Raw genomic sequence first — 57671 nt, 5'->3', positions numbered from 1 at the left:
GGGCAGCCGTACCCTGCGCACCCAGGGCGGGCCGCCGGGGGCCGACGTGCCCGCGCGGCCGGCCGACCCCGAGGCCGAGAAGGCCCTGCGCGAGGTCGAGGCGGAACTGGCCACGCGCTGGGGCGAGACCAAGCTGGAGCCGTCGGTCTCGCGGATCGCCGCGCTGATGGACGTACTGGGGGAGCCGCAGCGGTCGTACCCCTCGATCCACATCACGGGAACCAACGGCAAGACGTCCACCGCCCGCATGATCGAGGCGCTGCTGGGCGCCTTCGAGCTGCGCACCGGCCGCTACACCTCGCCGCACGTCCAGTCGATCACCGAGCGGATCAGCCTGGACGGCGCCCCGATGGGGGCCGAGCGGTTCGTCGAGACGTACCGGGACATCAAGCCGTACATCGAGATGGTGGACGACCGGCAGGAGTTCCGGCTGTCCTTCTTCGAGGTGCTCACGGGCATGGCGTACGCGGCCTTCGCGGACGCGCCCGTGGACGTGGCCGTCGTCGAGGTGGGCATGGGCGGCAGCTGGGACGCCACCAACGTCATCGATGCCGACGTGGCCGTCGTGACCCCGATCGACCTCGACCACACCGACCGGCTCGGCACCACGCCCGGTGAGATCGCCGGCGAGAAGGCGGGCATCGTCAAGCAGGACGCGACGGTGATCCTGGCCCAGCAGCCGGTGGACGCGGCGCAGGTGCTGCTGAAGAAGGCCGTCGAGGTGGACGCGACCGTGGCACGCGAGGGCCTGGAGTTCGGGGTCGTCGGCCGGCAGGTCGCGGTCGGCGGACAACTCCTCACGCTGCGCGGGCTCGGCGGGGAGTACGAAGAGGTGTTCCTGCCGCTGCACGGTGCCTACCAGGCGCACAACGCGGCGGTGGCGCTCGCGGCGGTCGAGGCGTTCTTCGGGGTCGGTTCGCAGCGGCCGGAGCCGCTCGACATCGACACCGTGCGCAAGGCGTTCGCGTCCGTCGCCTCGCCCGGACGCCTGGAGGTCGTACGGCGTTCCCCGACGGTCGTGCTGGACGCCGCCCACAATCCGGCGGGCGCTCGCGCCACGGCGGACGCGGTGAGCGAGGTGTTCGACTTCAGCCGGCTGATCGGGGTCGTCGGCGCGAGCGGGGACAAGAACGTGCGAGGGCTGCTGGAGGCCTTCGAGCCGATCTTCGCCGAGGTCGTGATCACCCAGAACTCCAGCCATCGCGCGATGGACGCGGACGAACTGGCCGCGATCGCGGTCGAGGTGTTCGGGGACGAGCGCGTCCAGGTCGAGCCGCGGCTCGACGACGCCCTGGAAGCGGCGATCACGCTCGCCGAGGAGGAGGGCGAGTACGCGGGCGGTGGTGTCCTCGTCACCGGGTCCGTCATCACCGTGGGCGAGGCCCGACTGCTGCTGGGGAGGGGCTGAGTCCCGTGCGTACGTTGTGTTCCTCGACGCTCATCGGTGAGTTCTTCGTCATCGGGTTCGCCGGGCTGGTCGCGATGAAGGACCCGGACCTGTCCATGAGCACGGTGTGGACGGTCAGCGGTGCCGCGATGGCACTGTGCGTGCTGCTGTGCGGGCTGATCACGCGCCCCGGTGGGGTGCAGCTCGGCTGGGCGCTCCAGATCGCGCTGATCGCCTCCGGCTTCGTCGTCCCGGTCATGTTCTTCCTCGGGGCGATCTTCGCGGCGCTGTGGTGGGCGTCCGTCCACTTCGGGCGGAAGGTGGACGAGGCGAAGGCGCGGTTCGCCGCGCAGGCGGCGGCAGGGGAGGCGTCCACTGGCGCCGGTGCTTCCTGACGATGTCCTGGCGATGTTCTGGCGACGCCCTGACGCTGTGTGACGCTCCATCGAGCGCGCCCTGTAGCCTCTGAGCTCCGCACACTTGTGAAATTGAAGGAGTCACCGTCGTGAGCCAGCGCACCCTTGTCCTCCTCAAGCCCGACGCCGTCCGTCGTGGGCTGACCGGCGAGATCATCAGCCGTATCGAGCGCAAGGCCGGGTGGCGGATCACGGCGCTGGAGCTGCGCACGCTGGACCAGGACACGCTGGAGCAGCACTACGGGGAGCACAAGGGCAAGCCGTTCTACGAGCCGCTGGTCGAGTTCATGGCGTCCGGGCCCGTGGTCGCGCTGATCGTGGAGGGCGAGCGGGTCATCGAGGGGCTGCGCGCGCTTGCCGGGCCGACGGACCCGATCGCCGCCGCGCCCGGGTCGATCCGGGGCGACTACGGCGTCATCGTCCGCGAGAACCTCATCCACGCGTCCGACTCCGAGGAGTCCGCCGAGCGCGAGGTGAAGATCTTCTTCCCCGGCCGGGCGTAACGCCTGACGCCTCCGGCGGCGGCCCGGTCCTGCGGTGTGCGGGTCCGGGCCGTTGGTGGTCGCGCGGGCCCTCGCTCTCGGCCTGAACGGCCTCGTCCTCAAACACCGGACGGGCGGGGTGCGGCTCCACTCCGCCCACCCTGCCCACCCGTTCAGCCCACACCGCGAGCACCGATTTTCTGATCCTCCGTCAGCCCAACCTCCCGGCTGACCAGGCAACTCCCCGGAAAATTCGCCGATCCTCCGGCATATGCATGCCGATCGGGGGAACGCGTGCCCCCGATGGACCGTCTGCGCAAGCGAGACGGCGCATCATCTGCCCACAATGGCGAAGACCCTCGCGCAGTGTCCGTGCGGGCGAGACTACGATGTAAGCCTTCACGTCACAGCACCCACTTCGCCGACCCGAAAAGCCATTTGTGCTCCAGTTTGGGAAGGCCAGACGAATCCTGATGGGGAACTCAATGTCGTTCATCGGCCGTGACATGGCTGTCGACCTCGGGACCGCCAACACGCTGGTGTACGTCAGGGGTCGCGGGATCGTACTCAACGAGCCGTCCGTCGTCGCGATCAACACCAACACCGGTGGCATCCTCGCGGTCGGCGCGGAAGCGAAGAAGATGATCGGTCGGACGCCCGGCAACATCGTCGCCGTGCGCCCGCTCAAGGACGGCGTCATCGCCGACTTCGAGATCACCGAGCGGATGCTCCGTTACTTCATCCTGAAGATCCACAAGCGGAGGTATCTGGCCCGGCCCCGGGTCGTCGTCTGCGTGCCCTCCGGTATCACCGGTGTCGAGCGCCGCGCCGTCATCGAGGCCTCCTCCCAGGCCGGCGCCCGCCAGGTCCACATCATCGAGGAGCCCATGGCCGCGGCCATCGGCTCCGGCCTGCCGGTCCACGAGGCCACGGGCAACATGGTGGTGGACATCGGCGGCGGCACCACGGAGGTCGCGGTCATCTCGCTCGGCGGGATCGTCACAGCGCAGTCCATCCGCGTGGCGGGTGACGAGCTGGACAACGCGATCATCCAGCACATCAAGAAGGAGTACTCGCTGCTTCTTGGTGAGCGGACGGCCGAACAGATCAAGATCACGATCGGTTCTGCGTACGACCTCGACGCTGACGAGCACACCGAAATCCGCGGCCGGGACCTCGTCTCCGGGCTGCCGAAGACCGTGGTCATCTCCGCGGGGGAGGTGCGGAAGGCCATCGAAGAGCCGGTCAACGCCATCGTCGATGCCGTCAAGACCACCCTCGACAAGTGTCCGCCCGAGCTCTCCGGCGACATCATGGACCGGGGGATCGTCCTGACCGGCGGCGGTGCGCTGTTGCGCGGGCTGGACGAGCGGCTGCGCCGGGAGACCGGGATGCCGATCCATATCGCCGAGGACCCGCTGGACAGCGTGGCGCTCGGTTCCGGCAAGTGCGTCGAGGAGTTCGAGGCGTTGCAGCAGGTTCTCGACGCCCAGCCGCGCAGATGACGTAACGCTTCGGTTCCGCCGTACGAGACGAACCCCTCTCGTACGGCGGAACATTGATATTGAGGCATAAGCTCCCCCATAGCACCCCGTGAGTGCCCGCGCGCTCGGGCCCCCTTGGTGAGCTTTCCAACTGACTCGAACCGACTCGAACTGATTCGAACTGACCATTCGACAAGGAAGGGCACGGCCGCCGCACGTGAGGGACACACGAGAGAGCCGGCTGCTCCTGGTGCTGCTGATCGCCATCGCGTTCGCACTGATCACGGTGGACATCCGCGGTGGGGAGGACTCTCCGGTCGACGGTGCCCGGCGGGCCGCGGCCACGGTCTTCGGCCCGATCGAGGACGGGGTGTCGACCGCCGTCGACCCCATCGGGAACGCCGTCTCCGCCATCCGTGACTCCGGTGAACGGCACGACCGGCTCGCCGCGCTGGAGAAGGAGAACGCCGCGCTGAAGGCCGAACTCGGCAGCGACGACCGCAACCGAAGCCGCGTCAGGCAGCTCGACAAGATGCTGAAGACCGCCGCGAGCGGCCAGTACGGCATCAAGGGCGCCGAGGTCGTCGCCATCGGCGCCGCCCAGGGGTTCTCATGGACCGTCACCATCGACATCGGGTCCAAGGACGGCATCAAGCGGGACATGACCGTGCTGAACGGCGACGGGCTGGTCGGACGGGTCACCACCGTCGGACCGAACACCGCCACCGTGCTGCTCGCCAGCGACCCCGACTTCACCGTGGGGACGCGCATGGAGGCCACCGACGAGCTCGGCTTCGCCTCCGGGCAGGGTGACCGGCCGCTGCGCGTCGAACTCCTCAACGGCAAGGCGAAGGTGAAGAAGGGCGACCGGCTCGTCACCTTCGGGTCGGAGGCCGACAAGCCGTTCGTGCCGGGCGTGCCGGTGGGGGTCGTGTCGCGGGTCGATCCGTCGGGCGGTGACCTCACCCGCACCATCTACGTCAGGCCGTACGTCGGCTTCACCAAGCTCGACATCGTCGGTGTCGTGGTCCAGGCGCCCCGCAGCGATCCCCGTGACACCGTCCTGCCGGACAAGCCGAAGCCCACGCCCACACCGACCGTGACGGTGACCGTCACACCGTCCGCCGGGGCGCCCGCCGACGGACAACCGCAAGAGCAGTAGGAGCTGACCCCCATGCGCTTCAACCGGATGCTGCTCTCCACGACCCTCGTGATCGTGGCCCTGGTCGTCCAGGTGAGCATCCTCGCCCGACTCCATCTCCCGGGAGCCGTACCGGACTTGGTGCTCCTCACGGTCCTCGGCCTGGCACTCGTGTACGGCCACGTCGGCGGTGCCCTCATCGGCTTCGGCGCGGGCCTCCTGGCGGACCTCGCCCCGCCCGCCGACCACGCCGCCGGGCGCTACGCCCTCGTGCTGTGCGTCATCGGCTACCTCGCCGGACTCGTCAAGCCCGACAACGGCAAGCTCAGGTCCGCGACCGGGCCCATGGCCGTCGTGGTCGCCGCCGCCGTCGGCACGACCCTGCTGTACGCCGGCGTCGGCGCCCTCGTCGGCGACACGGCCGCCCGCCACGTCGGCCTGCCCAGCCTGCTGTTCACGGCCGCCCTGTACGACCTGCTGCTCGCGCCCTTCGTCGTCCCCGGCATCATCGCCCTGGCCCGCCGCGCCGACCGCGACCCGCTCGCCGAGACCGCCTCCGCCAAGGCCGCCGACGTCTCCCCGGGCTGGCTCTCCGCCGGCACCGGCCTGCGCATCGGCAGCCAGCGCGGCGGCCTCCGTATGAAGGCCGCCAGAGCGCGGATGGCCCGCGCCGGACGCATCAAGGGGGTCAAGCGGCTGTGAGGGCACGGCAGTCGACCATGAGGGCCTGTACCGGAAGTGGCGCCTGTCCAGGCCTTGGGGCGCCCGCCGCCGGCGCACACAGCTTGTCCGTGTACTCGTATGCCCGTGCGCGCTCTGAGAGGGGGAGGCAGCCGCAGTGACCAATATCCCCGAAACGGGCCGGACCCCACGGGTCCAGATCCGGCTCGTCATCATCCAGATCCTCGTCGTCTCCCTCCTCGGCACCCTCGGCGGCCGCCTCTGGTACCTCCAGATCCGCGAGGGCGAGGCCTACGCCAAGGAGGCGTCCGGCAACCATGTGCAGAAGGTCGTCGACCCCGCCGTACGCGGCTCGATCCTCGACGCCCGCGGTGTGCCGATCGCCGACAACGAGACCCGGCTCGTCGTCTCCGCCTCCCGCACCGAACTGCTGAAGATGAAGGACGACGGCAAGGCGGTCCTCACCAAGCTCGCCGGTGTCCTGGGCATGAAGCCCGGCGAGGTCATGAACAAGGTCCGGCTGTGCGACTCCAAGACGCCTCAGCCCTGCTGGAACGGCTCCCCGTACCAGCCGATCCCCATCACCGACGAGGCCACCGCCAAGCAGGCCCTGCAGATCCGCGAGCGCTCCGAGGACTTCCCCGGCATCACCGCCGAGCCCCAGGCCGTGCGCCGCTACCCGAGCCCCGGCGAGGCCAACACCGCCCAGGTCCTCGGCTACCTCTCGCCCGTCACGGACGAGGAGATCCAGCGGGCCCAGGACACCGACTCGCCGTTCCTGCGCTCCGACCAGGTGGGACGCAGCGGCCTTGAGCGCCAGTACGACAAGCAGCTGCGCGGCAAGGCCGGTGTCACCCGCTACGAGGTCGACAACCTCGGCCGGGTCATGGGGCGTGCCCAGGCCGACCCGGCCGAGCCGGGCTCGAACCTGGTCACCAGCATCGACGCCCGTGTGCAGCGCATCGCCGAGTACGAGCTCGAAGAGGCGATGAAGGCGGCCCGCAAGGAGCAGGACCGGAACACCGGCACCAACTACAAGGCCGACTCCGGCGCGGTCGTGGTGATGGAGGCCAAGACGGGCCGTGTCGTCGCCATGGCGTCCAACCCGACCTACGACCCGAACGCCTGGGTCGGCGGCATCTCCGGCAAGGACTACGCCCGGCTCACCGAGAAGAAGTCCAACTACCCGCTGCTGAACCGCGCGATCCAGGGCCAGTCGGCCCCCGGCTCCATCTTCAAGGTCATCCCGACGGCCGCCGCGGTCAACGCCGGCTACTCCTTCAACGGACCGTACGACTGCTCCAGCTCGTACTCCATCGGCGGCCAGGTCTTCAAGAACTTCGAGTCCAAGGGGTACGGCCCGATCAGCCTCGGCCAGGCCCTGGAGGTCTCCTGCGACACCGTCTTCTACCGGCTCGCCCACGAGGAGTGGAAGCGCGACGGCGGCACCAAGCCGAAGAAGAAGGCCGACGACTGGTTCTACAAGACCGCCCACCAGTTCGGCCTCGGCGCCGAGACCGGCATCGACCTGCCCAACGAGGTCACCGGCCGCATCCCCGACCGCCAGTGGAAGCAGAACTACTGGACGGCCAACAAGGACGCCTGGTGCAAGTACGGCAAGAAGGACGGCGACTACGGCGAGCGCATCGCGTACGAGAACTGCCTCGAAGGCAACCAGATGCGTGCCGGTGACTCCGTCAACTACTCCATCGGACAGGGCGACACCCTCGTCACCCCCATCCAGATGGCCACCATCTACGCGGCGATCTCCAACGGCGGCACCCTCTACAACCCCACCGTCGGCAAGGCCATCGTCAGCCCCGACGGCAAGCACGTGGAGGAGATCGCACCCAAGGCGCACGGCAAGCTGCCCATAACGCAGAAGCTCCGCGACGAGATGAACGACGCCCTCGCGGGCGTCGCGACCCGAGGCACCGCCGCCTGGCGCTTCCAGGGCTGGCCGCAGGACCAGATCCCGATGCACGCCAAGACGGGTACGGCGGAGGTCTACGGCAAGCAGACCACCTCGTGGTTCGCCACGTACACCAAGGACTACTCGATCGTCATGACGATCTCCCAGGGTGGTACGGGCTCCGGAGCCTCGGCCCCGGCCGTCCGCAAGCTCTACAACGCCCTGTACGGCGTCTCCGAGGACGGCTCGATCGACAAGAAGAAGGCACTGCTCCCCACCCCCCAGGAGGACCTGCCGAAGATCGACTCCGACGGCTCCATCGACGCCCCGAAGGTCGGGACGTACCCGCCGAAGGAGACGGAGCAGGCCACCGAGGAAGGGAACCAGACCCTGCCGGGCAACGACGACCCGGCCGCCACCGTGCCCCAGGCCGGCGGCGGCAACAACCGCGACACCCGACGGCGCACAGCCCGCCCTAAGAACCCGAAGAACCCGAAAAACCCTAAGAATCCGAACCCGAGCCTGAAGAACGCGAAGAACGCGAAGAACGCGAAGAACGCCAAGAAGAGGAAGAGGCGGAGGACGTCTCCATGACAGGAGTCAACACTTTCTCCGTCTCCGGGTACGGACCCCGGCGTTCCGTCTGGGCCCGGCTGCTCGCCCGCGACTCGCTCGCCCGCAGGCTCGACTGGCCGATGCTGCTGTGCGCCGTCGCGCTGTCCCTGATCGGCGCGGCCCTCGTCTACTCGGCCACCCGCAACCGCACCGTGCTCAACCAGGGCGACCCGTACTACTTCCTGGTCCGGCATCTCCTCAACACCGGCATCGGGTTCGCCCTGATGGTCGGCACGATCTGGCTCGGCCACCGCACCCTGCGCACGGCCGTTCCGATCCTGTACGGCGTCTCGGTCTTCCTGATCCTGCTGGTGCTCACCCCGCTCGGCGCCACCATCAACGGCGCCCACGCGTGGATCGTCCTCGGCGGCGGCTTCTCGCTCCAGCCCTCCGAGTTCGTGAAGATCACGATCATCCTGGGCATGGCGATGCTGCTCGCCGCCCGAGTGGACGCGGGCGACAAACCGCACCCCGACCACCGCACGGTCATGCAGTCCCTCGGCCTCGCCGCCGTACCGATACTGATCGTGCTGCTCATGCCCGACCTCGGCTCGGTCATGGTCATGGTCGTCATCGTGCTCGGCGTGCTGCTCGCCTCCGGCGCCTCCAACCGCTGGGTGCTCGGACTGATCGGCGCGGGCGCGATGGGCGCGGTCGCGGTCTGGCAGCTCAAGATCCTCGACGAGTACCAGATCAACCGCTTCGCCGCCTTCGCCAACCCCGAACTCGACCCGGCCGGCGTCGGCTACAACACCAACCAGGCCCGCATCGCCATCGGCTCCGGCGGCCTGTTCGGCACCGGACTCGGCAAGGGCTCGCAGACCACCGGCCAGTTCGTGCCCGAACAGCAGACGGACTTCGTCTTCACGGTCGCGGGAGAGGAACTGGGCTTCGCCGGCGCCAGCCTGATCATCCTGCTGCTGGGTGTGGTGCTGTGGCGGGCCTGCCGCATCGCCCGCGAGACGAGCGAGCTGTACGGCACGATCGTCGCCGCCGGGATCATCGCCTGGTTCGCCTTCCAGACCTTCGAGAACATCGGAATGACGCTCGGAATCATGCCGGTGGCCGGCCTGCCGCTGCCGTTCGTGTCGTACGGAGGGTCGTCGATGTTCGCGGTGTGGGTGGCGGTCGGCCTGTTGCAGTCGATCCGGGTGCAGCGGCCCATGTCGGCGTAGGCGCTCCGCTCCGGGTGCGGGAGCGGGAAGGAACAGCTGACGTCAGTGCCGTGTCGCTTCGGGGGATGTCTCATAAGCCGAATGGCGACTAGATTCGGTTCATGGCGGACACGAAACGCGAAATCGAGCGGAAGTACGAATCCGACGAAAGCGGCCTGCCCGACCTGCTCGACCTGACCGGAGTCGCCGGGGTCGCGACCGTCGTCGACAAGGGCGTCGCCGAACTGGACGCCGTCTACTACGACACCCCGGACGAACGCCTTGCCTCGGCGGGAATCACCCTGCGCCGCCGCACCGGCGGCCATGACGCGGGCTGGCACCTGAAGTTCCCCGTCTCCTCCGGCGTACGGGACGAGATTCGCGAGCCCCTCTCCGACACGGTGCCCCGCGCCCTCGCCGCGCTCCTGCGCTCCCGGGTCCGTGACACCGGCCTCGTCCCCCTCGTCCGCATCCGGTCCTCCCGGGACGTCCGTGACCTGCTCGACGCGGACGGCGCGCTCCTGGCCGAGGTCAGCGTCGACGCCGTACACGCCGAGCGCCTCACCGGTGCGCCGCTCGGCACGCGGTGGTCCGAGATCGAGGTGGAGCTGGCCGACGGCCGTGACCCGGCGTTCCTCGACAAGGTCGACAAGAAGCTGCGCAAGGCGGGCGTACGGGTATCCGCGGCGCCGTCGAAGCTGGCCAGAGCCCTGAGCGAGACGACACCGCGCGAGGCCGGCGCGGCGAAGAGCGAGCCTGCCAAGAAGGCCAAGGGGGCCAAGGGGGACAAGGGAGATAGGGGAGACAGGGGGCGCAAGGGAGGCAAGGCGGGCGGCAAGGCGGGCGCCAAGAAAGCCCCCGAGCCGGAGCGGGTCGCCGCCGACTACGTCCTCGCCTACGTGGCCGCCCAGCGCGACGCGATCGTCGGCCTCGACCCCGCCGTCCGCCGCGGCCTGCCCGACTCCGTGCACCGTATGCGCGTCGCCACCCGCCGGCTGCGCGGCTCCCTCCGGTCGTACGCCAAGGTCATGGACCGCACCTTCACGGATCCCATCGGCCAGGAACTCAAGTGGCTGGCGGGGGAGTTGGGCGTCGACCGCGACCAGGAGGTACTGACCGAACGCCTGACGGCCGCGCTGGACGACCTGCCCAGGACGCTCGTCGTCGGCCCCGTCCGCAACCGGCTGCGCACCTGGTCGGGGGCCCGCACCTCCGGCTCCCGCCGTCGGCTGATCGCCGTACTCGACGGAACGCGGTACCTGGACCTGCTGAACGTCCTCGACGCGCTGATCGCCGAGCCGCCCCTGCTCAAGGCGGCCCAGGGTGATCCGGAGAAGGTGCTCACCAAGGCCGTCCGGCGGCAGGTGGGCCGGGTGTCCACGCTGGTGGCGCAGGCCCTGGACGTGCCGTCCGGCACCGAGCGCGACCTGGCGATGCACGAGGCCCGCAAGAAGGCCAAGCGTGCCCGGTACGCGGCGGAGGCGGCCGGCGACTTCGACGACCGCTTCACGGCCCAGGTCCGTGCCATGAAGTCCCTGCAGACCCTCCTCGGTGACCACCAGGACAGCGTGATGGCCCGGGAGGCCCTGCGCGACCTCGCGGCGCAGGCCCAGGGGGCGGGGGAGAGTTCCTTCACGTACGGAGTGCTCTACGGCCGGGAGGAACGACGGGCGGCGGAGATCGAGGCGGCGCTTCCGGACGCGTACGAGCGGTGGTGTGAGTCGCGTTAGGCTGGATGGTCACGCCTGTCAGCTCCCTCAGTCCCCTCAGCCCCCCTCATCTCCCACCAGTCCCTCCAGTCCCTCCAGCTCACGAAGGTTCGCTAGATGCCTGCCGAAGTCGCTGCGGCCGCCGACTCCGTGTTTCCGCAGCTCGAAGCTCTGCTCCCGCATGTGCAGAAGCCGATCCAGTACGTCGGCGGAGAGCTCAACTCCACCGTCAAGCCGTGGGACTCCTGCGAAGTCCGCTGGGCGCTCATGTACCCCGACGCGTACGAGGTCGGGCTGCCCAACCAGGGCGTCATGATCCTCTACGAGGTACTGAACGAGCAGGAGGGCGTCCTCGCCGAGCGCACGTACAGCGTGTGGCCGGACCTGGAGGAGCTGATGCGGGAGCACGGCGTCCCGCAGTTCACGGTGGACAGCCACAGGCCGGTGAAGGCCTTCGACGTGTTCGGTCTGTCCTTCTCCACGGAACTGGGCTACACGAACATGCTCACGGCCCTTGACCTGGCCGGCATCCCCCTGGAGTCCAAGGACCGGACCGTGGACGACCCCATCGTCCTGGCCGGCGGCCACGCGGCCTTCAACCCCGAGCCGATCGCCGACTTCATCGACGCGGCGGTCATCGGCGACGGCGAGCAGGCCGTACTCGACATGACGAGGATCATCCGCGAGTGGAAGGCGGAGGGCCGCCCCGGTGGCCGCGAGGAGGTCCTGTTCCGCCTGGCGAAGACGGGCGGGGTCTACATCCCGGCGTTCTACGACGTGGAGTACCTCCCGGACGGCCGCATCGCCCGCGTGGTCCCCAACAAGTCGGGCGTGCCGTGGCGTGTGTCCAAGCACACGGTCATGGACCTGGACGAGTGGCCGTACCCCAAGCAGCCCCTCGTCCCGCTGGCCGAGACGGTCCACGAGCGCATGTCGGTGGAGATCTTCCGCGGCTGTACGCGCGGCTGCCGTTTCTGCCAGGCGGGCATGATCACGCGCCCGGTGCGGGAGCGTTCGATCACGGGCATCGGCGAGATGGTCGACAAGGGCCTGAAGGCCACGGGCTTCGAGGAGGTCGGCCTCCTGTCCCTGTCCTCCGCGGACCACTCGGAGATCGGTGACATCGCCAAGGGTCTGGCGGACCGCTACGAAGAGGACAAGATCGGCCTCTCGTTGCCCTCCACCCGCGTGGACGCCTTCAACATCGACCTGGCGAACGAACTGACGAGGAACGGCCGCCGCTCGGGCCTGACCTTCGCCCCCGAGGGCGGCTCGGAGCGCATCCGCAAGGTCATCAACAAGATGGTCTCGGAGGACGACCTGATCCGGACCGTCGCCACCGCCTACGGCAACGGCTGGCGCCAGGTGAAGCTGTACTTCATGTGCGGCCTGCCGACGGAGACGGACGACGACGTCCTCCAGATCGCCGACATGGCGACCCGCGTCATCCAGAAGGGCCGCGAGGTCTCCGGCTCGAACGACATCCGCTGCACGGTCTCGATCGGCGGCTTCGTCCCCAAGCCGCACACCCCGTTCCAGTGGGCCCCGCAGCTGAGCGCGGAGGAGACGGACGCCCGCCTGCAGAAGCTGAGGGACAAGATCCGAGGCGACAAGAAGTACGGCCGCTCCATCGGCTTCCGCTACCACGACGGCAAGCCGGGCATCGTCGAGGGCCTGCTGTCACGGGGCGACCGCCGTATCGGCTCGGTCATCCGCGCGGTCTACGAGGACGGCGGCCGCTTCGACGGCTGGCGCGAGCACTTCTCGTACGACCGCTGGATGAGCTGCGCGGACAAGGCGCTCGCCCCCTTCGGCGTGGACGTCGACTGGTACACCACCCGCGAGCGCTCCTACGAGGAGGTCCTCCCCTGGGACCACCTGGATTCGGGGCTGGACAAGGACTGGCTCTGGGAGGACTGGCAGGACGCCCTCGACGAGACGGAGGTCGAGGACTGCCGGTGGACGCCGTGCTTTGACTGCGGGGTGTGTCCGCAGATGGACACCCAGATCCAGATCGGCCCGACCGGGAAGAAGCTGCTGCCGCTGACGGTGAAGAAGTCGGCTCCGGCCAGCTGAGGCGGGCCTGAGGTGAGTGAGCCGCTGCGTCGTATCGCCGATGCCCTGGCGGAGTCCGGTGAGGAAGACCGTTGTCGTGCTGGGCGCACTCGGCGTTCCGGGGCGGTGGCAGAAGCGTGTGCGGGATGCTCCCAGGACGCTGCTGCCGCCGCCTGGGGGCTCTTCGAGCATCCGCTGTGAGGTGGAGTGGGTCTGAGGGGGCGGAGAAGCCTTCAGTCTGCCGATGTCTCCGTGTGTAGATCAGCGGCCAGTCACGAGGCCTCGTGTTCGAGGTGAGAGAGGCCCTGGATCGAACTGAGGAGTCTGTGCAGGGCGGGGTCTGGGCTGGGAGTGGCGGTCAGTAGGAGCACCTGGACCGATGGGTGTTTGGGCGCGTAGAGGTCATCTTGGCCGTCATCGCCGGGGATGGCGTTGGGTTGGATCTCGATGCGTCCGCGGGGGCCGTCGGCGATGTCGTAGGTGCCCCGGTAGTCGCTCTCGCGCTCGGTGAAGGTGACTTCGAGGAGATCGGTGACGAGCCGGATCACCTCGCTCGTAGTGTGGGCGTTCGTGCCGTAGGCGTCGTACTCGGTCATCGGCTGACCTTGTGCCGGGCGGCTTGGGGCGCTGCCTGGAGCCCGTTGTGAGGGCTGGTGTAACGCGCTGCCGGCGCCGCCGCGCCGGCCCTCGTGTCGCCCCCCGCTCCCTCCTGCTCCTCCCTGTCTGACTGGCCTTTAGCAGGAGTGAGCCGTGTCATCGGGGCACGACATGCTGCCGACGGGGTGAATGAGTGTCGGCGCTGTCCCTCAGGCGGCTCAATGGTTCGTCAAGTTGTCCTTTTTCTCAGTGGTTTGATGGGGCGTCATGTGTGCGGCGCATGACTTTCGCACACCCAGTCGGCCCCCTTTCCGTCACCCTTCAGATAACTCTGCGGTGGCGGCAGAAATCGGCCCGAGTAAGTTCATTCATGGTTGGTCGATCATCTGACACCCCTGAGAGAAGGAGAAACGGAATGCCCGAAAGGAAAAGCAACGGCAGGCGTAAGCGTGCCGTTGTCGCGATCGCGGCGTCAGTGGGCATTGTGGCCGCGGCCGCAACCGGCGTGAACTACGCCTCAGCTTCCAGTTCGGCCCCCCGGTCCGCATCGCAGAGTGCCGCCCAGTCGGCCCCGCAGTCCGCCGCCCAGTCCGCTGGTCAGTCGGTTGGTCAGTCGGCTGGTCAGTCCGCCCCGAACGTCGTGGAAGACGCCGCTTCCTCTGTCCCCCAGGGCGGTGACAGCCGGACGAACTTCAACCACAGGAATAACGAGGGACGGATCCTCGTCAACGAGCGTACGTTCGCAGCGGAGCACGGTGTGTGCACCGCTGTGATCAGTAGTCAATCCGCCAACTTCAACGTCCGGAACGAGAGCGACAAGACCGTTGAATTCTTCAGCGGAATTACCTGCGACAATGGTGCCCCAATTGCAATTATTGGGCCCCGGAGCTCCAGCAGTGCAATCCCCGGAACAGTGGTCACCGGCGGCGGTATTACCGCGATCGTGGGCAGCTTCCGAGTGATCGACAACGAGCGCGAGCGCCGCTGACCCTGACGTGGACCAAGGCAGCGACAGGCCCGCCTGCACAGCACTTCACCTGTGCAGCACTTGGACCCCGGCCCGCCCTAATCGGGCCGGGGTCCAAGCAACTCGACGCTGCAACTCGACGCTGAGAGTGTGCGCACTCCTCCGTCGGTTTTCCCGTATTGACGCGAAGAATGTCGCCTGAGCGGCTTGGTCCGTCGGGCCGGGGCGGCTACTTCGGGGCCGGTCCGGCCCCGCCGTCGTACTCGTCGTGCCAGTGCCACCAAGCGTACGGCGGGGTCTGGGGATAGCCCTGGGGTGAGTCCTCCCATGTCTCCTGTCGGCCGAGCGCCGTCATGTCGAGGTAGCTCCAAGTGCTCCCCAACGCCTCGTCACCACGGGCGTTGATGAAGTAGGTACGGAACACCTTGTCGCCGTCGCGGATGAAGGCGTTCGTGCCGTGCCACTCGTTCACGTCGAAGTCCGTGTCGAACTCGTCGGTGATCGTGTACCAGGGCATGGTCCAGCCCATCCGCGCCTTCACCCGCTGGATGTCTGCCTGCGGCGCGCGCGACGCGAAGACGAGCGTGGTGTCGCGGGCGTTCAGATGCGCGAGGTGGCCGACGTGGTCACCGACCATGGAGCAGCCGACGCAGGCGTGGTCGGGCCAGCCGGTCACCCCGGGCTCGAAGAAGGCGCGGTAGACGATCAGCTGGCGACGTCCCTCGAACAGGTCGAGCAGACCGACCTTGCCCTGGGGCCCGTCGAACTCGTACTCCTTCTCCACGGCCAGCCACGGCATCCGCCGACGCTTGGCGGCCAGTGCGTCACGGGCGTGGGTCAGCTGCTTCTCTTCCACCAGCAGCTGCCGGCGCGCGGCCTCCCACTCTCGCGGTGAAACGACCGGTGGTGTCTTCATCGCGACGTTCACCTTCTTCACCTTCCACTTCGGTGGGGACACCCCTGAGTCCAGGGTCGGCCGACACCGGCACAGGTGCACGCCCGGCACGAGGGAAAGGGGGGGCGATCTCCTGCATCCGTCCAGGGGGTTCAGGCGTCTACGCCGGTATGAACCTGGAGAAGTCCCCGGCTGAACCGTCGGCTGAACCGCCTGCGCGGCAGTCGCCCGAAGGGTGCCTCACCGTCGCGGTGCGCGTTCCGGTGCGGATCGTGGTGCTCGTGCTGGTCGTGCCGGTGCGGATGGTGTGGGACGCGCTGGTCGTGGTCGGGCGGCTGCTGAAGGACGCCGTGCTGCGGCCGTTGGGGCGGGCCCTGCTGTGGGTGGGGCGGGCCGTGTTCGTGTGGCCGTGGGTGGCGCTGTGGCGGTACGTCGTCGTGCCGGTCGCGACGGGGATCGCCTGGCTGGGGAACGTGGTGCTGGTCGTGCCCGCCGTGTGGGTGTACCGGCGTGTGCTCACGCCCGTCGGGCACGGGATCGCCTGGGCGGCCGGGATGGTCTGGGCGGGTGTCGTGTGGGTGGCCCGGGGTGTGTGGGGCGGAGTCGTCCGGGTCTGCCGGGGGATCGGGGCCGGGTTCGGCTGGGTGTACGCGCGTCTGCTGACCCCGGTCGGGCACGGGATCGCGTGGCTGGTCAGGGGGATCGGACTCGTGCTCGCCGCGCTGGGGGTCGGTGTGTACACGGCCGTGTCCTGGCTGGTGCGGTATCTCCTCGTCGTGCCCGCCGTGTGGGTGTACCGGTATGTGCTCACTCCCGTCGGGCACGGGATCGCCTGGGTCGCGGGCGGGGTCGTGTGGCTCGTACGGACGCTTCTCACCGGTGTGTGGCTGGCGCTGTACTGGACGGGGCGCGTGCTGATCGTGTTGCCCGTGCTCGCGGTGTGGCGGTGGGTGCTGGCGCCGATCGGGCGGGCGCTCGTCGTCGTCGGGCGGGAGATCGGGGACGCGCTGGGACACGCGTGGCGCATCGCCGGGCATGTGTCGCGGGCCGTCGGGCGGGTCCTCGGCACCCTCTTCCGGTGGATCTTCGTCGAGCCCGTCCGTTGGGTGTACCGCTCCGTGCTCACTCCCGTCGGGCATGTCGTACGGGACGTGGTCTGGCGGCCCGCCGTCGAGGCCGCGCGCGGTGTGGGCCGCGCCGTCCGGCAGGCGCTGGCCTCCGCCCGTGCGACCGCACGGCAGGCCCGGGCCGACGTCCGGCGGATGCTCTTCGGAGAGCCGGAGCAGCGGCAGCCGGTCGGGCCTCGGGAACCTGTCGGCCGTGAGGCACGTACTCTTGGTAGCAGTACGACCGCACTCACGAAGGACTGAGCGACACTGGGCAAGCGACAGCCCGAAGGCCCGCCGCCCGCACCGGCGGTGCAGCGCATCCGACTGCGCTACACCAAGCGCGGCCGCCTCCGGTTCACCAGCCACCGTGACTTCCAGCGTGCTTTCGAGCGCGCGCTGCGCCGTGCCGAGGTGCCGATGGCGTACTCGGCGGGGTTCACGCCGCACCCGAAGGTGTCGTACGCCAATGCCGCACCCACCGGCACGGGCAGTGAGGCGGAGTACCTGGAGATCGCGCTCATCGAGGCGTGCGATCCCGGCACGCTGCGTGAGCTCCTCGACGAGTCGCTGCCCGCCGGGCTCGACATCGTCGACGCGGTCGAGGCCCACACCTCGGGTCTCGCCGATCGGCTCACCGCGTCCGTCTGGGAGCTGCGTCTCGACGGGGTGAGCCAGGAGGAGGCGGAGCGCGCGGTGGTGGCCTTCAAGGCGGCCGAGACCATCGAGGTCGAGCGCCAGACCAAGAAGGGCATGAGGGCCTTCGACGCCCGCGCCGCCGTCGTGAACCTTGAGGCAGTCCCCGTGGCGCACAGTCCACGGCCGGCCGCAAGCGGAGTGGCCGGCGTCGCGCCCCTTTCTGGGCCGACCGACCAGCCCTGTGCGATACTGCGGCTGGTTGTTCGGCACGTGACGCCTGCCGTACGACCCGACGACGTCCTGTCCGGTCTCCGCGCCGTGGCCGACCTGGCGCCGCCGGTACCCGCAGCGGTGACCAGGCTGGCGCAGGGGCTGTTCGATGAAGAGACCGGCACGGTGACCGACCCGCTCGCGCCCGACCGCGAGGCAGCAGCGACCGAGCCGCACACGGCCCGCGCGACTGCCGCCGCGACGGCGCCGGTGTAAGGAAGGTCCCGCGAAGGACGGACGTCGTAGCGCCGCCCTCGTACTCGGGAGCCACCTGGGTCGGGCAGCGCACCGACCAGAAGACTTTCGCCAGGCCGTACGCAACATGGCGTACGGAACCGGCGAGACAGGACACAGCGAGCTCCCGTGTGGCGCCCGCGCCCCGGACGGCGGCACCGCGCACAGCGCGAGCCGCGGACGTCACCGGCATCGCCGGACCAGGCGCGGCGCCCGGGAGCCTGACGGGAGAACCGCCCGCATGCTCGAACCGAACGAACCCACAGAGTCCGTCACGGACTCCGAACGCAACGCCGACACCCCCAGCGACACCCTGCCGCCGCGGAGGCGGCGCCGTGCCGCGTCCCGCCCGGCGGGCCCGCCCGCGGCCACCGCCGAGGTGCCCGTGGAGACCGTCGCGCCGGCCACACCGCCCGCGGACTCCGCGGCCCTCGCGGCCGACGAGACAGCCGCGACCACTGAGGTGGCGCGGGTCGTCGCGGTCGGGGAGATCACAGAGAACGAGAAGGAGAGCGAGGAGGCGGTGGCTGAGACGGCCGCCGCCGAAGAGGCGATCACCGAGGGCGCCGAGGCCGAGGTGGCCGCTGCGTCTGCCTCCGCTCCGCGTACGAGGCGTCGGGCGACGCGGCGTGCGTCGGCGCCCGCCGGTGCGCCGGAGGCTGCGGAGACGGTGGTTTCCGCGGCTCAGGTGAGTGGTGGCGAGAGCGGCGTGGCTGCTGAGGCGGTCGAGGCTTCTGAGCCAGTCGTCACAGAGTCGGCTCCGGTTGCCGCCGAGGCCGAGGTGGCCGCTTCTGCTTCTGCTCCGCGTACGAGGCGTCGGGCGACGCGGCGTGCGTCGGCGCCCGCCGGTGCGCCCACGGCCGCCGAGACCGCCGTCGCCGAGGCGGCCGCGGAGACGCCCGCCGCTGAGGTCGAGACGCCCGTAGAGGCCGGGGAGAAGTCCGTGACCGCGGAGGCGGCCGAGGAGGCCGCTCCCCGCCGGACCCGTCGTCGTGCCACGCGGCGCGTGTCCGCGCCTGAGCCCGGGGCCGAGGCCGAAGCTGACGAAGCCGGAGAGGCCGTCGAGGCCAAGGCGGACGCCAAGCAGGAGACCACGGCGGCGCAGGCACAGGAGGCCGCCGAGGGTGCCGCTCCGCGCCGTACCCGTCGGCGGGCCACCCGCAAGGCCGCCGGTGGCTTCGCCGAGCCCACGGCGCGGCCCGCCGCCGAGGACGGTGGCGAGCAGGCGAAGCGGCCGGCGCGCCCGGCGGTCGCGGTGTTCCAGGCACCCGTGTTCACCGAGCCGATGTTCCAGACGCCGGAGCGGGCCGCGGCCGCCGCTGCCGCCGAGGCCGCGGAGGAGGCGGAGGAGGCCACCGCGGTCGAGGAGTTCCCCGAGGAGAACACCGGCTCGCGGCGGCGCCGCCGTCGGCGCGGCTTCGACGAGGAGCCCGCAGCCGTGACCACCGACGAGGCCGAAGAGGCCGAAGAGGCGCAGGAGGCCGAGGAGTCCGCCGAAGCGGACGGCGACGAGGCCGAGGAGACCGGAGCGCGCCGTCGGCGTCGCCGTGGTGGCCGTCGCCGTCGCCGGGGCGAGACCGCCGAGGCGGAGGGTGAGTCCGCGGAGTCCGAGGATCTCGCCGCCGAGCAGGCCGCGCAGGATGCCGAGGACACGGCCGAGCAGGTCGACGAGGACGCCGAGGAGGCGGCCGACGGCTCGGGCGACGAGGAGCAGGCCGGCTCCACCAGCAGCCGCCGCCGTCGGCGCCGCCGTCGCCGCGCGGGTGACGCGACCGTCGACACGGAGCCCGGCGAGGGCGACCCGGAGCGTACGGTCGTCAAGGTCCGCGAGCCGAGGGAACGGCGCGGGAAGGACACCGAGCCCTCCGACGAGGTGCAGTCCATCAAGGGCTCGACCCGCCTGGAGGCCAAGAAGCAGCGCCGCCGGGAAGGCCGTGAGCAGGGCCGTCGCCGCGTCCCGATCATCACCGAGGCCGAGTTCCTGGCCCGCCGTGAGGCCGTCGAGCGCGTCATGGTCGTCCGGCAGAACGGCGACCGTACGCAGATCGGCGTCCTGGAGGACGGCGTGCTCGTCGAGCACTACGTCAACAAGGAGCAGTCGACCTCGTACGTCGGCAACGTGTACCTCGGCAAGGTGCAGAACGTGCTGCCGTCGATGGAGGCCGCGTTCATCGACATCGGCAAGGGACGGAACGCCGTCCTGTACGCCGGCGAGGTGAACTTCGAGGCGCTGGGGCTCTCGGGCGGGCCGCGGCGGATCGAGAGCGCGCTGAAGTCCGGGCAGTCCGTGCTCGTCCAGGTGACGAAGGACCCGATCGGCCACAAGGGCGCGCGTCTGACCAGCCAGGTCTCACTTCCGGGCCGCTACCTGGTGTACGTCCCCGAGGGGTCGATGACCGGGATCAGCCGCAAGCTGCCCGACACCGAGCGCGCGCGTCTGAAGACCATCCTCAAGAAGATCGTGCCCGAGGACGCGGGCGTCATCGTGCGCACCGCGGCCGAGGGGGCGAGCGAGGAGGAGCTGCGCCGGGACGTCGAGCGGCTGCAGGCGCAGTGGGAGGACATCCGGAAGAAGTCGAAGAGCGGCGGCAGCTCCAACGCACCGTCGCTGCTGTACGGCGAGCCCGACATGACCGTCCGCGTCGTCCGCGACATTTTCAACGAGGACTTCTCCAAGGTCATCGTGAGCGGCGACGACGCGTGGGAGACGGTGCACGGCTACGTCTCGCACGTCGCGCCCGACCTGGCCGAGCGGCTGTCCAAGTGGACCTCCGAGGTCGACGTCTTCGCGACGTACCGGATCGACGAGCAGCTCGCCAAGGCGCTGGACCGGAAGGTCTGGCTGCCGAGCGGTGGCTCGCTGGTGATCGACAAGACCGAGGCCATGGTCGTGATCGACGTCAACACCGGCAAGTTCACCGGCCAGGGCGGCAACCTGGAGGAGACGGTCACCAGGAACAACCTGGAGGCGGCCGAGGAGATCGTGCGCCAGCTGCGGCTGCGCGACCTGGGCGGCATCGTCGTGATCGACTTCATCGACATGGTGCTGGAGTCCAACCGGGACCTGGTGCTGCGGCGTCTGCTGGAGTGCCTGGGACGCGACCGCACGAAGCACCAGGTGGCCGAGGTGACGTCGCTGGGGCTCGTGCAGATGACCCGGAAGCGGGTCGGGCAGGGGCTGCTGGAGTCGTTCTCCGAGACCTGCGTCCACTGCAACGGACGTGGCGTGATCGTGCACATGGACCAGGCGACGGCCGCCGCCGGCGGCGGCAAGCGGCGCAAGCGCGGGCGCGGGGGTGCCGAGCAGGAGCACGTGCACGTGGCCGAGGCGGCTGAGGTGGCCGAGGTGGCGGAGTCGGTCGCGGCCGAGGCCGAGGGCGTGGCCGAGGCCGCGGCGGAGGTCGCCGAAGTCGCGGCGGAGTCGCTGATGGGTGTCGTCGCGCCGGACGAGGAGCTGTACAGCAGCGTCGCCGAGGCGGAGGCCGCGGCGACCCGTGGGCGTACGCGGCGGCGGGCCACCCGGAAGGTCTCGGCGCCGACCAGGGCACCGAAGCCGCGGAAGGACGTGCAGGCCGAGCCGGTCGTGGCGGTGGAGAGTCCGGTGGATCCGGTGGTCGAGACGCCGCCTGCCGTGACCGAGGAGGCCACGGCGGTCTCGAAGGAGACCGTGGCCGAGGCTGCCGCCGCCCCGGCGGACGCCGCGCCCAAGGGGCGTACGCGGCGGCGGGCGACCCGGAGGGCGTCGGCGCCGGCCGGGGCCCCCTCGGCCGAGGAGGCCGTGGTGACGGTGTCGGAGCCGACCGGCGAGCCCGTTGCGGAGCCGGTGGCCGTGGAGCCGGTCGCTGAGCCGGGGGTCACGGTTGAGGCCCCGGGTGCGGAGTCGGCTGAGTCTGCTGCGCCTGCGGCTGCTCCTGCGCGGCCGCGGCGGCGGGCCGTGCGGAAGGCGACCGCGCCTACCGCGTCCGAGGAAGCGGCTGTCGTGGTCGTCCCGGCGGCTTCGGCGGACGCGGGCGGCGAGGCTCCTGCGGACTCCGGGACTTCTGAGGTCTCCAGGCCTTCTGAAGCCTCCGCGGGCGAAGGTGTCGCGGAGGAGGCCGCGCCTGCCAAGAAGGCGGCGCGTAAGGCTGCGAAGAAGGCGACCGCGAAGAAGGCTGCCGTGAAGAAGACGGCGGCCAAGAAGACCGCGGCCAAGAAGACCACGGCGAAGAAGGCGACGAAGAAGTCGGCGGCCAAGAAGACGGCCGCGGCGGCGCAGCAGGCGCCGTCCACGGTGACGGCTTCCGCCGACGAGGGCTGAGTCTCTCGGGACTCCTCGGGTCTCCTCGGGACTCCTCAGGTCTCTCAGGGCGTTTGCCCGCCTTGGTGAACCGGTGCCCCGGTCCGGTGGCTTGTCCGCTGGGCCGGGGCACCGGTGTGCGGGGGCGCAGGGGGGGCGCTTCCTGCCGTCGACCGCACCCCCTCTTGGATGACGGGCGGCCACCTGTAAAACTCGACTGGTCACGTGAAGGAACACCCGAGTGGGCTCTGGGGAGAGCGCCCGCTCGGCCGGGGAGGGGATCGAATGGCGCGCGTGCGCCTGAGGGGTGCCGGTCGGCACCGTGCTGTGAAGCCGGTCAGGGGCGGGCGGCAGGCTGTGGCGTTGGCCACGGTGTTGTCGGCGGCGGGGGTGCAGGCGGCCGTGTCGGCGGGCACCGCCGAAGCCGCTCCCACGTGGACCGAAGGGCCCATCTTCAACGATCCGTTGGGTACGAGTGAGGAGCAGCTCGCGATTCGTACGCGGCTGATCGAGCTGACGGATGCGGCGCTGCCGGGGTCCACCATCAAGGTCGCCGTCTACCACGTGTGGGAGGCGTCGGTGGTGAACGCGCTGATCGCCGCCAAGGACCGTGGTGTCCAGGTGCGGGTGCTGCTCGACGAGTCGAGCGTCAGCGACCGGCCCACCAACACGTCGTACAGCACTCTCGCGGCGGCGCTCGGTACGGATCGCACGAAGGGGTCGTATGTGACGACCTGTCCGGTGGACAAGTCCTGTCTGGGCGACCCGAAGTTCGGGCAGTCGATCATGCACAACAAGTTCTGGCTGTTCTCGGCCGTCGAGGGCGCCACGAACGTGGTGGTGCAGACGACGTCCAACTCGACGCCTTCCGCGCACACCAAGTTCTTCAACGACGCCCTGTTGCTGCCGAACAACCCGACGATGTACGACGCGTACGCGGACTATTTCGACACGATGGTCGCCAAGGGCTGGAAGTCCTGGGAGTACCGGACGGTCAGCAACGGGCTCTACAAGGCCTACTTCTTTCCGCGGGCCGGGAACACGCGGGACACCGACACCGTGTACTCCGTGCTCAACAACGTCCAGTGCACGTACAAGGACAGCGCGGGGGTCACCCAGAAGACCTGGGTGCGGGTGGCGATCTTCAAGATCACGCGGCTGGCCATCGCGGAGAAGCTCGTCGCGCTGAAGAAGGCCGGCTGCAACGTGAGCATCGTGTACGCCGAGTCGGACAGCGCGAAGAGCAGCGGCGGGACCAAGGGAACGTGGGAGATGATGCACACCTCCGGCGGGCCGACGGTGCGGTGCTACAACGACGACCGGGACCCGTTGAACCCCGGGAAGAAGCTGACCACGCCGTACATCATCCACTCCAAGTACATCCTGGTGGACGGGATGTACGACGGGGCGCGGAAGAAGATCAGCTTTACCGGGTCGGGGAACTACACCGGGCCTGCCCTGCGGGAGAACGACGAGTCGATCGTCAAGGTCGACGACAACGCCGTGCACGACATGTACAAGGCGCATTTCAACAAGGTCATCGGGGTCGCGTATCCGGGCAAGGCGGATGCCACGGATCTGTGCAAGGGCGTGAAGCCGTTGCCCGCGGACGGTGAGAAGCCCGCCACGTGACGGTGGAGGGGCTCGGTTTGACCCCTTCGGGCGTGGCCTCGTACCCTTGACCGTCGGCGTATCGACTGACGCGCCACATCCCCGTAAACCTCATCCTCCCGAGCGCCGGGCGCGCTTGTGGGAGAGGCCGTCCGTGTGTCGGGTGGCTGGACTGCGGGGGTGCCGTTTCCGAGCGAGAGAGTGAGATCCGCGTGTACGCCATCGTGCGCAGCGGTGGTCGCCAGCACAAGGTTGCTGTCGGCGACATCGTTGAGGTTGACAAGATTTCCACCGCCAAGGTTGGCGACACGGTCGAGCTCTCGACCCTGCTCGTTGTCGACGGCGACGCTGTGACCAGCGACCCGTGGGTGCTGGCCGGCATCAAGGTCCAGGCCGAGGTCGTGGACCACCACAAGGGCCAGAAGATCGACATTCTGCGCTACAAGAACAAGACCGGCTACCGCCGTCGTCAGGGCCACCGCCAGCAGTACACGGCGATCAAGGTCACTGAGATCCCCGCGGCTGCGAAGTAAGGGACTGAGGAGACATGGCACACAAGAAGGGCGCATCGTCCACCCGGAACGGTCGCGACTCGAACGCCCAGCGGCTCGGCGTGAAGCGCTTCGGCGGTCAGGCCGTCAACGCGGGTGAGATCCTGGTCCGCCAGCGCGGCACCCACTTCCACCCGGGCGCGGGCGTCGGCCGTGGCGGCGACGACACGCTGTTCGCCCTGCAGGCCGGTGCGGTGGAGTTCGGCTCCAGCCGTGGCCGCAAGGTCGTGAACATCGTTCCGGTCGCCTGACCGGAATTCCTCGCGAGGCGGACCTCACTTCCCGGCAGGGAAGGCGGGTCCGCCTTTCGCGTGTTGCACCACTGAAGACAGCACCACTGAAGACGCAGTACTGATACGCATTCGTACGTTTCTGGAGGCACTGAACCATGACCACCTTCGTGGACCGCGTCGAGCTGCACGTCGCCGCGGGTAACGGAGGTCACGGCTGTGCCTCCGTCCACCGTGAGAAGTTCAAGCCGCTGGGCGGGCCCGACGGCGGCAACGGCGGGCGCGGCGGTGACGTGATCCTCGTCGTCGACCAGTCCGTCACCACGCTGCTCGACTACCACCACTCGCCCCACCGCAAGGCCACCAACGGCAAGCCCGGCGAGGGCGGCAACCGCTCCGGCAAGGACGGACAGGACCTGGTGCTGCCGGTGCCGGACGGGACCGTGGTGCTCGACAAGGCGGGCAATGTGCTCGCGGACCTGGTGGGGCACGGGACGTCGTACGTCGCCGCTCAGGGCGGCCGGGGCGGGCTCGGCAACGCGGCGCTGGCCTCCGCCCGGCGCAAGGCCCCCGGGTTCGCGCTGCTCGGCGAGCCGGGCGATCTCCAGGACATCGTGCTGGAGCTCAAGACCGTCGCCGACGTGGCGCTGGTGGGCTACCCGAGCGCGGGCAAGTCCTCGCTGATCTCCGTGCTCTCCGCCGCCAAGCCCAAGATCGCGGACTATCCCTTCACGACGCTCGTCCCGAACCTGGGCGTGGTGACCGCGGGCGCGACCGTCTACACGATCGCCGACGTGCCGGGGCTCATCCCCGGCGCCAGCCAGGGCAAGGGTCTGGGCCTGGAGTTCCTGCGCCATGTGGAGCGGTGCAGCGTGCTCGTGCACGTGCTGGACACGGCCACGCTGGAATCGGAGCGTGACCCCGTCTCCGACCTCGACGTCATCGAGGAGGAGCTGGGGCAGTACGGCGGCCTGGGCGACCGTCCGCGGATCGTGGTGCTCAACAAGATCGACGTACCGGACGGCAAGGACCTCGCCGAGATGGTGCGGCCGGACCTGGAGGAGCGCGGTTACCGGGTCTTCGAGGTGTCCGCGGTCGCGCACACGGGCCTGAAGGAGCTGTCCTTCGCCCTCGCCGACCTGGTGGCCAGGGCACGTGCCGCCCGGCCCAAGGAGGAGGCGACGCGGATCGTCATCCGCCCGAAGGCCGTCGACGACGCGGGCTTCACCGTCGTACGCGAGGACGACGGACTGTTCCGGGTGCGGGGCGAGAAGCCCGAGCGGTGGGTCCGCCAGACCGACTTCGACAACGACGAGGCCGTGGGCTACCTCGCCGACCGGCTGAACCGCCTCGGTGTCGAGGAGGAGCTCATGAAGGCGGGCGCCCGGACGGGCGACGGCGTCGCCATCGGGCCCGAGGACAACGCGGTCGTCTTCGACTGGGAGCCCACCGTCACGGCCGGCGCCGAGATGCTCGGCCGTCGTGGCGAGGACCACCGCTTCGAGGGCGCACGGCCCGCCGCGCAGCGCCGCCGCGACCGCGAGGCGGAGCGGGACGAGGTCCAGCGGGAGTACGACGGCTTCGAGCCGTTCTAGCCCTGCCGGGGCGGAGCCGAAGCCGAAGCCGAAGCGGAACCCTGTGCGAAAAGGCCCCGGGAGTAGTCTCCCGGGGCCTCATTCGTCGTACGACGATCCGTTGCGATCAGGTGCTACGCGGTCACGGAGTCCCCCGCGCCGTTCGGGCCCGTGTCCTCGGCCATCTCCTCGGAGGCCTCACGCGGCGAGGGGATCTCGCCGGCCAGACGGGACTCCATGCGCACGCGGCGGTCGTCGGCCTTCTCGCACAGGGCCCGGACCGCGTTGTTGAAGCGGACCAGGGACGGCGGGTCGGACGGTCCGAGCAGGTGCTCCTTCAGCTCCGCACGGGCCGCGGTGAACTGGTCCTTCTCCGGGTGGCGCACCGACTCCAGCAGGGCCGGGACACCCTCGGCGGACGGGGTGAGGATGACGCCCGCCGACACGGTCGGGAAGCCCGTACGGAACGCCTCCTCCGTCATGCCCGAGGTGTTGGCGACCGCGTACGGCTTCTCACTGGACAGCCAGTCGGAGACCACCGACGAGACATCGCTGATCAGCAGGTCCGCCTGGTTGAAGCAGGCGAAGATCGCGGGGCGCGCGTCCGTGATGATCTGGTGCTCCCACTCCGGGAACGACGCCCAGTACGCCTTCTCCCAGGCGGTCGTGGCCTCGGTGATGGCGGCCTCGCGGTCGCCCCGGGGCGCGCCCTGGAGAAGCATGCGCTCCAGTTCGTCCGCACTGTCGCGGAAGTGCGTCGAGGTGAGCTTGTCCAGGGCGACGGTGCGGCGGGCCAGCTCGGCGGCGGCCTCCGGGCCCGGCCGGGAGCCGGAACGCCGATTGTTGGCCTCGCGGATCATCGCCATGATCCGCTGGTTCGCGGCACCCGCGCGCGGGTCGACGGAACCCGTCATCGGGTGCGGCTTGTACAGCAGGCGCACATTGTCGTCGGCCAGGAGCCCGCGGACGATGTTCTCACCGGCCAGGACCACGGAGGTGTTGCCGGGGTTGCCGTCCCAGCCCTCCCAGGTGGGCGCGTACAGAACCGTCGTGAGGCGCTGGCTGGCGTCCGCGTCGCGCGGCCCCGTCGGCGCGCCCGAGTACGGGCGGATCGGCGCGAGCTGCGGGCGGCCGACCTCGACGATGTCCTTGTCCTCGACACCGACCTCGGCGAGCGCGTACCGCTCGCGCGCCGCGGGACCGGCGACCCACACCTCGTCATACGCCTTCGCGTACGGGTTGCAGGAGGACAGCTTGTCGCTCTCGCCGTGGTTGATGAACGCGTGCTTGATCGTGGGGATGCGCAGCACCTGGGAGGTCTTCGCGGCGTTCGCCGGGTGCAGCATCATCTGCAGCGTCGAGTTCTCCAGCGAGAACATCGTCGAGACCTTCGGGAAGCAGATGATCGGCACGTCGGTGGCGTCGATCTTCTGCACCATGAACCGCTCGCGCAGCACGATCAGCGGCTTGCCGTCGACCTTGGAGAGCGTGGAGAGCCACATGTTCGCCTGGTACGCCGACGTCGCGCCGCCCGAGAAGTACATGGCGACCGTCGGCCGGTAGTCGGCCAGCCACTGGTCCAGCCACGCCATGACCTGCTGGTCGCTCTTCGCCCGCTTCTTCGGCAGCAGCCAGGTCGCCAGGTACACCGTGCCGCCGAGGGCCAGGACGAGCGCGGTACCGAGGCCGATGCCGCCCCAGAGCCCGTCCTTGGTGGCCGCGGTGGCCGTCAGGCCGGCCGTGGTCGGCAGCGAGAACGTCAGCAGCCGGTGGGCCTGGCGGCGGGCCAGCAGGCGCGGCGGGGCGGCGGTCAGCCGCAGCGCGGACGCGTCGATGTTCCGCGTCACGATCGGCAGGGTCCGGGTGCGGCGCACCAGGACCGCCATGCCCTGGCAGGCGAAGTGCAGCGCGTAGAAGGCCCACAGGCCGAGCACCAGGGGGGCGTGCTCGCCCTCCGGGTCGACCCCCTCGATCCGCAGCAGCCCCACCAGGATCAGCATGTCGCGCAGTAGCTGCCGGACCAGTGTGTCGAGCCGGATCTTGCCGAGGACCGCGAGCAGACCGGGGTCCCGGTACTGCAATGCGGTGTCCAGGACGAGGCCGGCCGCGCTCGCCGCGACGAACACCGGGACGTTCGGCAGCAGCGCGGAGACGATCTGGGCCGTGAAGAGCGCGAACATCGCCAGCAGCGCGGACAGCTGCGCGATGCGGCGGGGGGCGAGCCTTGCGGAGGGCACGGGCTGGGCTCCTGCGGAGGGAAACGACGACGGACGGGGCGAAAGTAGCGGAGAGAGTAGTGGGGGCGGCCCGCCTCCGTGCGCGCGCCCCGGGCGTTTTCCGCCCCATGGGCGCCTCGAACAGGTGAGGCCGACCCCTGACGGTATGACCTTCTGAGCCGGAGGAGCAATCTTCCACGGGAGCAACCGGCTGAAAATAGGCATATCGGTCAGGTGTCGGGCGTCCAGTCGGGCGTCCACCCACCGAAATGCCGCGACATCTGCCCCTCACGCTCACGTAGATTGCAGACACCGGCGGGTCGGAACTGGGGAAATGCGGGGATACGCGTGTCTACGGCAAGGCAGGGCGTCGCGGGACGGCAGGGCGTGGCGGAAGCGCACAGGGTCGTCGTCAAGGTGGGCTCCTCGTCCCTGACCACGGCGGCCGGGGGCCTGGACGCCGACCGGGTGGACGCCCTCGTCGATGTGCTCGCCAAGGCCCGAGGAACGGGGGTGGCCCGAAGGGCCTCGGTTGAGGGTGGGGGTGAGAGGGAGATCGTGCTGGTGTCGTCCGGTGCCATCGCCGCCGGGCTCGCACCGCTCGGCCTGCGCCGGCGCCCCAAGGACCTCGCCCGGCAGCAGGCGGCCGCGAGTGTCGGCCAGGGCCTCCTCGTGGCCCGTTACACGGCCTCCTGCGCCCGGTACGGCATCCGCGTCGGCCAGGTGCTCCTCACCTCCGACGACATGAGCCGCCGCGCCCACCACCGCAACGCCTCGCGCACCCTCGACAAGCTGCTGGCGATGGGCGCGCTGCCGGTCGTCAACGAGAACGACACCGTCGCCACGGACGAGATCCGCTTCGGCGACAACGACCGCCTCGCCGCGCTCGTCGCCCATCTGGTCCGGGCCGATCTGCTGGTCCTGCTCTCGGACGTGGACGGCGTGTACGACGGCGACCCCGGCAGGCCCGGCACCTCGCGGATAGCGGAGGTACGGGGGCCCGAGGACCTCGCCCACGTCGAGATCGGCAGCACGGGCAAGGCCGGCGTCGGCACCGGCGGCATGGTCACCAAGGTCGAGGCCGCCGGGATCGCCACAGGGGCAGGCGTCCCCGTGGTCCTGACCAGCGCGATCCACGCGGCGGACGCCCTCGCCGGCCGTGACACCGGCACGTACTTCCACCCCACGGGCAAGCGTTCCGCCGACCGGCTGCTGTGGCTCCAGCACGCCTCCACCCCGCAGGGCTCGCTCACCCTCGACGACGGGGCCGTGCGTGCGGTCGTCGAGGGCCGCAAGTCGCTGCTGCCCGCGGGCATCGCGGCGGTCGAGGGGGAGTTCACCGCGGGCGACCCCGTGGAGCTGCGGGACGGCGAGGGGCGCGCGGTGGCGCGGGGGCTCGTCAACTTCGACGCCAAGGAGATCCCCCGGCTGATCGGCCGCTCGACCCGGGAACTGGCGCGCGAGCTGGGTCCCGCGTACGAACGAGAGGTCGTACACAGGGACGACCTGGCCCTGCTTCACCCCTGACCGGACGCGCCCGGAACGGCCGAATCACAGGCTTCCGGCATGCCACGTTCCGTAAAACCGCCACGCGGAGCCGTCCGGCCTGCTCAACTTTGTTGCAGGGAGATTCCGCCCGGCCAAGGCCCGGTCATTGCGAAAAGGAGGCCGTCGTGAGACGAGTGCGCCCTGGGGCGGCGGAGTCCCGCGGTGGTGGTGCCTCCCCCGGGTCCGGCGAGGAGCGCGCGCTGACCTGCGTCGCGACCTCGGACGCGTACGACGGGCAGCCCTCCGGGCAGCGTTCCGAGCGGCCGTCCGGCGTGGAGGAGCCGACGGACGTTCCCCGGCTGTGGCACGTGACGCTCAGTGTCTCGGGCGGCGAGGCTCCGCTGACGGAGGTACGGCGCGGCCTCGAACAGCTCGCCCACGACCACCCCTTTCTGCTGACCAGCCGCTACGCCACCGACCACGCCGAGATCCGCTACTGGGAAGAGGCCCGCGACCTGCACGACGCGGCCGCCGTCGCCCTGCGCCTGTGGGGCGAGCACCGCCAGAGCGCCCGGCTGCCGCCCTGGGAGATCGTCGGCCTGGAGGTCATCGACCGCGAGACGTACCACCAGCGCGTCGCCGAGGGGCACGGACCGCTGCCTGCGACGCCAGTCGGGGTGCATCCCTTCTGAGTGACCTGTGTGACATGAGTGACCTGTGTGACCGCTCAGTGGCGCCCGCGCGTCCGGGAGGGGCGTGCGAGCCGGAGCGCGGCACCTTTCACGAGGCTTTGGGCGCCGTTGGGCGCCTGTCTCGCGCTGTGGGATAGCCGATGGACGTCTCCGCCCGGCGCACTACCCTTCCAGCATGACCACGCTCTCGCCGTACGACGCCATGTCCCCGGTCATCCGGGTCGCCTACCGCGCCAAGGCCGCCGCGGCCGACCTCGCGCCGCTGCCGCGCGCCGAGAAGGACGACGCGCTGCTCGCGATCGCGGACGCGCTGGAGGTCCGCACGAGCGAGATCGTCGCGGCCAACGCCCAGGACATCGAGCGTGCCCGCGAGGCCGGCACCAGCGAGGCGATCATCGACCGGCTGACGCTGACCCCGGAGCGGGTACGGGCCATCGCCTCCGACGTGCGCGACGTCGTGTCGCTCCCCGACCCGGTCGGCGAGGTCGTCCGCGGCTCCACCCTGCCGAACGGCATCGACCTGCGTCAGGTGCGCGTCCCGCTGGGAGTCGTCGGCATCATCTACGAGGCCCGGCCGAACGTGACCGTCGACGCCGCCGCCCTGTGCTTGAAGTCCGGCAACGCGGTGCTGCTGCGGGGCTCGTCGTCCGCCTACGAGTCGAACACGGCGCTCGTCCGGGTGCTCCGGGACGCCGTCGGCGGTGCCGGGCTGCCCGCCGACGCCGTGCAGCTCGTACCCGGCGAGAGCCGTGAGTCCGTACGCGAGCTGATGCGTGCCCGCGGCCTCGTCGACGTCCTCATCCCGCGCGGCGGCGCCTCCCTGATCCGTACGGTCGTCGAGGAGTCGACCGTCCCCGTGATCGAGACGGGCACCGGCAACTGCCACGTCTACGTCGACGCGCACGCCGACCTCGACATGGCGATCGAGATCCTGATCAACTCCAAGGCCCAGCGGGTGAGCGTCTGCAACGCCGCCGAGACCCTGCTGGTCCACCAGGACATCGCCCCCCGGTTCCTGCCGCGTGCCCTGGACGCGCTGGCCGACGCCGGGGTGACCGTGCACGGCGACGAGCGCGTGCTGGCCTACGCCAAGGACACGCGGGCCACCGTCGTCGAGGCCACCACGGACGACTGGGAGACCGAGTACCTCTCGTACGACATCGCCGCCGCCGTCGTCGACTCGCTCGACCGGGCCGTGGAGCACATCCGGCTGTGGACCTCCGGGCACACCGAGGCGATCGTGACGACCTCGCAGCAGGCCGCCCGTCGCTTCACCCAGTTGGTGGACTCCACGACGGTCGCGGTGAACGCCTCCACCCGCTTCACGGACGGCGGCCAGTTCGGCTTCGGGGCCGAGATCGGCATCTCGACGCAGAAACTGCACGCCCGAGGGCCCATGGGGCTGCCGGAGCTGACGAGCACGAAGTACATCGTGACCGGCGACGGACACGTACGGCGCTGAGCAGGTGCACGGGGAAGGGCATCGCTGACGACGGTCACGTTCCCGCGAACCGTCTTCGCACAGCGGATGGATTTCCTTACCGTCTGCCCAAATTACCCCCTCAGGTCTACCCTGGAAGCGTGCCGGAGGACGTGGGGGGCACGCCGTTCCCTGACGGCTGGGAGCCCGACGACGACCGCGACCGCGGAGGTATGGACGAAGAGTTCGCCTCCGTGGTGTTCGACGAGGCCTTCGTACGGGCGGCAGTGGTGCACGAGCCGACCGCCGTCGAACGCCTCCTGGCCGCCGCCCAGGCGCGCGCCGAAGCGCAGGAGGCCGAAGCACGCCGGGCGCACACCAGAGGCGCGCGAGGCGACGACGAGCTCTATGAGGACGGCTACGGACCCGACGGCGATTACGGCCACGACCGGGACCTCGACGACCTGGACGACGCGGAGATCCTGGAGGGCCGCTACGGCGAGCCATACGGCCGGGCGTACGGCAAACAGGCCCGCTGGCACCGGCCCGTCGCCTGGGTCCTCGCCCTCGTGATGGGCATCGGCATGGTCGCCCTCGCCTTCACGGCCGTGTACCGCGGCGCCTCCTCGGGCGGCCGCCAGGACCAGGTCCCACCGCCCGCCTCCACCGGGCCGGAGCAGGGCGGCGCGACGGCTCCCACGGGCCCCTCGGCCTCGGCCGACTATTCCCAGCCACCTGTCTCCGCGGTGCCGCGCACGCCCTGAGACAGGGCCGCTCCGCGGTTCGACGACCGTTCGAAAACCTGGTGGGAACCTGTCAGAACTTGTCACTCAGCCGGGCGTTTACCTGGGCCTCAACAGACCTACTCTCAAGGTATGGGCGGGCCAGGAGACCCACCCGAGGGGCCGCCCGAGGGCGCTCCCGGTGGTGGAGAGGACGAGTACCGATCCGTCGTCTTCGACGAGTCGTTCGTTCGTGCTGCCCGCCTCCAGGAGTTCTCCGCCCAGGAGCGCATCGGTGACCACGCCCCCGCCGTACGCCGCCGCCCGTCCCTGCGGCGCGGCCTGTCGCGGCAGGCGCTGATCCTCGTCCTGTTGATCGCCGTGGCCTTCGGCACCGCGATCTACATGGGCATGCGCCATCCGTACCAGACACCGGCCGCCGAGCCCGCCGACCCGCTGCGGATGACCGTCATCCCGCTCGCGCCCCAGGCCCGCGTACCCGGCTCCGCGAACCCCGAGAAGCTGTACGCGCACAGCCCGGCCGCCCAGTTCCGCGTGGGCGCCGAAGGCGTCACCATGCCCGCCACCCGCCGCACCGCTCACTTCTCGGACAGCCAGGTCGTCACGGCGCTGAGCACCGCCAAGGACTACATCGTGGCCTCCGCCCTCGCCCCGGAGGTGCTGAGCGGGGTGTCCGTCCGGCCCGCGCGAATGCTGCTCGACCCGCAGCAGCTGGACCAGTTCGACCAGAGCTTCGAGCGCCCCACCGCCGACGGACGGCACGCACCCACCGGCTGGCTGGTCCGCTTCGACCCCTCCCGTGCCGAGCTCGCCGACACCAAGATCCGCGTCCAGGGCACGCTGCAGGCCGCCGAGTACGACGCCAGCACCCTTGAGGTCGTCGCCGACCACACCCTCGTGTACGCGCTGCGGCCCGCCGGCTCCGACGCCAGTGCCAAGGCCTCGCTGTTCACCGTCCGGCGCGAGCTGCAGTTCCGCTTCGACAACGACGACCTGCGCACCCACCAGGCCGAGCTCGTCGCCTCCTACGTCCAGGCCGGCCCGCTCTCCTGCTCCGAGGACTCCACGAACCACCTGCGCCCGCTGCTCGCCGGTCAGGCGGCCAGGGAGGGCGGCCCGGCCGGTACGGACCCCTTCGCCACGGGCAGTGCCACGGCCCTGTGCGGGTCACTCGCACAGAGCGCGCAGCCAGAGGTGTGACCCGCGGTCACGCGTGCCGTCCGGTCACGCCTCGTCGTCGGGGCGCTGCTTGTCCTTGGGTGAGCCGCCACCGCCGCCCGCGAAGCCGCCGAACCCTCGCCGCACCCGGCCGCCGAGGTCGCCCGCGAGGTCGCCCGCGCCGCCCGCGATGTCGGTGACCAGCTTCATCAGCGGGTCCTTGGAGTTCTTCACATCGCTGGCGTAGCTGGCCGCCGACTGCCGGAACGAGTCGGTCACCGAGGTGTCCTTGTCCTCACTGCGTCGCGGGTAGTGACCGTCCATGATCCGCTGGTAGTCGCGGGATTCCGCCCACGTCTTCAGCTCGGCCGCGCGGACGGTGGTGAAGGGGTGCGAGCGGGGCAGGACGTTCAGGATCTTCAGCACGGAGTCGCGCAGGTCGCCCGCCGCCTCGTACTCATCGGCCTGCGCGAGGAACGCGTCCACGTTCATCTCGTGCAGGTGGTTGCCGCCCGCGATCTTCATCAGACCGCGCATCGAGGCCCGCAGGTCCTGGCCGACCAGCAGACCCGCGCGGTCCGCGGACAGCTCCGACTTGCGGAACCACTCGCGCAGCGCCGTCACGATCGCCATGATCGCGAGGTTGCCCAGCGGGATCCACGCCACCCGCAGGGCCAGGCTGGTCAGGAAGAGCAGGATCGTGCGGTAGACGGAGTGGCCCGAGAGGGCGTGGCCCACCTCGTGACCGACGACCGCCCGCATCTCCTCCTCGTCGAGCAGCTCGACGAGCCCCGTCGTGACGACGATGATCGGCTCGTCCAGGCCTATGCACATCGCGTTCGGCTGCGGGTCCTGGTTGACGTACATCGGCGGGACCTTCTCCAGGTCCAGGATGTAGCAGGCGTCCCGCAGCATGTCGTTCAGGTGTGCGAACTGCGCGTCCGAGACCCGTACGGAGTCGGACAGGAACAGCAGCCTCAGGCTGCGCTCGGGCAGCAGACCGCTGAGCGCCTTGAAGACCGTGTCGAAGCCGCTGAGCTTGCGCAGGGCCACCAGGGCCGAGCGGTCCGCGGGATGTTCGTACGCCCGCGAGGAGATCCCCTCGAAGCGCCTGCGCTGCCTGCCGGGCACGTTCTCGCGCCCGTTCTGCTCGTGGCTGTCGTCGGACATGTGTCCCCCATGCGTCTGATGGCCCTGATACGTCCCATGGCCCTGTGTGCCCCCCGAGGCGGGTTCCAGCCTAGGCGGAGATACCGTGACAGGGCAGCACACCCGATAGGAGCGATCCCATGGAGCACGTCCCGGCAGCCCGCTGGATCACCGAGGCCGCGACCGCGGCCGAGACGCAGGGTCCGGGCAACCTGCTGCGCGTCGTGCTGATCGTGATGATCGTCGGATGCGTCCTGGGCGCGTGGTTCCTGCTGCGCGGTTACCGGCGGGACGACGACTGACGGTCGGTTCCGGTGTGGTCTCGGGCGGGCTGTCTCGTACATCCGGGGGAGTGCGGTCCCGGGACGCCTGGGTGGCGGGCTCGTACAGGGAATGCGTACGGACGCGGCGGGGGTCCCGTTCACCGCGTTCGCGGCGGCCCTGCCTCCCTGCGGCGGAGTCGGGGTGATCGCGGCGGAGGCGCCCGCATACGATGGGCCGGAGTCTTAGTCCCGATCCCACACCCGGATAGGTCCAGCCGACGATGAGCATCCACAGCACCGCTGCCCAGTTGGTCACTCTCGCCTCCGAGGGCGAGGAGCACGGCGGCAATCACGAGAGCCTCAGCCCCTACCTGACCGGCGGCGGAGCGCTCTTCGTGCTGCTGCTCCTGCTGTGGATCACCACCCGTTTCAACCGGGACCGCTGAATCCCCGCAAAAGGACGTTCGACCGGGGCGCGTCGGCTGGGCCGGTAGGGTCTGCACGCATGGGAGAGCAGGAAATGCCTACCGGTCCGGAGCACACCAAGGCGAACGGTCCGGAGCACGACACGGAGCACGAACCGGCGATAGGCCAGGTGAGGGGCCCCGGAAACGGCTCGTCCGCGACGGGCCGGCGACGCCTCGGCGTCATGGGCGGAACGTTTGACCCGATCCACAACGGGCACCTCGTCGCCGCCCAGGAGGTGGCCGCCCAGTTCCACCTCGACGAGGTCGTGTTCGTACCGACGGGCCAGCCGTGGCAGAAGACCCACCGCAGGGTCTCCCCCGCGGAGGACCGCTACCTGATGACCGTCATCGCGACCGCCGAGAACCCCCAGTTCTCGGTCAGCCGCATCGACATCGACCGCGGCGGCCCCACCTACACCACGGACACCCTGCGTGAACTGCGGGCGCTCAACCCCGACACGGACCTCTTCTTCATCACCGGCGCCGACGCGCTGAGCCAGATCCTCACCTGGCGTGACACGGACGAGTTGTTCTCCCTCGCGCACTTCATCGGCGTCACCCGGCCCGGCCACACCCTCGCCGACCCGGGCCTGCCCGCGGGTGGCGTCTCTTTGGTCGAGGTTCCGGCCATGGCCATCTCGTCCACGGACTGCCGTGCGAGGGTCGCGAAGGGCGATCCCGTCTGGTATCTGGTGCCGGACGGTGTGGTGCGCTACATCGACAAGCGGCAGCTGTACCGCGGCGAGTGAGCCGAGAGGGGCACCGGTGAACGACCGATACGACGCTGGCTACGGGGGCGACCAGTACGAACTCGTCGGCTATGACGACTTCGGGCAGCCTGTGTACCGGCAGGTGCCCGCCCAGCCCTCCCCGCAGGGACCCCACCAGGGATACGACCCCTACGGCTCGGGTCCCCAGCAGCAGCCGCAGGGCTACGGCTACGACCCGTACGCGGCCCCCTACGACGCGAACCACGCGAACCACGCGAGCCAGCAACCGTCGGCCTTCTACGACCCCTACGACCCGTACCGGACCGCTCCCGCCGACGGGTCAGCGGGGACCGGCTCCGGCTACGACCCGTACGACCCCTACGGGCAGCAGGCCTCCGGCACCGGGCAGCAGCCGCGGGCCGCGGGCCGGCAGGCCCATACCGCCGAGCAGACCGCCTACATCCCGCAACAGACGCGGTCGGCCGGCGCTCCTGAAGGCAGTGGGACCCGCCCGAGCGACGCGGCCGCCGGCCCTCCGGCCGGCGACGGACCGCCTCAGTACCCGTCCGTCGGCCGCTCGGACGAGCCGGCCGGTGGCCGTGACGCGCACGGCGACGACCCGGGCTACCGCACCGAGCAGTTCGCCTTCGTCGAGGAGCCCGACGGCAACTCCGAGGACGTCATCGACTGGCTGAAGTTCACGGAGAACCGCACCGAACGCCGCGAGGAGGCCCGGCGCCGGGCCCGCAGCCGGATCGTCGCCCTGGTGGTGACCCTCGCCCTGTTCGCCGTCGGCGGCGTCGGCTACCTCTGGTACACGGGCGCACTGCCCGGGACGTCCTCCGAGGAGAAGGCCGGTACCCCGACGGCCGCGGGCGCACAGAAGCGCGACGTGCTCGTCGTCCACCTGCACAACACGGCCAAGGGCGGCACGTCCACCGCGCTGCTCGTGAACAACACCACCACGAAGCGGGGCGCCACCGTCCTGCTCCCCAACTCCCTCGCCCTGACCGACGACGACGGCAACACCAGCACCCTCGCCAAGTCCGTCGAGGACGACGGGTCCTCCGGTACCCGGGACGCCCTCGACACCGTCCTGGGCACCAACATCGAGGGCAGCTGGCGCCTCGACACCCCGTACCTGAACAACCTCGTCGAACTCGTCGGCAACATCGACGTCGACACCGACGCCACGGTGCCCGCCCCGGACGCCAAGAAGGGCGAGACACCCCTGGTCAACAAGGGCAGGGCCCAGACCCTCAGCGGCAAGATGGCCGTCGCGTACGCCACCTACCGCGCGCCCGGCGAGAGCCAGAACGCCCAGCTGAAGCGGTTCGGACAGGTCATGCAGGGCGTGCTGCGCAAGCTGTCCTCCGACGCACAGGCCGCCACCACCACCGTGCAGACACTGGCCCAGATCCTCGACCCCCCGCTGACCGACAACGACCTCGGGACCTTCCTCGCGAAGCTCGCCGAGCGGGCCAAGGGCGGCGACTACCAGACCGACCTTCTGCCGGTCCAGCAGGACGGCACCCTGAACACGCAGGCCTCCGACAGCGTGGTCAAGGACGTGCTCGGCGGCACCGCGAAGAGCCCCGACGCGGGTGACGCCGTCCGGGTCGGCATCAGGAACGCCACCGGCGCCAAGGACGCCACCGAACAGGCCCGCGTAGTCCTGATCAACGGCGGCTACACCTTCCTCGACGCCGGCACCGCCCCCGCGGCCCAGACCGCGTCCCGGGTCACCTATGCCGACGCCGCGAGCAAGGACGACGCCGTCGAGGTCGCCAAGACCCTCGGCCTGCCCGTCGGCTCCGTCCAGAAGGGCAGGACCACGTCCAACGCCGACATCTCGGTCGTCCTCGGCCAGGACTACGAGGGGAGCGCCGCCGAGGGTTCCTCGGGGTGACCGTACGACGGCTCGTAGCGTGCCCGACCGGGTGATCAACCGGGTGGACGTTAAACCCTGGGGAGCCCTCAGGAGTCCGTGAGACCCTTGAGGTAACCCTTGAGGGTTCACTGACCGTCGATCGAAAGCCTTGTAGTGACCGCAACCGACCGCTCTCTCGAACTCATCAACACCGCCGCCCAGGCGGCCGCCGACAAGCTCGCCCACGACGTCATCGCCTACGACGTGAGCGACGTACTCTCCATCACGGACGCCTTCCTGCTGGCCTCCGCACCCAACGACCGCCAGGTCAAGTCGATCGTCGACGAGATCGAGGAGCGGCTGAACAAGGAACTGGACGCCAAGCCCGTACGCCGCGAGGGCGACCGCGAGGCCCGCTGGGTGCTCCTCGACTACGTCGACATCGTCGTCCACGTCCAGCACAGCGAGGAGCGCGTCTTCTACGCCCTGGAGCGGCTCTGGAAGGACTGCCCCGAGCTGGAGCTGCCGGCCGACGCCAAGGCCACCCGCGGCAAGGGCGAGCAGCACGCCAGGCTGCGCGCCGCCGAGGAGGCCGCCGAGCTCGGCGGGGAGCTGCGGTGAGCGCCGCGCCGGGGACAGAGGCGGCCGACCGGAAGTCCGGGCGCGGCCGCCGCGTCATCCTCTGGAGGCACGGCCAGACCTCGTGGAACCTGGAGCGCCGCTTCCAGGGCACCACGGACATAGAGCTCACCGGGACGGGTGTCGGACAGGCCCGCCGCGCCGCCCGGCTGCTCGCCTCCCTGAAGCCCGACGCGATCCTCGCCTCCGACCTCAGCCGCGCCGCGGCCACGGCCGCTGAGCTGGCCCTGCTCACCGGTCTCGCCGTGACGCACGACGAGGCGCTGCGCGAGACCTACGCGGGCGCCTGGCAGGGGCTGACGCACGAGGAGATCATCGAGCGGTACGGCGAGGAGTACGCCGCGTGGAAGCGCGGTGAGCCCGTCCGCCGCGGAGGCGGCGAACTGGAGACCGAGGTCGCCGACCGCGCCGCCCCGGTGGTGCTGCGGCACGCCGACAAGCTGCCCGCGGACGGCACCCTCGTGGTGGCCAGCCACGGCGGGACCATCCGCACCACCATCGGACGTCTCATCGGCCTGGAGCCCCACCACTGGGAGAGCCTCGGCGGCCTCTCCAACTGCTGCTGGTCCGTCCTCGGCGAGGGCGCCCGCGGCTGGCGCCTGCTGGAGCACAACGCCGGCACCCTGCCGGAGCCGGTGCTCGGCGACGACGACTGACGCCCCTCGGCGGAGCGGCCGCAGGGCGACCGGCACGCTCCGTTGGGAGAGCGGGACCGGATTTCACTTTCCGGCTGGTCGCAGGCTAGAGTTCTTCTTGTTCGCCCCGCCGAGCGGGGCGAAACACCATGTGGCTCCACCACATGGCAGCAAGGGGCTATAGCTCAGTTGGTAGAGCGCCTGCATGGCATGCAGGAGGTCAGGAGTTCAATTCTCCTTAGCTCCACAGATCGACACCTTTCAGTTGTCGAGCATCAGTACCGAAGGTCCCGCCCCGTCAGGGGGCGGGATTTTTCGTATACCGGGCTGACTGGGCTGACTGGGCTGACCGGGCTGGACATTGCGAGCGTCGAACGCCGCCCGCTCGTACGGGAGTTGCGGCGACGCGGGCCCGGCCGGCGGACCGCTGACCGCGGTCGCGGCCTTCGGCACACTCTTCCCGCACCGGCTTGAGTCACTTGGGCTTCCGGGGCGTATACCTCTGCGGACGCCCTTCTCGCATGCGTGTGCGCACTGGCGGGCCGGCAATCCTGGGCGCCGTGTCCGGACTGGTACGAAGGCGTCGCTGACCGTATTGGTCCGGCCGTGGCAGAATCAAACGGCCGGAAGGGGGCGCGGCCCGACGGGAGGGAGAAGCGATGCCTGGGAGCATCCGCGGGGAGGTCGGCCACCTCCTCGTACCGGTGGTGACACGGAAGAAGGCCACCCTCCTGAACTGCCCTTCCTGCGGCTCACTCCAGGTCGCCCAAGTCCTCGGCGACAACGGGGGGATCTCCTACGTGTGCACGACCTGCGGCCACAGCTGGAGCTGAACGATGGGTGCACACCGGAGGAAATGCGACTGGTGCGGCAGCGGCACGCCCATCGTCCGCGACATGGAACCCGTCAACCACGCCTACCAGTACTGGTGCGAGGAATGCGCGCGGGCGCTGATCATAAAAGGCGACCCGATCGAGACGTACCGCGAGCTGGAGGGTGAGCCGATCTACGGTCGGCTTCTTGAAGAGCACTGCACGCTCAAGCGGTTCTACTCGTTCGTGACAGCCTGATCCGTAGTGCCGTCACGGCAGTTGGGCCTCGGTCGCCCGGGGCCCGCGGTGCGTACCAGCGGACATCGTCGACCGTATCCGGACAGAACGGAAACGAATTGGTGATGCCCCCGGACGACCGTGTAATGTTGGCGTCGCCGCCAGGGAAACCGGGCGACAAGGTCAACAGGCGGTTCCGCCGCTTGACCGCGAGGGGCTATAGCTCAGTTGGTAGAGCGCCTGCATGGCATGCAGGAGGTCAGGAGTTCAATTCTCCTTAGCTCCACAACTCACGGAAGAGATCCCGTCCGATCGGATTGATCGGGCGGGATCTTTGCTTTCCGGAGCCACGTCGTGAGGGGGCCACCGTGACACGGTGGCCCCCCTCACGACGATGTGCTCAGCGGCCGCTGCCCAGGGCTCGGCGGCCGCGGCCCTGCGAGAGGACCGGCAGGTTGCGGGACGGCGCGGAGCCGCGGGTGTCCTCCTCGATGCGCAGGGCCAGCGCCGGGCAGCGGCGTACCGCGCGCAGCGCCTTCGCCTCGGCGTACTGGGGCACCGACGCCTGCGCGACGGTCGGGAAGCCGTCGGCGCCCAGTTCGAAGACCTCCGGGAGGATGTCCGCGCACAGGCCGTGGCCGCGGCACAGCGTCCAGTCGACGAAGATCTTCTGACGGCTGGCGCCGTTCTCCTCGTCGGCCATGCCGCCGGGGATGCCCGTAGGGGCCCTGCCGCCCTCGAAGAGCGGCAGAACGCCCTCCACGGGTCTTCCACAGCCGTTCCCGAGGACGTGGGCCGCCAGGTCGTCCGTGAACGCCTTGATGGTCGACTCCAGGAACATCGCGGAGCCGTCCGGGTGCGAGCACGCGCCGCGCCGCTTCACGTTCTTGGCGACCTGCTTGAGGGCCTCCAGGGCGGCCGGGCCGCCGCCGTTGAGAATGTCCTCCATACCGCGCGCGGCGGCCGGCAGACCGAGATAGCAGGGACCGCACTGTCCCGCGCTCTCCTCGGCCAGCCACTTCGCCACCTGAAGCGACTCGCCCAGCGGGCAGGTCTCCTGGGTGATCGGGAGGATCGCGCCCGCACCGAGCGCACCTCCCACCGCGTCCAGGGAGTTGCGCGAGACGATCGCCTCGTTGACCGTCGCCGCGTCGATCCACTTGCCGTGGTAGCCGCCGGTCAGCACACCCTGCGGGACCGGCGGGGCGCCGGCGAGTTGCAGGACGTAGCGCAGCGGCACGCCCGTGGGCGCCTCGACCACCATGGGGCGGGCGACCGCACCGGAGATCGTGAGCATCACGGTGCCCGGCTCGTCGTACAGGCCGGTGTTGCCGTAGCGCTCGGAGCCGATGCGTGCGGCGATCGCGAGCTGGGCGAACGTCTCGGCGTTGGAGAGCAGCGTGGGCGCGCCCCCGACGCCGCTGCGCGAGGCACTGGTCTTGCGGCCCGGCGGGATGGCCGGGCCGCCGTCGATGGAACGGATCAGCGAGGCGGCGGCACCGGTGACCATCCGCACCGGATTGCGCTGCACACTCGCGCGGATGGCCGCACCGCGCCGGTTGCTCAGCCCGCGCTCGGAGAGGGCGGCCTCCATCGAGCGCTGGGTGGATTCACGTGTCACCCCGACGACGAGTTGTCGGGCGCCCAGAGCCTCCGCGACCAGCAGGGCGCCGTCGAGGATGAGGTGCGGGGCACGGTTGATCAGCACCGTGTCCTTGCGGCAGGCGGGTTCGTCCTCGCTTCCGTTGACGACGACCACCGGCCGGATGCCGCGCTTGATCGCCGATTCGGCGACCGACCGCAGCTTCTTGTGGAAGGGGAAGCCCGCGCCGCCACGCCCCTTCAGATTGATCCGCTCGGAGAGCTGGGCGAGTTGCTCGCCGCCCATCGGTTCGAGCGGACCGTGCACCTTGAGGTGCATGGGGAGGTCGAGTCTCTCGACGAGGTCGAAACCCGAGGTGAGCTGTGGAAGCCCCACCACGCGGACTTCGGGGACGTCGGGAAGGGCCTCGTTCACTTAAAGCCTCCGGAAGGCGCGTTCCAGGGTTCGCCTGAGCCCGGCCTCTCGTAGTCGTACGAGCCGGGCAGCGTTTCAGTGGCGGGACCGCTGTTGTACGTGTCGTTCGGGTTGTACGTGCCGTAGGGGGCGTTCGTCTCAGCCGTTCCGTAGGAAGTTTCGGGAGCCCCCGCGTACGTCTGGCCCGGATACGCCTGACCCGCGAACGTCTGGCCCGCGAAGGTGTCCTGCATCGGGTCGTACGCCGACGGGGGTGCCTCGCCGACCGGCGGCGGGGACGGGGCCGGCCAGCGGGTGCCCGTGGTGGAGCTCTCGTCGTAGCGCGGCATGGCCTCGGTGGGCTGCATGTCCAGCGGCATGTCGATGCGCTGGGTCGGCTCGGGCGTCAGGGGGTCCTGCGCGCGCGGGGAGGCCGACACGGCACGGTACGCGGCCGCGAAACCGCGCGCGGGGTCCGGTGCGTCGGCGCGCGCGCCGGAGTCGTAGAGGCTCGGCGACGGGGACGGCGTCCGCTGCGGGGGCACCATCGTGTCGCCCAGGGTGCTGCCTCCGCGCGCGCCCATGCCCGGCAGCGGCGAGTCGGCTCCCCGGCCGCGGTCCGGGGCCGCGCCACGGCCCAGGTCTCCGCCGCGACCTGCGCCCGCGCCCATCGTGGCCTCGGCCATCCGGGCACGGCTGGCGTCCAGCTGCTCGCGTCCCGGCCGGGTGTCGGTGCCGAGCACGCTGACGATCGTGTCGGCCACCCGGCGCTTGAACGGGCGAGGAGCCGCGCGCAGCATGAGGGCGCCCGCGACGCCGACGAGGCACACGCTGTAGAGGATCACGAAGACCGGCTTGGCCTCTCGACCGGCGTAGAGCCCGTGGACCAACGCGAAACACCAGGCCGGGTAGGCCAGCATGTGGAACACCCGCCAGCGCGCCGCGACCTCCGCTCGGGTCATGAAGGCGCTGCGGAGCGCACCGGTGAGAGCCGTGGTGATCATGAGCAGTCCGGCGATGGAGCCGAAGGCGATGAGTATCGCGGTGCCCGTGAAGCCGAGGCTGAAGGGGATGAGCGCGGCGTAGAACGGCGCGTGCTCCAGCGCGACCTTCACCGTGACGTGCAGCAGCAGGAACGCGACCGAGGCGATGGCGGTCGTGCGGTGCACGGCCTGCGAGACGATGCGCTGACGCGTACTGAGGAAGAGCCGGTCGCTGGCGACCAGCCCCCAGATCACCGAGCAGGAGAGGGCGACCAGCGACAGCACACCGGCGCCGAAGTCGAGGAACTCACGTACTGCGTCACCTCCAGCCAGCACGATCACAGGTATGAGCAGCAGAGCGGCAGCTGTCGCAACCCCATAGGCCGAGCGGCCCGTCTTGGGGAGCGAGCTGTTACTACTACGAGGGTTCATGGGGGCAACTCCGAACGGTTCGGGAAAGCGGTCCCGTGCCTCGCACTCTAAGTGGAGCCAAACCGAGCGGTACGGGGTTTGAGTTATTGCCTCGTTATCAAGGGGGTAACTCACATGGGTGATGCACCATAGTGACCGTTACGCGAAGTAACTTTTGAATAATGTTCAACTTTTTTGGCTGGTTCCGATGGCCGACAGTCGGCGTCCGTGCCCGGGGAACCTCGTCGCGGCGCGCGCGGGGGCTGCGGTATCCTGGCGCCATGCGTGCCGTACGCCTTCTGCTTAGCGAGCCGCGCTGACCAGTCCCGGCCACGGGTGAATCGTGGTCGGAGTCGGCGCGGCGTCCCCTCCTGTGTGAGGGGATTTTTCGTTTCTCGAACAGCCGCTGGCAGAGACGATCGATGGAGCTTTGAGGATCATGAGCGAGACGAACCCCGCTGCCGCCGCCGCTGTGTCGGCGGAGGCAGCGCCGCACCGCTACACGGCCGCCGTCGCGGCCGAGATCGAGGCACGCTGGCAGGACTTCTGGGACGCCGAGGGCACGTACGAGGCGCCGAACCCGAGCGGCGACCTGGCGGGCGAGCCGGACGAGGCCGCCAAGCCCAAGAAGTTCATCATGGACATGTTCCCGTACCCCTCGGGTGCGGGCCTGCACGTCGGCCACCCCCTGGGCTACATCGCCACCGACGTGTTCGCCCGGTTCCAGCGGATGACCGGCCACAACGTCCTGCACACCCTGGGCTTCGACGCCTTCGGCCTGCCCGCCGAGCAGTACGCCGTGCAGACCGGTACGCACCCGCGCGTGTCCACCGAGGCCAACATCGAGAACATGAAGGTCCAGCTGCGCCGGCTGGGCCTGGGCCACGACAAGCGCCGGTCGTTCGCCACGATCGACCCGGACTACTACAAGTGGACCCAGTGGATCTTCCTGCAGATCTTCAACTCGTGGTACGACGACGAGGCCAGGAAGGCTCGCCCGATCTCCGAGCTGATCGACCTGTTCGCGACCGGTGAGCGCGCCGTACCCGGGCACACGCGCGCGTGGAGCGAGCTGAGCACCGCCGAGCAGGCCGACGTCCTGGGCGAGTTCCGCCTGGCGTACGCCTCCGACGCGCCGGTCAACTGGTGCCCCGGCCTGGGCACCGTGCTGGCCAACGAGGAGGTCACCGCCGACGGCCGCTCCGAGCGCGGCAACTTCCCCGTCTTCAAGGCCAAGCTGCGCCAGTGGAACATGCGCATCACCGCGTACGCCGACCGGCTGCTGGACGACCTGGACACGCTGGACTGGCCCGAGGCCATCAAGCTGCAGCAGCGCAACTGGATCGGCCGCAGCGAGGGCGCCCGCGTCGACTTCCCGATCGACGGCGAGAGCATCACGGTCTTCACCACACGCCCGGACACCCTGTTCGGCGCGACCTACATGGTGCTGGCGCCCGAGCACCCGCTGGTCGAGAAGTTCACCCCGGACACCTGGCCGCAGGGCACGCACCAGGTGTGGACCGGCGGTCACGCGACCCCGGCCGAGGCCGTCGCCGCGTACCGCGCGCAGGCGGCCTCCAAGTCGGACGTGGAGCGGCAGGCCGAGGCCAAGGACAAGACCGGTGTCTTCATCGGCGCGTACGCGACCAACCCGGTCAACGGCGAGCGGATTCCCGTCTTCATCGCCGACTACGTGCTGATGGGCTACGGAACCGGCGCCATCATGGCCGTCCCGGCCGGTGACCAGCGCGACTTCGAGTTCGCGCGCGCCTTCGAACTGCCGATCCGCTGCATCGTCGAGCCGACCGACGGCCGCGGCACGGACACGTCGACGTGGGAGGACGCCTTCGCCTCGTACGACGCGAGAATCATCAACTCCTCGAACGACGGAATCAGCCTGGACGGCCTGGGCGTCGTGGACGCCAAGGCACGCATCACCGAGTGGCTGGAGCGCGAGGGCGTCGGCGAAGGCACCGTCAACTTCCGGCTGCGCGACTGGCTGTTCAGCCGCCAGCGCTACTGGGGCGAGCCCTTCCCGATCGTCTACGACGAGGACGGCGTCGCCCACGCGCTGCCCGAGTCGATGCTGCCCCTGGAACTGCCGGAGGTCGAGGACTACTCGCCGCGCACCTTCGACCCGGACGACGCCGACACCCAGCCCGAGACGCCGCTGTCACGCAACGAGGAATGGTCCAACGTCACCCTGGACCTGGGCGACGGACGCGGACCCCGCAGGTACCGCCGCGAGACCAACACCATGCCCAACTGGGCCGGTTCCTGCTGGTACGAGCTGCGCTACCTGGACCCGCACAACAGCGAGAAGCTGGTCGACCCGGCCATCGAGCGGTACTGGATGGGCCCGCGGGAGGGCATGCCGCACGGCGGCGTCGACCTGTACATCGGCGGCGCCGAACACGCCGTACTGCACCTGCTGTACGCGCGCTTCTGGTCCAAGGTCCTGTACGACCTGGGGCACATCTCGTCGGCCGAGCCGTTCCACAAGCTGTACAACCAGGGCATGATCCAGGCGTACGTCTACCGCGACAGCCGTGGCATCGCCGTACCGGCCGCCGAGGTGGAGGAGCGCGACGGCGCGTACTACTACCAGGGCGAGAAGGTCACCCGCCTGCTGGGCAAGATGGGCAAGTCCCTGAAGAACGCCGTCACTCCCGACGAGATCTGCGCCGAGTACGGGGCGGACACCCTGCGCCTGTACGAGATGGCGATGGGCCCGCTGGACGTGTCGCGGCCGTGGGACACGCGCGCGGTGGTGGGCCAGTTCCGGCTGCTGCAGCGACTGTGGCGCAACGTCGTCGACGAGACGACCGGCGAGGTCACCGTCGTCGACACCGAGGACGCAGCCATCGACGTGGACACCCTGCGGGCGCTGCACAAGGCCATCGACGGCGTACGCCAGGACCTGGAGGGCATGCGGTTCAACACCGCGATCGCCAAGGTCACCGAGCTGAACAACCACCTGACCAAGGCGGGAGGCCCGGTGCCCCGGTCCGTCGCCGAGGCGCTGGTGCTGCTGGTCGCGCCGCTGGCCCCGCACATCGCCGAGGAACTGTGGCGCAAACTGGGCCACACCGACTCGGTCGTCCACCGCGACTTCCCGGTCGCCGACCCCGCGTACGTCGTGGACGAGACCGTGACCTGCGTCGTGCAGATCAAGGGCAAGGTCAAGGCGCGCCTGGAGGTGCCGCCGTCCATCTCCGAGGAGGAACTGGAGAAGGTGGCGCTGGCCGACGAGAAGGTCGTCTCCGCGCTGGCCGGTGCAGGGATCCGCAAGGTGATCGTGCGGGCGCCGAAGCTGGTGAACATCGTCACGGCGTAATGCCTTCGGCGTACCTCCGGGGGCATGCGCAACGTATTTCCGGGGGCGTGCGGAGCGTACCTCCAGGGGGCGTGCGCACGGCTCGGGGCGGTCGGGGTGGTCCCTTACGGGCAGGTTCGGGGTTCTGCAGGAACTCCCGGCCTGCCCGTAGCGTTTACCGTGGAAGAACAACGCAACAGCTGCCGAGCGCGTCGGAGGAGGAGCATCGTGGAGGCCGTGATCACCGTGATCGTCCTGATCTTCGTGCTGTTCCTGGTGCTGGGCGCGTATGCCACGGTCAAGGTGGTCGGCGCCGCCAAGCGCGGTGTGGACCGCACCATCGAACAGGCACGCCGCACGGTCGAGGACACCACGCTGCGCGCCAAGAGCCTCACTCAGCCCGGAGCGGCGGGCGAGCTGGCCGATCTTCGGCTCAGGCTGCGCACGACGATGCGGGCCACCCAGGACGCGCTGCACGCGGGCGTGGCGGAGGACGAGTCCCTGAGGGAGTCGCTGGGTCTCTTCCAGCGCCTCAGCGCGCACGGGCACGAGCTGGACGACGCGCTGAGACGTCTGGAGTCCGACCCGGACCGCGCCAAGCTCGCCGAGCGGCTGCCGGACCTGCGGGAGCGCACCGGGCGGATCATCAAGGCGGCGGACTCCTTGCGCTGGGCGGCGCACGACCGGGCCCGCCGCTTCGCGGAGGAGGACCTCGACGCGCTCAGCGCGCAGATCGACGTCGAGGCGGGCGCACTGCGGCACTGGACGACGGAACCCACGTCATCGGCCGGGGCACACACCCCGCCTCCGGCTGCCACGCCCCCGTGGCCCGAGGCCCCGGCACCCGAAGGCGCCGCTTCGACCGGGCAGACCTGGTCGGAAACCCCCCAGTCCCGCACGGCCGGTGAACCGGCGCGGCCCGCGATCAACCCACCGGGCCCGCGCATCACCTATCCCTGGCAGAAGAAACCCCGCCCCGAGAGCACGACTTGATCCCACCCGTCCCGTCCCACCGCAGGTGGGAGGGGCCGGGCTGCCCCCCGCATGTTTCGGCAGGTAACCTCCAGCTCATGTCCCGCCATGTCGCCATCGTCACCGATTCAACGGCCTACCTGCCGCCACGGACGATGGAGCACCATGGCATCACCGCGGTGCCGTTGACCGTCGTCCTCGGCGACCGCGCGCTCGAAGAGGGCACCGAGATCTCGGCACGCTCGCTGGCCCAGGCACTCCAGAAGCGACGGTCCGTCACCACGTCCCGCCCCAGCCCCGAGCTGTTCGCCGAGACCTACCGCAAGGCCGCCGAATCGGGAGCCACGGGCATCGTCTCCCTGCATCTGTCGGCCGAGTTCTCCGGCACCTACGACGCGGCCGTCCTCGCGGCACGGGACGCGCCCGTGCCCGTACGCGTCGTCGACACCGGAATGGTCGCCATGGCGCTGGGCTTCTGCGCGCTGGCCGCGGCCCGGACCGCTGAGGCCGGCGGCACGGTGGACGAGGCGGTCACGGCCGCCGAGAAGCGGGCCGCGGGCACGTCCGCCTACTTCTACGTGGACACCCTCGACTACCTGCGCCGGGGCGGCCGGATCGGAGCCGCGCAGGCGCTGTTCGGCTCCGCCCTCGCGGTGAAGCCGCTGCTGCAACTGGACGGCGGCCGCATCGAACTCCTTGAGAAGGTACGGACGGCGTCCAAGGCGATCGCCCGCCTTGAGGAGATCGTCGCCGACCGTGCGGCTCACGCGCAGGTCGACATCGCCGTCCATCACCTCGCCGCACCCGAGCGGGCCCAGGCGCTCGCGGACCGGCTGCGGGCGCGTGTACCCGGACTGGCCGATCTCCATGTGAGCGAGGTCGGTGCGGTGATCGGCGCGCACACGGGGCCCGGGCTGCTGGGGGCGGTCGTCTCGCCTCGGTGACGGGCGAGTGCCTGGTGTGTTCGGCGTTCGGCGTTCGGCGTTCGGCGTTCGGCGTTTGGTGTGCTCGGTGTGCTCGGCGTGCTCGGGTGTGTTCGTTGTGCTCGTGTGGGTGATCGAGTTATCCACAACCGGCCGGTAATCCACGGGAACTGAGCAAGATCATCGCGAGTGGGCGGGAATGCCCGAACCTCGTCGCATGGCACTTCGATCACCGTCACGCACAGCGACCGTCACCAGCGGCCCGGGCCGTGGGCCCGCCTCCGACAGCCGGGTCCGTCACCGCCGTTCCCTCACCCGGGGCAGGTCCCGACGCCGCCGGGCCTCCGCGGAAGCACTCCGTCTGCGCGCCGAAGCGCTTTTCACCGAGACAGCAAGGGAACGGCGGGAGTTGGGCAACGGCCCGCCGATCCCTCTGAGCGAGCCAGGCAGGCCAGACGGCCCGTCAGTCGGAGCGGCCCGAGCGCCCGGCGCCGACTCGACGATCCCTGTCCCCACTTCGGGGCGGTCGATGGGCGTCAACGGCCGTGCCGACGATGACCAGTTGGGGGTGGCGAGCCTGGATCTCCCCCGAACTGGTGAGCTCGGCGACGCCAGGGTTCCCGCGCAGGCCCCCAGGACGACGTGGCGGGAGCGGATCGGGCCTGCGGTGCGGGAGCGGATGCCGCTGTGGTTGCAGACGAGGTGCGGGCTGGAGCGGAGAAGCGTGCTGGCGCTGAGTGTGGTGCTGGTCGTCGCGGCGGTCTTCGCCGTACAGCATTTCTGGGCAGGCCGGACGGAGCCGGTGAGCGCACCCGAGGTGGTGCGCCCGGCACCGTTCGGCGAACGGGATGAACCGAATGGACAGGGCGAAGGGGAGGGACGGGGCGGCAGGCGGGACGCGGCCGCAACGGGCGCCTTTCCTGGGGCGTCGGCTTCCGCAGCGGGTCCAGCGATCGTGGTGGACGTCAGCGGGAAGGTGCGGAACCCTGGAGTCCGGCGGCTGCCGGCGGGCTCGCGGGTGGCCGACGCCCTGCGGGCGGCCGGCGGGGTCCGCCCGGGCACGAGCACCGAGGGGCTCAACCGCGCCCGCCTTCTCGCGGACGGCGAGCAGGTGGTCGTCGGTGGTCCGGCGCCGCCCGCCACGGGTGTGATGCCGGGAACCGGCGGCGCCGGAGGGGCGGCCGCCGGTGCCGCCCCCGCGGCTCCGGTCTCTCTCAGCACGGCCACGGCGGACCAACTCGACACCCTGCCCGGCGTCGGCCCCGTGCTGGCCCAGCACATCATCGACTACCGCACCCAGCACGGCGGCTTCCGCTCGGTCGACGAACTCCGCGAGGTCAACGGCATCGGCGACCGGCGTTTCGCCGACCTGCGGAATCTCGTACGGCCATGAGAAGGCCGGAGGGAGAACTCGACGCCCTTGCGCGAAGCACGAGGCACGCAGCGAACCCGGCAGACGCGGCAGACTCGGTGGACAGAGCAGACGCGGCGGGCACCGCTGCCGAGTGCCCCGGCGGCCCTGACCGCGCGCCCGTGCACAGCGCGGCCGTGAGCCGGCTGGGCGCCGCGCACCCCAGACAGGAGGGGCCGACGGACCTGCGGCTGGTGCCGCCCGCGCTGGCGGCCTGGGCGACAGCGGCTCTCACGCTCGACGCGCCGGCCGAGTGGGTCATTGGTGTGGTGGCGATCTGCCTGGTCGTGGGCGGTGCCCTGCTCATGGCACGGCGACACCGAATGCACATGCCGGTGCCCGATCGGGCGGCTGACGGGCCCCGGACCAACGGGGCCGAGCGGGTGGGGCGTGGCACGCCGTGGCCCAGGGGCTCCATCGCCGCCGTCCTGCTCTGTGCCGCGGCGGCAGCGGCCTCCGCCGGACTCCACGGGGCGGATCTGCGGCGCGGCCCGGTCCCCGCGTTGGCACGTCAGTACGCGCACGTGACGGCCGATGTCGAGCTCACCTCCGATCCACGGCTCACCCGCCCCCGGATCGGAGGAGACCACGTGGCCCCCACGGCCGTACTGCTGAACGCCGAGGTCCGGCGAGTGAAGAAGCCGGACGGGACGGTCCTCGCGACGCGGACGCCGGTCCTGGTGATCGTGGACGCGAGGTCGGGTCCCAGCGGGGGCGGAAGTTCCCGTGCGGGGAGTGGCGGCAGTCCGCGTGCGGGGAGTGAGGGGAGCCCGGGGGCGCCGGGCGGTGGCTCCGAGCGTGGGGTCTGGCTGTCCCTGCTTCCCTCCACGCGGGTGCGTGTCTCCGCGCAGGTCGTGCCTGCCACGGTCGGTGGGGACCGGATCGGAGCCGTGCTGCGCGTGCGGGGCGGCGGGCCCCCGGAGGTCGTGGCGGAGGCGTCCGGGGTGCAGCGGTTCGCCGGGAGACTGCGGAGCGGGCTGCGGGAGGCTACGGACGGGCTGGACGCGGACGCACGGGCGTTGCTGCCGGGGTTCGTCGTCGGCGACACGTCGCGGGTGCCGGTCGAGTTGGACGAGGCCTTCAAGGCGACTGATCTCACGCATCTCCTGGCCGTCAGCGGGGCCAACTTCACCATCCTCCTCGCCCTGTTCATCGGTCCGCCCGGGCTTGCCCAACGCGTCGAGCGCAGAGGGCTCGCGCCGCGGCTGGGTATCCCGTTGCGGGCGACCGCGCTGGTCGGGGGCGCGCTGACGCTGGGGTTCGTGATCGTGTGCCGACCGGATCCGAGCGTGCTGCGGGCCGCGGCCTGCGGGTCGATCGCGTTGCTGGCCATCGCGACCGGGCGCCGCAGGTCCCTGATTCCCGCGCTGGCGACGGCGGTTCTGCTGCTGGTGCTGTACGACCCGTGGCTGGCCCGCAGCTATGGGTTCCTGCTCTCGGTCCTCGCGACCGGTGCCCTGCTCACCCTTGCCCCACGGTGGAGCGCGGCGCTTCAGCGGCGTCGGGTGCCGCCGGGCCCGGCCGAGGCGCTGGCCGCGGCCGCCGCCGCCCAGGCGGTGTGCGCGCCGGTCGTCGCTGTGCTGTCGGCGCGGGTGAGCCTGGTGGCGGTGCCGTGCAATCTGCTGGCGGAGTTCGCTGTGGCACCGGCCACGGTGCTCGGGTTCGCCACGCTGGCGGCGGCACCCGTGGCGATGCCGGTCGCCAAGGGCCTCGCGTGGTGCGCGAGTTGGCCGGCCGGGTGGATCGCGGACATCGCGCGTACGGGGGCCGCCATGCCCGGTGCGGGAGTGGACTGGCCGGGGAACTGGACGGGTGCGCTACTGCTCGCCGTGGTGACGGTGGTGGTCGTCCTCGTCGGACGGCGGATCATGAGCCGTCCCAGGATCTTCCTGGCGGCCCTCGTGGTGTTCCTGCTCGTGGTGGTGCAGCCGCCGCCACTGACCAGGGTGATCACCGGGTGGCCACCGCCCGGTTGGCGGTTCGCGATGTGCGACGTCGGACAGGGAGACACAACCGTGCTCGCGGCGGGCGCCGGGACGGGGGTGGTCGTGGACGCGGGCCCCGATCCCGCGCTGGCCGACCGCTGTCTGCGCGCCCTCGGCATCACGAGGATTCCGCTCGTCGTGCTGACCCACTTCCACGCCGATCATGTGGCCGGTCTGCCAGGCGTACTACGGGAACGGTCGGTGGGCGCGATCGAGACCACGGGGTTCGAGGAGCCGGTGGACCAGGCCGAGTTCGTGCGGAGACAGGCCGCGGCCCGGCGTATTCCGGTGACGCGGGCCGTGGCGGGGCAGGAGCGGCGCACGGGGCACCTGATGTGGCGGGTGCTGTGGCCGCCGCCGAGCACGGGGCCCGCGCCGGAGGGGCCCAACGACGCCAGTGTGACCATGCTCGTCCGGTCGGCCGGGCTGACCCTGCTGATACTCGGCGATCTCGAACCCACGGCGCAGCGGGCGTTGTTGAGGTCCCCGGCGGCCGTGGAGCTGGGAGCCGTGGATGTGGTGAAGGTCGCACATCATGGCTCGGCCTACCAGGATCCGGACCTCATACGTGCCGTGGCGCCGCGGCTGGCGCTCATCTCGGTGGGGGCCGACAACCTGTACGGGCACCCGGCGCCGAGCACGCTCGCGGCGTTGCGGGCCGGGGGCGCGACGGTGATGCGTACCGACGAGGACGGGGCGATCGCCGTCGCCGGTGCGGCGCAGGGGCTGCGGGTGGCGAGAGACTGACGGCCTCGCGGGGCCCTGGGCAGGTTCCGTCCCGGCTGGTGCTGAGCTGCCGAGTGCTCGACCCGGTGAACGAGCCCGTGCAGCAGGCGGAGTTCGTGGTCAGTGGCGCGAGGGGCCGCAACGTCGTCGTCGGGGCACGGATCCGTACGGGTGAGCTGGCAGACGATGCTCGCGCCGGGCATCGCGGTCGTGGGGCCCAGCATGCGGGTTGTGGTCGGCGAGGTGAGTGCGGGCCCGGCATGGGGCGTGGTCGGGGCTGGCGGAAAATGTCTTCGTGAGTGATGTGAGACATGTGCTGGTGCTGCCCGACCGCGAGGCCGCGGAGGAGGTGGCGGAGGCGTTGGCCGACCGCTTCGGGCTGGAGGAGGAGCCCCAGCTCGTACGGGACGCGCTGGCCGGGGAGGACGACGCCGAGGACGCGCAGTGGCTGGTCGTCCTGCGGGACGAGGCGGAACGGCTCGATCCTGCCGAGTTGGAGGAGTTCGCGGGGGAGTGGGACGGCTGGCGGGAGGAGCCGTAGCCCTGCCCGGGGCCGGTGAGGAGCTGTCCCTGCGCGCGGTGGGCCTTGTCGGGCGGGGACGGCCGTGCGCGGGCCGCGCTGTCAGTGGTGCGTGGGATGCTGTGAGAGATGGCCAGGAAGACTGCGAATGACGACCCTCTCGCCCCGGTCACGGTTGCCGTGGGCCAGGAGGACCTCCTGCTCGACCGTGCCGTGCAGGAGGTGGTGGCCGCCGCGAAGGCCGCCGACGCCGACACGGACGTACGTGACCTGACCCCGGACCAGTTGCAGCCCGGGACGCTCGCCGAGTTGACGAGTCCGTCGCTCTTCGCGGAGCGGAAGGTCGTGGTCGTACGCAACGCACAGGATCTCTCGGCCGACACGGTCAAGGACGTGAAGGCGTATCTCGGGGCACCCGCCGAGGAGATCACCCTCGTGCTGCTGCACGCGGGCGGGGCCAAGGGGAAGGGGCTGCTGGACGCGGCGCGCAAGGCGGGGGCGCGGGAGGTGTCGTGCCCGAAGATGACGAAGCCGGCGGAGCGGCTGAGCTTCGTACGGGGGGAGTTCCGCACCCTGGGGCGGTCCGCCACGCCCGAGGCGTGCCAGGCGCTCGTGGACGCGATCGGGAGTGACCTGCGGGAGCTCGCGTCCGCGGCGTCGCAGTTGGTCGCGGACGTCGAGGGGACGATCGACGAGGCCGTGGTCGGGCGGTACTACACCGGGCGGGCCGAGGCGTCGAGTTTTGAAGTGGCGGACCGGGCGGTGGAGGGGCGGGCCGCGGAGGCGTTGGAGGCGCTGCGGTGGTCTCTGGCGACCGGGGTCGCGCCCGTGCTGATCACCAGTGCGCTGGCTCAGGGCGTGCGGGCCATCGGGAAGCTGTCCTCGGCGAGGGGCGGGCGGCCGGCTGATCTCGCCCGCGAGCTGGGGATGCCGCCGTGGAAGATCGACCGGGTGCGGCAGCAGATGCGGGGGTGGACACCGGATGGTGTGGCGGTTGCCCTGCGGGCTGTTGCCGAGGCCGATGCGGGTGTCAAGGGTGGGGGCGATGATCCTGAGTACGCGTTGGAGAAGGCGGTAGTGACGATCGCGCGGGCGGCGCGGTCTCGGCGGGGGTGAGCGGTCGGCCCGGGGTGCAGATCCTCGGGCATCGGACGGTGCGGACGGCCGTGTGGGGGCTGGCATCGCTTGACCGGGACGGGACGGGACCGGACGGGAGGGGTTGGGACCGGGCCGGGTGAGCGCGGCAGGGCGGAGGCGGTCGGCCGGGTGCGGAATGCCGGAAGGCCCCGATCCGCCCCCTGGGGAAGGGAGACGACCGGGGCCTTCGGTTCAAGCTCGTGGGTCCACGCCCGCGTGGCGAACGCAGGCCGCGCGTGAACCCGGGGTGCCGGATGGGAGCGGATGAGAGAGGGCCCGCTCTGGGTCCAGCCGGCGGTCAAGTCAGGAGTGAGCCAGGAGACGAGTCCGGGGGGACTCGGCCGACTCAGCCCTTGAGGGCAGCGACCTGGGTAGCCAGCGCCGACTTCTTGTTGGCGGCCTGGTTCTTGTGGATGACGCCCTTGGAGACGGCCTTGTCGAGCTTGCGCGAGGCCTCGCGCAGGGCGACGGTCGCCTTCTCCACGTCACCCGCGGCCGTGGCCTCGCGGGTCTTGCGGATCGCGGTCTTCAGAGAGGACTTGACGGCCTTGTTGCGCAGCCGGGCCTTCTCGTTGGTCTTGATCCGCTTGATCTGGGACTTGATGTTCGCCACGAATGAGCCTTTTCAGGTTCAGGCACGCCAGACGTCGCAACGCCGCACGCGCCGGTGATTGATCTTCGAGTGGACCGCCGGAGACCCGGCGGAGCCGATCGCGCCTCGCGCTGAGAGGGCATGAGGCACAGCCCCTCACGGTACCAGCCGCGTTCCGACCGACCCAAACCGGTCTCGCGGCGCACCAGTGCCGCCCGGCATCCATGGAGACGTCCGTTGAGTCCTCGCCTGTCAGACCAAGACCCCGAGGGCCCCAGGCCCCCAGCCCCCACCCGCCCGGTCAGAACGCCCCCTTGCCGCCCGAACCGGTTTCCACTCCTCACCCGTGGGACCATGGAGCCTACGTATCGATCCGACCCGAGACCGCAGACACTGCGGACGCCTCAAGAATCAGGACCCTGCGTGCCCGCGATCCCTAGCCATGTGCCTGAGCCCAGCCGTACCGACCCGGCGCTGATCCGCAACTTCTGCATCATCGCGCACATCGACCACGGCAAGTCCACGCTCGCCGACCGGATGCTCCAGCTGACCGGTGTGGTCGAGCAGCGGCAGATGCGCGCCCAGTACCTCGACCGCATGGACATCGAGCGCGAGCGCGGCATCACGATCAAGTCCCAGGCGGTGCGGTTGCCGTGGGCCCCGACCCACGACGCCGGCAACCCGCACATCCTCAACATGATCGACACCCCCGGGCACGTCGACTTCACCTACGAGGTCTCGCGGTCGCTCGCGGCCTGCGAGGGCACCATCCTCCTCGTCGACGCCGCCCAGGGCATCGAGGCCCAGACCCTCGCCAACCTGTATCTGGCGATGGAGAACGACCTCACGATCATCCCGGTGCTCAACAAGATCGACCTTCCGGCCGCGCAGCCCGAGAAGTTCGCCGAGGAGCTCGGCAATCTCGTCGGGTGCGACCCCGACGACGTGCTGAAGGTCTCCGCCAAGACCGGGCTGGGCGTCGAGGCCCTGCTCGACAAGGTCGTCGCCGAGATTCCCGCCCCCGTCGGCGTCAAGGACGCGCCCGCTCGGGCCATGATCTTCGACTCCGTGTACGACTCCTACCGGGGCGTCGTGACGTACGTGCGAGTGGTCGACGGGCAGCTCAACAAGCGTGAGCGGATCCGGATGATGTCCACCGGCGCCACCCACGAGCTGCTGGAGATCGGGACCAACTCGCCGGAGATGCTTGGTGCCGACGGCCTCGGGGTGGGTGAGGTGGGTTACCTCATCACCGGTGTGAAGGACGTCCGCCAGTCCAAGGTCGGTGACACGATCACCAGCCTGAGCAAGGGCGCGACCGAACCCCTCGGCGGGTACAAGGACCCCAAGCCGATGGTGTTCTCCGGCCTTTACCCCCTCGACGGCTCCGACTACCCGGAGCTGCGCGACGCCCTCGACAAGCTTCAGCTCAACGACGCCGCGCTGGTCTACGAGCCGGAGACCTCCGCCGCCCTCGGCTTCGGTTTCCGCGTCGGCTTCCTCGGGCTGCTGCACCTCGACGTCATCCGCGAGCGGCTTGAGCGGGAGTTCGGGCTCGACCTCATCGCCACCGCGCCGAACGTGGTCTACCGCGTGGTCATGGAGGACGGCACCGAGCACACGGTCACCAACCCGAGCGAGTTTCCCGAGGGCAAGATCAACGAGGTGTACGAGCCGGTCGTACGCGCCACGATCCTCGCCCCGAGCGAGTTCATCGGCTCGATCATGGAGCTGTGCCAGACCCGGCGCGGCACCCTCCTCGGCATGGACTACCTCTCCGAGGACCGCGTCGAGATCCGCTACACCCTCCCGCTCGCCGAGATCGTCTTCGACTTCTTCGACCAGCTGAAGTCCAAGACCCGCGGCTACGCCTCCCTCGACTACGAGCCCACCGGCGAGCAGACGTCCAGCCTGGTCAAGGTCGACATCCTGCTGCACGGCGACAAGGTGGACGCCTTCTCCGCGATCACGCACCGCGACCAGGCGTACGCCTACGGGGTGCGGCTCGTCGCCAAGCTCAAGGAGCTGATCCCTCGGCAGGCATTCGAGGTGCCCGTCCAGGCGGCCATCGGCTCCCGGGTCATCGCCCGCGAGACCATTCGCGCCATCCGCAAGGACGTCCTCGCCAAGTGCTACGGCGGCGACATCTCCCGTAAGCGGAAGCTGCTGGAGAAGCAGAAGGAAGGCAAGAAGCGGATGAAGATGGTGGGCTCT

Annotated in this window: 46 protein-coding genes and 2 tRNA genes (2 of these 48 only partly in view); 41 read left to right on the top strand and 7 right to left on the bottom strand. The window is 70.3% G+C overall.

The genetic code is table 11. The features are described 5' to 3' along the window. The 10 genes from folC to IE262_RS09440 all read left to right on the top strand — a co-directional run. Nucleotides 1-1408, top strand: partial view of a bifunctional tetrahydrofolate synthase/dihydrofolate synthase gene (gene folC / locus IE262_RS09485; RefSeq protein ID WP_134040504.1) — the 3' portion only. It extends 113 nt beyond the left edge of the window; the window shows 1408 of its 1521 coding nt (coding positions 114-1521); its start codon lies beyond the left edge, outside the window; its stop codon occupies nt 1406-1408. A gap of 5 nt (nt 1409-1413) precedes the next feature. Beyond that, the gene (locus IE262_RS09480) at nt 1414-1782 is read left to right on the top strand and encodes a DUF4233 domain-containing protein (RefSeq protein ID WP_189872681.1); all 369 of its coding nucleotides are present in this window, start codon (nt 1414-1416) and stop codon (nt 1780-1782) included. Between the two features lie 110 nt (nt 1783-1892). After that, nucleotides 1893-2306, top strand: coding sequence for a nucleoside-diphosphate kinase (gene ndk / locus IE262_RS09475; protein ID WP_020940057.1), 414 nt, complete (start codon nt 1893-1895; stop codon nt 2304-2306). 464 nt (nt 2307-2770) lie between these two features. Then, the gene (locus IE262_RS09470; RefSeq protein ID WP_005479350.1) at nt 2771-3790 is read left to right on the top strand and encodes a rod shape-determining protein; all 1020 of its coding nucleotides are present in this window, start codon (nt 2771-2773) and stop codon (nt 3788-3790) included. 196 nt (nt 3791-3986) lie between these two features. Continuing rightward, entirely contained in the window at nt 3987-4931 is a 945-nt protein-coding gene (mreC, locus tag IE262_RS09465; RefSeq protein WP_189872679.1) for a rod shape-determining protein MreC, read from the top strand. A 12-nt stretch (nt 4932-4943) separates the two neighbouring features. Beyond that, nucleotides 4944-5612, top strand: coding sequence for a rod shape-determining protein MreD (gene mreD, locus IE262_RS09460; protein ID WP_134040501.1), 669 nt, complete (start codon nt 4944-4946; stop codon nt 5610-5612). A gap of 136 nt (nt 5613-5748) precedes the next feature. Then, the gene (gene mrdA / locus IE262_RS09455) at nt 5749-8097 is read left to right on the top strand and encodes a penicillin-binding protein 2 (protein WP_189872677.1); all 2349 of its coding nucleotides are present in this window, start codon (nt 5749-5751) and stop codon (nt 8095-8097) included. Further along, complete coding sequence (gene rodA, locus IE262_RS09450; protein ID WP_134040499.1) at nt 8094-9293, top strand: rod shape-determining protein RodA; 1200 nt, start codon at nt 8094-8096, stop codon at nt 9291-9293. Before mrdA ends, rodA begins: the two co-directional genes overlap by 4 nt. A gap of 101 nt (nt 9294-9394) precedes the next feature. Next, nucleotides 9395-11002: a CYTH and CHAD domain-containing protein gene (locus tag IE262_RS09445; protein WP_189872674.1), complete on the top strand. Its 1608-nt coding sequence runs from the start codon at nt 9395-9397 to the stop codon at nt 11000-11002. Between the two features lie 96 nt (nt 11003-11098). Then, nucleotides 11099-13057 (top strand): TIGR03960 family B12-binding radical SAM protein, encoded by a 1959-nt coding sequence (locus tag IE262_RS09440; RefSeq protein ID WP_134040497.1) that lies wholly within the window; start codon nt 11099-11101, stop codon nt 13055-13057. A 251-nt stretch (nt 13058-13308) separates the two neighbouring features. Here the strand turns inward: IE262_RS09440 and IE262_RS09435 are convergent, their stop codons facing one another. Beyond that, the gene (locus tag IE262_RS09435; protein ID WP_189872672.1) at nt 13309-13632 is read right to left on the bottom strand and encodes a hypothetical protein; all 324 of its coding nucleotides are present in this window, start codon (nt 13630-13632) and stop codon (nt 13309-13311) included. Nucleotides 13633-14048: 416 nt separating this feature from the next. Between IE262_RS09435 and IE262_RS09430 the strand changes: the two genes are divergently transcribed. After that, complete coding sequence (locus IE262_RS09430) at nt 14049-14621, top strand: hypothetical protein (RefSeq protein ID WP_134040495.1); 573 nt, start codon at nt 14049-14051, stop codon at nt 14619-14621. A gap of 208 nt (nt 14622-14829) precedes the next feature. On the opposite strand, the gene IE262_RS09425 is transcribed toward IE262_RS09430, so the two are convergent. Beyond that, nucleotides 14830-15516 carry a DUF899 domain-containing protein gene (locus IE262_RS09425; RefSeq protein WP_134040494.1) on the bottom strand — a complete coding sequence of 229 codons (687 nt, stop codon included), beginning with the start codon at nt 15514-15516 and terminating at the stop codon, nt 14830-14832. Between the two features lie 149 nt (nt 15517-15665). Here IE262_RS09425 and IE262_RS09420 point away from each other — a divergent pair, with 149 nt between their 5' ends. The 7 genes from IE262_RS09420 (at nt 15666) to obgE (ending at nt 26007) form a co-directional block, all read left to right on the top strand. After that, on the top strand, nt 15666-16865 hold the full coding sequence (locus IE262_RS09420) for a hypothetical protein (protein WP_189872651.1): 1200 nt from the start codon (nt 15666-15668) through the stop codon (nt 16863-16865). Between the two features lie 48 nt (nt 16866-16913). Further along, nucleotides 16914-17726, top strand: coding sequence for a TIGR03936 family radical SAM-associated protein (locus IE262_RS09415; RefSeq protein ID WP_189872648.1), 813 nt, complete (start codon nt 16914-16916; stop codon nt 17724-17726). 259 nt (nt 17727-17985) lie between these two features. Then, a complete protein-coding gene (locus IE262_RS09410) occupies nt 17986-22041 on the top strand; it encodes an Rne/Rng family ribonuclease (protein ID WP_189872646.1) in 4056 nt (1351 codons plus the stop codon). A 264-nt stretch (nt 22042-22305) separates the two neighbouring features. Beyond that, nucleotides 22306-23652, top strand: coding sequence for a phospholipase D-like domain-containing protein (locus tag IE262_RS09405; RefSeq protein WP_189872644.1), 1347 nt, complete (start codon nt 22306-22308; stop codon nt 23650-23652). Between the two features lie 191 nt (nt 23653-23843). Beyond that, nucleotides 23844-24164: a 50S ribosomal protein L21 gene (gene rplU, locus IE262_RS09400; RefSeq protein ID WP_004931419.1), complete on the top strand. Its 321-nt coding sequence runs from the start codon at nt 23844-23846 to the stop codon at nt 24162-24164. Nucleotides 24165-24178: 14 nt separating this feature from the next. After that, nucleotides 24179-24433, top strand: coding sequence for a 50S ribosomal protein L27 (rpmA, locus tag IE262_RS09395; protein ID WP_189872642.1), 255 nt, complete (start codon nt 24179-24181; stop codon nt 24431-24433). Between the two features lie 137 nt (nt 24434-24570). Further along, entirely contained in the window at nt 24571-26007 is a 1437-nt protein-coding gene (gene obgE, locus IE262_RS09390; protein ID WP_189872640.1) for a GTPase ObgE, read from the top strand. A 113-nt stretch (nt 26008-26120) separates the two neighbouring features. On the opposite strand, the gene IE262_RS09385 is transcribed toward obgE, so the two are convergent. Continuing rightward, on the bottom strand, nt 26121-28223 hold the full coding sequence (locus IE262_RS09385) for a hypothetical protein (protein ID WP_189872638.1): 2103 nt from the start codon (nt 28221-28223) through the stop codon (nt 26121-26123). A 366-nt stretch (nt 28224-28589) separates the two neighbouring features. On the opposite strand from IE262_RS09385, the gene proB reads away from it, so the two are divergent. The 5 genes from proB to IE262_RS09360 all read left to right on the top strand — a co-directional run bounded on the left by proB (nt 28590) and on the right by IE262_RS09360 (nt 33745). Next, nucleotides 28590-29729 (top strand): glutamate 5-kinase, encoded by a 1140-nt coding sequence (gene proB / locus IE262_RS09380; protein WP_134040527.1) that lies wholly within the window; start codon nt 28590-28592, stop codon nt 29727-29729. Nucleotides 29730-29884: 155 nt separating this feature from the next. Next, complete coding sequence (locus tag IE262_RS09375; RefSeq protein ID WP_189872919.1) at nt 29885-30382, top strand: DUF8830 family protein; 498 nt, start codon at nt 29885-29887, stop codon at nt 30380-30382. Nucleotides 30383-30557: 175 nt separating this feature from the next. After that, nucleotides 30558-31844 carry a glutamate-5-semialdehyde dehydrogenase gene (locus IE262_RS09370; protein ID WP_134040488.1) on the top strand — a complete coding sequence of 429 codons (1287 nt, stop codon included), beginning with the start codon at nt 30558-30560 and terminating at the stop codon, nt 31842-31844. A gap of 119 nt (nt 31845-31963) precedes the next feature. Next, complete coding sequence (locus IE262_RS09365; RefSeq protein WP_189872636.1) at nt 31964-32566, top strand: SCO2584 family spore wall biosynthesis protein; 603 nt, start codon at nt 31964-31966, stop codon at nt 32564-32566. Nucleotides 32567-32677: 111 nt separating this feature from the next. Then, nucleotides 32678-33745: an SCO2583 family membrane protein gene (locus tag IE262_RS09360; protein ID WP_134040486.1), complete on the top strand. Its 1068-nt coding sequence runs from the start codon at nt 32678-32680 to the stop codon at nt 33743-33745. A 24-nt stretch (nt 33746-33769) separates the two neighbouring features. Here the strand turns inward: IE262_RS09360 and IE262_RS09355 are convergent, their stop codons facing one another. After that, nucleotides 33770-34873 (bottom strand): M48 family metallopeptidase, encoded by a 1104-nt coding sequence (locus IE262_RS09355; protein ID WP_134040485.1) that lies wholly within the window; start codon nt 34871-34873, stop codon nt 33770-33772. A 119-nt stretch (nt 34874-34992) separates the two neighbouring features. Between IE262_RS09355 and IE262_RS09350 the strand changes: the two genes are divergently transcribed. The 10 genes from IE262_RS09350 (at nt 34993) to IE262_RS09305 (ending at nt 40771) form a co-directional block, all read left to right on the top strand. Beyond that, complete coding sequence (locus IE262_RS09350; RefSeq protein ID WP_166681757.1) at nt 34993-35154, top strand: hypothetical protein; 162 nt, start codon at nt 34993-34995, stop codon at nt 35152-35154. 242 nt (nt 35155-35396) lie between these two features. Next, nucleotides 35397-35561 carry a hypothetical protein gene (locus IE262_RS09345; protein ID WP_166681756.1) on the top strand — a complete coding sequence of 55 codons (165 nt, stop codon included), beginning with the start codon at nt 35397-35399 and terminating at the stop codon, nt 35559-35561. A gap of 59 nt (nt 35562-35620) precedes the next feature. Then, a complete protein-coding gene (gene nadD / locus IE262_RS09340) occupies nt 35621-36331 on the top strand; it encodes a nicotinate-nucleotide adenylyltransferase (protein ID WP_134040484.1) in 711 nt (236 codons plus the stop codon). Nucleotides 36332-36347: 16 nt separating this feature from the next. Continuing rightward, the gene (locus IE262_RS09335; RefSeq protein WP_189872634.1) at nt 36348-38201 is read left to right on the top strand and encodes an LCP family protein; all 1854 of its coding nucleotides are present in this window, start codon (nt 36348-36350) and stop codon (nt 38199-38201) included. 135 nt (nt 38202-38336) lie between these two features. Beyond that, nucleotides 38337-38783: a ribosome silencing factor gene (gene rsfS / locus IE262_RS09330; RefSeq protein WP_134040482.1), complete on the top strand. Its 447-nt coding sequence runs from the start codon at nt 38337-38339 to the stop codon at nt 38781-38783. After that, a complete protein-coding gene (locus IE262_RS09325) occupies nt 38780-39457 on the top strand; it encodes a histidine phosphatase family protein (RefSeq protein WP_229877169.1) in 678 nt (225 codons plus the stop codon). Before rsfS ends, IE262_RS09325 begins: the two co-directional genes overlap by 4 nt. Before the next feature lie 153 nt (nt 39458-39610). Next, nucleotides 39611-39683 (top strand) — tRNA-Ala (locus IE262_RS09320). 412 nt (nt 39684-40095) lie between these two features. After that, nucleotides 40096-40269 carry a hypothetical protein gene (locus IE262_RS09315; RefSeq protein ID WP_134040480.1) on the top strand — a complete coding sequence of 58 codons (174 nt, stop codon included), beginning with the start codon at nt 40096-40098 and terminating at the stop codon, nt 40267-40269. Between the two features lie 3 nt (nt 40270-40272). Beyond that, the gene (locus tag IE262_RS09310) at nt 40273-40506 is read left to right on the top strand and encodes a hypothetical protein (protein WP_134040479.1); all 234 of its coding nucleotides are present in this window, start codon (nt 40273-40275) and stop codon (nt 40504-40506) included. Between the two features lie 192 nt (nt 40507-40698). After that, nucleotides 40699-40771 (top strand) — tRNA-Ala (locus IE262_RS09305). Nucleotides 40772-40885: 114 nt separating this feature from the next. Here IE262_RS09305 and IE262_RS09300 read toward each other — a convergent pair. Next, the gene (locus IE262_RS09300; protein ID WP_189872632.1) at nt 40886-42502 is read right to left on the bottom strand and encodes an NADH-quinone oxidoreductase subunit NuoF family protein; all 1617 of its coding nucleotides are present in this window, start codon (nt 42500-42502) and stop codon (nt 40886-40888) included. After that, a complete protein-coding gene (locus tag IE262_RS09295) occupies nt 42499-43896 on the bottom strand; it encodes a ferric reductase-like transmembrane domain-containing protein (RefSeq protein WP_189872630.1) in 1398 nt (465 codons plus the stop codon). Before IE262_RS09295 ends, IE262_RS09300 begins: the two co-directional genes overlap by 4 nt. 418 nt (nt 43897-44314) lie before the next feature. Between IE262_RS09295 and leuS the strand changes: the two genes are divergently transcribed. The 7 genes from leuS (at nt 44315) to holA (ending at nt 54844) form a co-directional block, all read left to right on the top strand. Continuing rightward, nucleotides 44315-47212, top strand: a complete 2898-nt coding sequence (leuS, locus tag IE262_RS09290; protein ID WP_189872626.1) for a leucine--tRNA ligase — start codon at nt 44315-44317, stop codon at nt 47210-47212. 207 nt (nt 47213-47419) lie between these two features. After that, entirely contained in the window at nt 47420-48184 is a 765-nt protein-coding gene (locus tag IE262_RS09285; RefSeq protein WP_189872624.1) for a hypothetical protein, read from the top strand. Nucleotides 48185-48261: 77 nt separating this feature from the next. Next, complete coding sequence (locus IE262_RS09280; protein WP_134040474.1) at nt 48262-49107, top strand: DegV family protein; 846 nt, start codon at nt 48262-48264, stop codon at nt 49105-49107. 508 nt (nt 49108-49615) lie between these two features. After that, a complete protein-coding gene (locus tag IE262_RS09275) occupies nt 49616-50479 on the top strand; it encodes a ComEA family DNA-binding protein (protein ID WP_373304999.1) in 864 nt (287 codons plus the stop codon). Then, nucleotides 50476-53229, top strand: coding sequence for a ComEC/Rec2 family competence protein (locus tag IE262_RS09270; RefSeq protein WP_373304998.1), 2754 nt, complete (start codon nt 50476-50478; stop codon nt 53227-53229). Before IE262_RS09275 ends, IE262_RS09270 begins: the two co-directional genes overlap by 4 nt. 274 nt (nt 53230-53503) lie before the next feature. Next, nucleotides 53504-53749, top strand: coding sequence for a hypothetical protein (locus IE262_RS09265; RefSeq protein WP_134040472.1), 246 nt, complete (start codon nt 53504-53506; stop codon nt 53747-53749). A gap of 108 nt (nt 53750-53857) precedes the next feature. After that, a complete protein-coding gene (gene holA, locus IE262_RS09260; RefSeq protein WP_134040471.1) occupies nt 53858-54844 on the top strand; it encodes a DNA polymerase III subunit delta in 987 nt (328 codons plus the stop codon). Between the two features lie 367 nt (nt 54845-55211). Here holA and rpsT read toward each other — a convergent pair whose 3' ends face one another. Continuing rightward, entirely contained in the window at nt 55212-55478 is a 267-nt protein-coding gene (rpsT, locus tag IE262_RS09255) for a 30S ribosomal protein S20 (protein ID WP_134040470.1), read from the bottom strand. 402 nt (nt 55479-55880) lie between these two features. Here rpsT and lepA point away from each other — a divergent pair, with 402 nt between their 5' ends. After that, nucleotides 55881-57671: the 5' portion of a translation elongation factor 4 gene (lepA, locus tag IE262_RS09250; protein WP_189872620.1), read on the top strand. 78 nt of this gene lie beyond the right edge of the window; the window shows 1791 of its 1869 coding nt (coding positions 1-1791); the start codon lies at nt 55881-55883; the stop codon falls past the right edge of the window.

This window comes from Streptomyces bluensis (assembly GCF_014650715.1).
GTDB lineage: Bacteria > Actinomycetota > Actinomycetes > Streptomycetales > Streptomycetaceae > Streptomyces > Streptomyces bluensis.
Note: the sequence above shows the minus strand (reverse complement) of the source record. Positions and strands in the feature narration are given on the sequence as shown.

Excerpts from the sequence above, each read along its gene's own strand:
- IE262_RS09370 (WP_134040488.1), top strand. The coding sequence starts at position 30,558 with ATGACCACGCTCTCGCCGTACGACGCCATGTCCCCGGTCATCCGGGTC.
- IE262_RS09350 (WP_166681757.1), top strand. The coding sequence starts at position 34,993 with ATGGAGCACGTCCCGGCAGCCCGCTGGATCACCGAGGCCGCGACCGCG.
- IE262_RS09435 (WP_189872672.1), bottom strand. The coding sequence starts at position 13,632 with ATGACCGAGTACGACGCCTACGGCACGAACGCCCACACTACGAGCGAG.
- IE262_RS09310 (WP_134040479.1), top strand. The coding sequence starts at position 40,273 with ATGGGTGCACACCGGAGGAAATGCGACTGGTGCGGCAGCGGCACGCCC.
- IE262_RS09280 (WP_134040474.1), top strand. The coding sequence starts at position 48,262 with ATGTCCCGCCATGTCGCCATCGTCACCGATTCAACGGCCTACCTGCCG.
- IE262_RS09425 (WP_134040494.1), bottom strand. The coding sequence starts at position 15,516 with ATGAAGACACCACCGGTCGTTTCACCGCGAGAGTGGGAGGCCGCGCGC.
- leuS (WP_189872626.1), top strand. The coding sequence starts at position 44,315 with ATGAGCGAGACGAACCCCGCTGCCGCCGCCGCTGTGTCGGCGGAGGCA.
- mreD (WP_134040501.1), top strand. The coding sequence starts at position 4,944 with ATGCGCTTCAACCGGATGCTGCTCTCCACGACCCTCGTGATCGTGGCC.
- IE262_RS09410 (WP_189872646.1), top strand. The coding sequence starts at position 17,986 with ATGCTCGAACCGAACGAACCCACAGAGTCCGTCACGGACTCCGAACGC.
- IE262_RS09355 (WP_134040485.1), bottom strand. The coding sequence starts at position 34,873 with ATGTCCGACGACAGCCACGAGCAGAACGGGCGCGAGAACGTGCCCGGC.
- IE262_RS09315 (WP_134040480.1), top strand. The coding sequence starts at position 40,096 with ATGCCTGGGAGCATCCGCGGGGAGGTCGGCCACCTCCTCGTACCGGTG.
- IE262_RS09445 (WP_189872674.1), top strand. The coding sequence starts at position 9,395 with ATGGCGGACACGAAACGCGAAATCGAGCGGAAGTACGAATCCGACGAA.
- IE262_RS09275 (WP_373304999.1), top strand. The coding sequence starts at position 49,616 with ATGGGCGTCAACGGCCGTGCCGACGATGACCAGTTGGGGGTGGCGAGC.
- obgE (WP_189872640.1), top strand. The coding sequence starts at position 24,571 with ATGACCACCTTCGTGGACCGCGTCGAGCTGCACGTCGCCGCGGGTAAC.
- IE262_RS09270 (WP_373304998.1), top strand. The coding sequence starts at position 50,476 with ATGAGAAGGCCGGAGGGAGAACTCGACGCCCTTGCGCGAAGCACGAGG.
- nadD (WP_134040484.1), top strand. The coding sequence starts at position 35,621 with ATGGGAGAGCAGGAAATGCCTACCGGTCCGGAGCACACCAAGGCGAAC.
- IE262_RS09295 (WP_189872630.1), bottom strand. The coding sequence starts at position 43,896 with ATGAACCCTCGTAGTAGTAACAGCTCGCTCCCCAAGACGGGCCGCTCG.
- IE262_RS09470 (WP_005479350.1), top strand. The coding sequence starts at position 2,771 with ATGTCGTTCATCGGCCGTGACATGGCTGTCGACCTCGGGACCGCCAAC.
- IE262_RS09345 (WP_166681756.1), top strand. The coding sequence starts at position 35,397 with ATGAGCATCCACAGCACCGCTGCCCAGTTGGTCACTCTCGCCTCCGAG.
- rpmA (WP_189872642.1), top strand. The coding sequence starts at position 24,179 with ATGGCACACAAGAAGGGCGCATCGTCCACCCGGAACGGTCGCGACTCG.
- IE262_RS09440 (WP_134040497.1), top strand. The coding sequence starts at position 11,099 with ATGCCTGCCGAAGTCGCTGCGGCCGCCGACTCCGTGTTTCCGCAGCTC.
- IE262_RS09360 (WP_134040486.1), top strand. The coding sequence starts at position 32,678 with ATGGGCGGGCCAGGAGACCCACCCGAGGGGCCGCCCGAGGGCGCTCCC.
- IE262_RS09405 (WP_189872644.1), top strand. The coding sequence starts at position 22,306 with ATGGCGCGCGTGCGCCTGAGGGGTGCCGGTCGGCACCGTGCTGTGAAG.
- IE262_RS09430 (WP_134040495.1), top strand. The coding sequence starts at position 14,049 with ATGCCCGAAAGGAAAAGCAACGGCAGGCGTAAGCGTGCCGTTGTCGCG.
- holA (WP_134040471.1), top strand. The coding sequence starts at position 53,858 with ATGGCCAGGAAGACTGCGAATGACGACCCTCTCGCCCCGGTCACGGTT.
- IE262_RS09420 (WP_189872651.1), top strand. The coding sequence starts at position 15,666 with ATGAACCTGGAGAAGTCCCCGGCTGAACCGTCGGCTGAACCGCCTGCG.
- rodA (WP_134040499.1), top strand. The coding sequence starts at position 8,094 with ATGACAGGAGTCAACACTTTCTCCGTCTCCGGGTACGGACCCCGGCGT.